We start from the raw sequence: 43,762 nt of genomic DNA, 5'->3' as shown, positions 1-43,762 counted from the left end.
GGGCACTTTCCATCGAACATAGAATGACCGTCCCCTGACGAACATCCCATGCTTTTGGCGGGATGATGCGCGCCTGTCATTTTCCGGCCGATCTGTATCGACCATCCCAGACGGTTTCGACGAACCGCGCATCGATGGTTTGGATGTCATTTTTGAAGATGATGTCGGCCGACGATCACCAAACAGTCTGACAGCCCTGCTTGGCACACTGGTGCTACAAAACGGGGCAACACTTTCGGATGCCTTAGTGTTTGATTCTACAGGGTAAAACGACTGTTCCGGGATCGTGTGGTGATACACATCGGGGCAACCCGGAGGCCCATTCTGTCGATTTTCGGTAAATACTTGATTTAATTCAGGTATTTGGTGGGCGATGACGGGATCGAACCGCCGACCTACTCGGTGTAAACGAGCCGCTCTGCCAGCTGAGCTAATCGCCCCTCCACAGGGGACCGGACATAAAAAACCGGAGGCCGGTCAATGCCAACCTCCGGTCCCGAAGTCAAGCCGTTTCGGCTTAAATTCTGTGAGTGGTATTAGCCGTTCAGGGCGTTCTTCAGGCCTTCGCCAACGCGGAAGCGCGCGGTGACGGAAGCCGGACGCGACACGGTTTCGCCGGTGCGCGGGTTACGGGCCGTGCCGGCTTCGCGCTTCACAGCGAGGAAGGTGCCGAAGCCGACGAGGCGGACTTCTTCACCCTTTTTCAGGGCGTCCACGACGGAGTCGGTGAAGGCGTCAACGGCCTTCTTGGCTTGTTCCTTGGTCAGGCCCGCCTGATCGGCAATGGCGGCCACGAGTTCAGCTTTGGTCGTCATAAGTTTCTCCCTGCCCGCCATGACGGGCATTTGTGTGAACCGTTCCCTGTCGGACTCAGCGAGTCGTCGGCGGGTGGACCCGATAGAGACTACAAAAACCCCGGCACGTCAAAAGCGAAATAGCACTTTTTGCACTGCAAACCGAGTTTTTTTAAGGACTTACACAAAAAAGAGCGAAATTTGAGGCGCTTAGCCTGCAAATTCCGCTCTTTATTTTCAACCCTTTTGGCATTTGCACGCCAAAATAGCACATCTCTCAGGTGTCAATGGGCCGTGAGACCATCTCCATCGTCCGCCACAGGCACGGCGGGAGGCGGAATCACCGGCTCCACCCATTCGATGGATTCGAGCGGTTTGGTCAGGGCGTGGGTCAGCACCTGCTCGACATGGCTGACCGGAATGATCTCCAGACCGGCCTTCACATTCTCCGGCAACTCCGCCAGGTCCTTCTCATTCTCCTTGGGGATCAGCACCGTCTTGACGCCCGAACGCAGGGCCGCCAGCAGCTTTTCCTTCAGGCCGCCGATGGCCAGCACGCGACCGCGCAGGGTGATTTCACCGGTCATGGCGATATCCTTGCGCACCGGAATGCCGGTCAGGACCGAAACCATGGCCGTGACCATGGCCACACCGGCAGAGGGGCCGTCCTTGGGGGTCGCGCCTTCGGGCACGTGCACGTGGACGTCGGTGCGTTCAAAGACCGGCGGCAGGATGCCGAACTTCGGCGCCAGTGCCTTGACGTAGGAATTGGCCGCCGAAACGGATTCCTTCATCACGTCCTTGAGGTTACCCGTGACCTTCATATTGCCCTTGCCGGGCATCTTGATGGCTTCGATGGTCAGGATGTCGCCGCCAAATTCCGTCCAGGCGAGGCCCGTGACGATACCGACCTGATCGGTCTCGTCGGTTTCGCCATAGTGGAATTTGCGCACGCCGGCATATTTGGCCAGACGCGCCTCATCCACCGTGATCGAGCTGACCTTTTCACGCGCCAGGTCACGGATGGTCTTGCGCGCCAGATTGCCCAGCTCGCGCTCCAGCGAGCGCACCCCCGCTTCACGGGTGTAATAGCGGATCAGGTCGCGGATGGCCTGTTCCGGCACGATCCATTCGTCGCCTTTCAGGCCGTGATCCTTGGCCAGAGACGGCAGGATGTGGCGCTTGGCGATTTCGACCTTTTCATCCTCGGTATAGCCGGGGATGCGGATGATCTCCATGCGGTCCAGCAGGGGCTGCGGCATGTTGAGCGAATTGGCCGTCGTCACGAACATGATCTTGGACAGGTCGTAATCGACCTCCAGATAATGGTCGTTAAAGGTCGAATTCTGCGCCGGATCCAGCACTTCGAGCAGGGCCGAAGCCGGGTCGCCGCGCCAGTCGGCACCCATCTTGTCGATTTCATCGAGCAGGAAGAAGGCATTGGTGGTCTTGGCCTTCTTCATCGACTGAATGATCTTACCCGGCATGGAGCCGATATAGGTGCGGCGGTGGCCCCGGATTTCCGATTCGTCGCGCACGCCGCCGAGGCTGATGCGCACGAATTCGCGGCCCGTCGCCTTGGCGATAGACTTGCCAAGCGAGGTCTTACCGACCCCCGGGGGCCCGACAAGGCACAGGATGGGGCCTTTCAGCGTGCCCATACGCGCCTGCACGGCCAGATGCTCAAGGATGCGTTCCTTGACCTTCTCAAGCCCGTAATGGTCGGCATCGAGCGTGTCTTCGGCCTTGCTGAGGTCGATGGGCTTGGGCTTCGACGCCCCCCAAGGAATGGCCAGCAACCAGTCGAGATAGTTGCGCACCACGGTCGATTCCGCCGACATGGGCGACATGTGACGCAGCTTGTTCAGCTCGGATGTCGCCTTGGCGCGGGCTTCCTTGCTGAGCTTGGTGGCCTTGATCTTCTTTTCGAGTTCGAGAATCTCGTCCTTGGCGTCGTCCTGCTCACCCAGTTCGCGCTGAATGGCCTTCATCTGCTCGTTCAGATAATATTCGCGCTGGGTCTTTTCCATCTGTCGCTTGACGCGCGAACGGATCTTCTTTTCGACCTGAAGGACGCTGATCTCGCCTTCCATCAGGGCATAGATCTGCTCCAGACGCTTGGCCACCGCCAGTTGCTCCAGAAGCTGCTGCTTTTCGCCGATCTTGATGACCAGATGCGCGGCAATCGAGTCGGCCAGCACGTCGGCTTCCGACACTTCGGCCAAGGCCTGAAGGGCTTCCGGCGGAATCTTCTTGTTCAGCTTGATGTAGTTTTCGAACTGGTCGGTGACGGCGCGCACCAGCGCTTCGAGGTCCGGCCCCTGCGTAACGGCGGGCTCCAGCGCGTAGGCCTCCGCCTCATAAAACTCGGTACGACCGGTAAAGCCCTTGATCTTGGCGCGCGACTTGCCCTCGACCAGCACCTTGACCGTGCCATCGGGCAATTTTAGCAATTGCAGCACATTGGCCAGCACGCCGATGTCATAGATGGCATCGGCTTCGGGATCATCGTCGCCGGAATTTTTCTGGGTGGCTAGCAGGATCTGCTTGTCGCCCTTCATCACCTCATCGAGCGCCTGCACGGATTTTTCACGTCCGACAAACAGCGGCACGACCATGTGCGGGAACACCACGATATCCCTCAAAGGCAATACGGGTATGGTCAGAACATCAAACATTACTTACTCCTGAGCCGGACAGCGCGCCTCGCCAAGGGCGTCCAACGACCACCCTGCGTAAAGAAAAAGGGCGCGTTCTCCGGATATATACGCGCAATGTCTGCGCAGGGGTTCACCATTCACCTTAGACGATTCCTCGGCTGAACCTAGGCTGAATGTGGGACTTTCCCACCCATATTCAAGGGAGGCCGGATCGGGCCCCGCCAGCGGTTTCCGCAGAAACTTTCGCTTGCGAAAGCGCTTATGAACGGTTATGGCGAAACGGCATCCAGAGTTAAGCGACGCGCTTAACGCCAACCTGCCCTTCCCGGCAAGGTGGCGTCCGGAAACGGAGATGCGGCCGAACCGGCAACCAACGGGACCTAGGCTCACGCGTCGCAAAACTCGTTCTATCTGAGAGACGCCCCATGCCGGATACCGCCCTGCCGCTGACCACCCTCGCCCCGCAGCAATTCGCCAGCGATAACTATGCGGGCATCTGCCCCGACGCGTGGAACGCCATGCACGAGGCCAATGCCGGCTCGGTGCCGGCCTATGGCGACGACCCCTGGACTCAGCGCGCCGCCGACGCCCTGCGCGACCTGTTCGAGCATGAGGCCGAGGTCTTCTTTGCCTTCAATGGCACGGCGGCCAATTCACTGGCCCTGGCCTCTCTGTGCCAGTCCTATCACAGCGTCATCTGCTCGGCCTCGGCCCACGTCGAGACCGACGAATGCGGTGCGCCGGAATTCTTCTCCAATGGTTCGAAGCTATTGGTGGCGGCCTCAACCGACGGCAAGCTGACGCCGGAGGCCATCCGCGCGCTGGCCACCAGCCGTTCCGACATCCACTTCCCCAAGCCGCGCGCCGTCACCATCACCCAACCCACCGAAACCGGCCTCGTCTATGCCATCGAGGAGGTAAAGGCCATTGCCGCCGTCTGCCGCGAACTGGGTCTGCGTCTGCATATGGACGGGGCGCGCTTTGCCAATGCCTGCGCGGCACTCAACTGTAGCCCGGCAGACATAACGTGGAAGGCCGGGGTCGATGTGTTGTGCTTCGGCGGCACCAAGAACGGTATGGGCGTCGGCGAGGCCATTTTGTTTTTTGATCGCGGCCTGGCGCAGGACTTCGACTATCGCTGCAAACAGGCCGGGCAACTGGCCTCCAAGATGCGTTTTCTGGCCGCGCCGTGGCTGGGTATGATCAAGGACGGGGCGTGGCTGAGAAACGGTCAGCACGCCAATGCCTGCGCCCGCCGCCTAGCCGAGAAAATTTCCGGTTTGCCGGAAATAGAGCCCATGTTTGCCGTGCAGGCCAATGCCGTCTTCCTCAAGGCGCCGGAGGCTGTTCTGGATGCCCTGCGCGCCAAAGGCTGGCGCTTCTATACCTTCATCGGTGGCGGGGCGCGATTCATGTTCGCCTGGGACGCCGACCCGGCGCGAGTGGATCAACTGGCCGCCGATATTCAAAAAGCGTCTGAAAACAAATAATCAGGTGCATTTTTCTGAGAGTCCACTTGCAGTTTTGACGGCCTCACCTGCGGCATTGCGCGCATTGATTATTTACCGGGCCGGGCGCATCCTGATCCTTCAACCACAAAGATGGGAGATGGATTATGCCCGGACTGGCCTACCGCTTTTTCGACAACAATACCGGTGAAGAGGTGTTCGCCTCGGACGATTTCGACTTCGCCGCCATGCCGACGGTCAATCACCTGATCCGCGACCCGGAGCTTGTGGCGCGCTACGGGGGACCGGCGGTCATCAATCGCATCGAGCAGGGCGAGGTGAACAAGGCGGGTTCTGTCGAATACCGCATTTTTATCGACGGTTCCGAGGAGCGTCTCAATTCTCAGGACATGGACGAGAATTACCGTCGCTCATAAGGTTTTTTCTGAAAGCTATTGATTTTACAATGGCCGTGCTCTTTGTCGGGTGCGGCCTTTTCGTATGCAGACGTCTGTCCTGCGGCAAGCCGCCGCAGGCCACAGGATCGTCCCCCCTCGCCAACGCCCACGGCGTCAGCTAAACCCATGGCTAAATCCATGGAGAGTTTGATGCGCGCATCTCTGTTTTTCGGTACCCTGACCCTTGCCCTGTGTCTGTCGGCGTGCGGCGACAAACCCGCAGAGACGGCAGGCGACAGCGGTTCAGCGCAAGCCAATCTGCCGGCGGTTGAGGGACCTTCACCGGCCGAGTTAGCAGCCAAACTCGCCACCCTGCCCGCCCCCTACAATACCGCCGATCTGAAGGCGGGTGAGAAGGCGTGGAACAAGTGCCGCTCGTGCCATACGCTGGTCGAAGGCGGGGCCAATATGGTCGGCCCCAACCTTTACGGCGTATTCGGTCGCAAGTCGGGCAGCAAGGCCGATTATCAGTACAGCGATGCGATGAAGGGCCACAACGCCGTGTGGGACTTTGCCACGCTTGATGACTATCTCACCCACCCGCAAAGCACCGTACCCGGCACCAAGATGGGGTTCATGGGTATCAAGGACGAGACGGAGCGCCACAATCTGATCGCCTATCTCAAGCTCGAAACCAGCCCGGCCCAAAAGTAAGTAAAAAAGCCCTCCGAACCGTTCGGAGGGCTTTATAGTTCCGGGGTGAAGGAGGCGAGACCCCTTCCTCTTTTGCGCTTAGAGCGAAATGTCTATGAGCGGAAACGCCATTTCGCTCTAAATTTTTGTTTTGTCGCGATTTTTTTGCGGAAAACCGCTCACACTTTTGGCTTCGCTTAACTTCGTTTCCGCACATCGCTCTAAAGCGGCTCGCTCATCAGTTCATCGACAAACGGGGCGATCCACAGGCCACGTGACCGGCGCGCCGTTTCTGAATGATAGATATGCACCAGTTCGGCATAGGACCGGTCGAAATCGTCATTCAGAATCACGTAGTCGTATTCGGCCCAGTGGGCGATCTCGCCCTTGGCCCGGCTGAGACGGCGCTGGATGACGTCGTCGGCGTCCTGTGCACGGGCATAGAGACGGCGCTTCAGTTCCTCCATCGACGGCGGCAGGATGAAGACGCGCACCACGTCTGAGGGGGCCTTGGCCGAGATGCGTTGTGCCCCCTGCCAGTCGATGTCGAACAACACGTTCTGGCCCTGAGACAGGGCTTTTTCCACCGGTTCGCGCGGCGAGCCATAGCGGTGGTCGTGCACCGCCGCCCATTCCAGCAGGGCGTCGTTTTTGACCAGATCGTCCATCTCGGCGTCGCTGATGAAGTGGTATTCGCGACCGTCCTTTTCACCGGGGCGCGGTGAGCGCGTGGTCACCGAAATGGATAGATCCAGATCGGCGTGATCGGCCATCAGGCGGCGGCACAGCGAGGTCTTGCCCGCGCCCGAAGGCGAGGAAACGATCAGCATGAGGCCGCGGCGAAGACGTTGGGAATTAGGCATATTACTCTACGTTTTGAACCTGTTCTCGGAACTGGTCGATAACCGACTTTAACTCCAGACCGACCTTGGTCAGGTCGCTGAAAGCGGCTTTCGAACAGAGGGTATTGGCTTCGCGCATGAATTCCTGCGACAGGAAGTCGAGCTTGCGCCCCTGCGACTGGCTGTCGCTGAGAAGCGTGTGCGCCGAGGCGATATGGGTGCGCAGACGATCCAGTTCCTCGCGCACATCGGCCTTGACGGCCATGACGGCCGCTTCCTGAAGGATGCGCTCCTGAAGGTCAGCATCGGGCAGTAGCTCATTCAGACGCCGGGTGAAGCGTTCGCGGATTACTTCGGTCTGCTGCGCCGCCAGCGCCTCGGCCCGATCCACAGCGTCGGTCATGGCGCTCAAGTGCTGGGTCAGCAGGTCATACAACGCCCGCCCCTCATCCTGACGCGCGGTCTTCAGATGCTCCAGCACCGCCCCCAGATCGGCCAGCAGAGGCGCTTCCAGCGCCGCGACGTCGGTATCCGTTTCCGCACTGGCCGCTTCAATGACGCCACGCAGGGACAGAAGCCCGTCCAGTGAGGGCATGGTCGCCTGACCGGCCTGCATCAGGCCCTGCCCCACTTCGAGATACTGGTTGAGGACAGCGTGATTGACGCTGTAGCCCGTCTGGACCTCGGTTGTCTGCACACTGAGAGTCAGCGACACCTGCCCGCGCTGGAAACGGTGCTTGACCAGATCGCGCGCCGCCCTCTCCACATAGTCGTAGCCCGAGGGCACGCGCGTCTTGAGATCCAGCGAGCGCCCGTTGACCGAGCGCACCTCATAGACCCAGGCGACAGTCCCATGATGGCCTTCTACCCGGCCAAAGCCGGTCATGCTCGACAGGGTCATTTACCGGTGTCCTTGGCAGGGCGGGCGGCCGCGATTCCCTTATCCTGTGCCTCGATCTGACGCCATTTGGCGACATTGATCAGGTGCTGCTCATAGGTTTCGGCGAAAACGTGACCGCCCGTGCCATCGGCGACGAAATAGACGTCTTTGGTGGGTGGCGGATTGAGCACGGCCTTCAGTGAGGCCTTACCCGGATTGGCGATCGGCGTAACAGGCAGACCGTCGATCAGATAGGTGTTCCACGGGCTGGGCGCATCCAGTTCAGAGCGTTTCAGACCACGCCCCAAAGGCTCGCCCTTGGACACCGCATAGACGACGGTCGGGTCCGATTGCAGGCGCATCCCGTTACGCAGGCGATTCACAAACACAGCCGCAACCTTCGGACGCTCATTGGCCAGACCCGTTTCCTTCTCGACCACAGAAGCAAGGATCAGGGCCTCTTCCTTAGTCTTCAGCGGCAAATCCTTTGCACGCCCGGCCCACAGTTCATCCAGCGTCTCACGCCCGGCGGCCAGCATCCGGTCCAGCACAGACTGACGGGTTTCACCGATTTCGTACTGATAGGTTTCGGGCAGGATCGAGCCTTCCGGCGGCACTTCGACATCGCCGGTCAGGCCCTGCGTCGCCATTAGTATCCGCACGGCCTGCGCCGAGGTGCGGCCTTCGGGGATGGTGATGAAGTGCTGCACCACACGGCCTTCAAGGATCTGATGCAGGACGCCGATCATCGACAGGCGCGATGGAAATTCATAGGTGCCGGCGCGCAGGGCGTTGTCGCGGCCATCCAGCTTGGCGGCGATGCGGAAAAAGGTCACCGAACGAATGACGCCCTGCTGTTTCAGCTTGCGCGCTATGGCATTGAGCCCCTGCCCGCGTTCGACCGTCACGGCGGTGACGTTTCCGGATTTCGCCGAAGGTCCGGGGCCGTAGGTGTTGGCAAAAACAAACAGTCCTGCCGCCAGAAGCAGCAGGACGATACCGGACATGAGGCCCGCCACCGGCGCCATCAGACGCCGGTTCTTGCGCCGCGGGGCTGGGCGGGCCTTCTGTTTCGCCATCTTAGTCCACTTTGCCGAGGATCAGGGCAGCATTGGTGCCGCCAAAGCCAAAGGAATTCGACAGAACCTTGTTAATCGTCATCGGCTTGGCCTTGTGCGGCACAAGGTCGATGGGCGTTTCATAGGCCGGATTGTCGAGATTGATGGTCGGCGGCGCGATCTGGTCGCGGATGGCCAGGGCGCAGAAGATGGCTTCGACCGCGCCCGCCCCACCGAGCAGGTGGCCGATCGCCGACTTGGTCGAGGACACCGTGCCCGTCGCCGCACGTTCACCCAGAAACTTCTCAATGGCCTTCAGCTCGATGCCGTCCGCCATGGTCGAGGTGCCGTGCGAATTGACGTAGTCGATTTCGGTCGGGTCGATACCCGCGTTTTTGGCCGCCGCGACCATGGCGCGGTAGCCGCCGTCGCCGTCTTCCGACGGCGCGGTAATGTGATAGGCGTCGCCCGACAGGCCGTAGCCCAGCACTTCGGCGTAGATCTTGGCGCCACGCGCCTTGGCGTGTTCGTATTCTTCCAGCACCACGATGCCCGCGCCTTCGCCCATGACGAAGCCGTCACGGTCCTTATCATAGGGGCGCGAGGCCTTGGTCGGCTGATCGTTGAAGGCCGTGCACAGGGCGCGGCAGGCGATGAAGCCCGCAATACCGATGGGTACGATGGCCGATTCGGCCCCGCCGGCGACCATGACGTCGGCATCGCCGCACTTGATCAGACGCGCCGCGTCACCGATGGCGTGCGCGCCAGTGGCGCAGGCGGTAACGACCGAATGGTTCGGGCCCTTGAGGCCGTGACGGATCGACACCTGACCGGAGGCCAGATTGATCAGCGAGGACGGGATAAAGAAGGGCGAAATGCGCTTCGGGCCCTTGGCCTGAAGCTCCAGCGCCGTGTCGGCGATAATGCCCAGACCGCCGATGCCCGATCCGATCATGACGCCGGTGCGCTCCTGATCTTCGGCGCTTTCGGGGTGCCAGTCGGCATCCTTGAGCGCTTCATCAGCCGCCGCGATGGCGTAGAGGATGAAGTCATCGACCTTGCGGCGTTCCTTGGGCGACAGGACCGTGGACGGATCGAAGGAGCCTTCGATGTCCGGACCGCCACCGCCCCGGCCATCGACCGTCGGGATTTCGCAGGCCACCGTGCAGGCATAGTCGGTGGTATCAAAAGCGGTAATGGTCCCCGCGCCCGATTGCCCATCCAGCAAACGCTTCCACGAAATATCCACACCCGCGCCCAGAGGCGACAAAAGACCCAAACCGGTGATGACGACGCGACGAACCATTTAAATCCTGTCCTGTTATGCAAATAGCAGAAGGGCGCGGCTTCGGTGCGGCACTGACCGTCGAAACCACGCCCTCAATCCGGCAATTCAGATTAAGCGGAGAGCTTTTCCTGAATGTAGTTGACGGCGTCGCCAACGGTCAGGATGTGCTCGGCCGAGTCATCAGGAATTTCGATGTCGAATTCTTCTTCGAAAGCCATAACCAGCTCAACGATGTCGAGGCTGTCGGCTTCCAGATCGTCGATGAAGCTCGCCTTTTCCGTGACCTTATCCGGATCGGCGTCCAGATGATCAATCACAATCTTGCGAACACGTTCAAGAACTTCAGACATATCAGGCCCTCTAACAGGTTATATAAACACGACCCAAAGCGGCTTATGGCTTTGCAGGGGCCGGGTATCGGAATCTAAGCCAACTGCCTTTTATGCACACACTGTGCAGGTTTCAAGCCATTTTCAGTGCGCGAAAAGCCAGTCTTTCACAACAAAGACGTGATGACGGGATTAAATCATCACCATGCCGCCGTTGACGTGCAGGGTTTGGCCCGTCACGTAACCGGCTTCATTGCTGGCAAGATAGACGGCGGCGGCGGCAATATCGGTACCCTCGCCCAGCGCCCCTGCCGGGATTTTCGACAGGATGCCGTCGCGCTGCTGCTCATTGAGGACATCGGTCATCGGCGAGGCGATAAAGCCCGGCGCGATGCAGTTGACGGTGATATTGCGCGATGCCACTTCCTGCGCCAGCGCCTTGGAAAAGCCGATCATGCCTGCCTTCGAGGCAGCATAGTTGGTCTGCCCCGGATTGCCCATGACGCCCACCACCGAGGTAATACCGATGATGCGGCCGTGGCGACGCTTCATCATCCCCTTCACGGCGGCGCGCGACAGGCGGAAGTAAGATTCGAGATTGACCTTGATCACCGCTTCCCAGTCCTCATCCTTCATGCGCAGGATCAGGCCGTCCTTGGTAATGCCGGCGTTGGCGACAAGGATGTCGAGCGGTGAGCCCGCCGCCGCCTCGGCCTTGGCAATCAGGCCATCGACCTCTGCCGCGTCCGACAGGTTGCAGGCAGCGACAAACGCCCCTTCGCCCAGTTCGGCGGCCAGATCGTTGAGGACGGCTTCGCGCGTGCCGGACAGCACGACCTTTGCCCCTTGGTTATGCAGGGCACGGGCAATCTGCGCCCCCAGCCCGCCGGTGGCCCCGGTCACAAGCGCCGTCTTGCCGGTCAGTTCAAACATAGGTGTCTCCTGTAAGAAGGAAGAGGAAATCAGAGGCTTTTGGCAAACGCTTCAAAGTCCGCCGCGCCGTTCAGCGCCACGGCTTCGGAGTCGGGGGCCAGACGCTTGATCATGCCGCTCAGCACCTTGCCCGCGCCAAGCTCGGCAAACTGCGTCACGCCGCCGTCCTGCGCCAGCCACTGCACCGACTCGCGCCAGCGCACGCGTCCCGTCACCTGCTCGATCAGCAGCGGCGCGAACTGTGCCTTGTCGCCGACGGGCTGGGCTGTGACATTGGCCACCAGCACAGACTTCGGATCATGGAAGGTGGTTTTGGACAGGGCGGCAGCCATTTCTTCAGCGGCCGGCTGCATCAGCGGGCTGTGGAAGGGGGCGGAGACGTTGAGCAACATGGCCTTGGCGCCCAGTTCCTTGGCCTTTTCAACGGCCAGATCGACCGCTGCCTTTTCACCGGAAATCACCACCTGCCCGGCATTATTGTCATTGGCCACGACGACTATACCCGCCGCACGCCCGGCTTCGCAGGCGGCCTCGGCCAGGGCCAGATCGGCCTTCGCCCCGATCAGGGCCGCCATAGCCCCCTGCCCCACCGGTACGGCGCGCTGCATGGCCTGACCGCGCAGTTTCAGCAGCTTCGCCGCGTCCGAAAGCGTCAGCACCTCCATCGCCGCCAGGGCCGAATATTCGCCGAGAGAGTGACCGGCGCAGAAAGCCGCCTTCGCCACATCGACGCCGAAATCGGCCTTCAGCACGCGCACAACGGCCAGCGAAACGGCCATCAGGGCGGGCTGCGCATTTTCTGTCAGGGTCAGGTCGGCTTCCGGCCCTTCGCGCATCAGCTTCAGAAGATCCTGCCCCAACACCTCGTTGACTTCGCCGAAGACCTCACGGGCGGCCACGAAATTATCGAACAGCTCGCTCCCCATGCCGACGCTCTGAGAGCCCTGTCCCGGAAAAACGAATGCCAAAGTCATGTAATGCCTTGTCCCGACCAGTTGATTTGAGCGGCATGGGTTAGGGCAATCCGTCCGCAAGGGCAAGGGGTTTACGCCGGTCTGCCCCGTGCAACATCCTGCACCTCCCCATCGAAAACGGTTGTAGATTGCCGCAACCCGTCGTAAACCCAGACGTGGATGATCAAGCGACGGGGGCGTCGCTGCGCGACTATTGGGGGCGTTTTATGACTATTCTGAAGACCATCGTCCTGGCCGGCGTTGCGACGGCCTGCGCTTTTTCCGCCGTGGCAGAAACCGCGCCTGCGGCAAACACTCTGGGCACACCGCCGCCGCTGACGGCCTTTAGTAAACTGCCCGCCATCGACGAAGTAGCCTTGTCCCCGGATGGTAAGCGGGTCGCCTTGATCCGGAACGCGGGCGGTGAACGCTTCCTGATGGACATCGACATCGACAAGAACGACTTCAAGGCCATGCGGGTCGGCGGCGTAAAGGTCCGCAGCCTCTTCTGGGGAGACGCAACTCGTATCATCCTCATTTCGTCGCAAGCCGCATATCTGCGTGAATTCGTTGGCGGAAAGGACGAGTATTATTCCGGACAGATACTGGACCTGCCCCGCAACAAGACCTTTGCCCTGTTTGACAAGACCGGAGGCTTTTATCCCATCGTCATGGGGGATTTTCAGCGCGTCAAAATCAAGGGCGAGTATCGGGTCACCGCCTCCAATACCAAGATCGAGAACGAAGGCCTGCGCAGCCTCTACAATTTTGATCTGAACACCGGGCGCGGGCGGGTAATGGACGAAGTCCCCTACCACGTTCAGAACTGGATTGTGCGCGGCGATGGCGAGATCATAGCCCGGGCCGAATATGATCGCGACACTAAGATATGGACCCTGCGCTATCACCAGAATGGCAAATGGCGCGCGATCTATTCGGAAAAACAGATGCTGGACGCGCCGTCTCTTGTGGGACGCGGCCGCGATGACGAATCGGTGTTGGTCTATATCAATGCCGGCGAAAAGGCTGGCAACTATTACGAAGTCTTCCCGGATGGCCGGTTCAGCGAGCCTCTGGATACCAAGGGCAGTAATGTCGGCACCTTCTATCATCCGGCGACGGGCAAGCTGGCGGGCTTTATCAATTACAGCCCCGATGGCCCCGCCTATACCTTTTTTGCTCCCGATCTGGCCAACCTGCCGCATCTGATCGAGAAAGGTATGCCGGACTATACCTACCGAAAGCTGGTTGATATGTCTGATGATGGCCGCCAGATCATCGTCTATGGGGAAGGACCCGGCGATCCAGGCACCTACTACTATATCGACTACACCACCAAGAGCTTCAAACTCGCTGGCCAGACGCGACCTGACGTACCTTCGGAATGGGTCGCCGAAAAGCGCAAGGTGACCTACAAGGCGGCAGATGGGCTGGAGATTAACGGCTATCTGACCCTGCCGCCCGGTCGTGAGGCCAAAAACCTGCCCCTGATCGTCCTGCCGCATGGCGGGCCGGAGTCCTATGACGACATCAGATATGACTGGATGTCTCAGGCCATCGCCTCGCGCGGGTATGCCGTATTGCAACCCAATTTCCGCGGTTCGAGCGGCTACGGTGACAGCTTTACCGAAAAGGGCTACGGGGAATGGGGCCGCAAGATGCAGACCGACCTGTCGGACGGCGTGCGCTATCTGGCCAAGGAAGGGACGATCGACCCCAAGCGCGTTTGCATTGTCGGGGCCTCCTACGGTGGCTATGCGGCCATGGCGGGGGCGGCGCTTGATCCGGGCGTCTATCGCTGCGCCAGCGGCATCGCGCCGGTGACCAATCTCAAGAAGATGATCGCTTACGAAGAAGAGTCCGTCGGCTATGACAAACAAGCGCGGCGGGTGCTGTACTGGAAGCGGTTTCTGGGCGATGAAAGCCGCTGGGCCGAGGTATCGCCGGACCTGAAGGCCGCTAATATCACCATCCCCATCCAGTTGATCCACGGCAAGGACGACACGGTTGTGCCGATTGATCAGAGCTACCGAATGCGCGACGCCCTGAAAAAAGCCGGTAAGGAGGTTGATCTGATCCTTCTGAAAGAAGAGGATCACTGGCTGTCGCGGGAACCCACCCGCGTGCAGACCATGGACGCCGTGGTGGCCTTTATCGAGAAGCACAATCCGCCCTACTAATGCCTCACTTGCCAATAGCAATCATCCAGATTGCGATTGGCAAGTCAAAGTCCGGTCGATTATCTGAGCCAAGGTCGCCAAATCGGCGTATATGGAGACACTTCACACAATGGAGACGTCTCATGCTCATCCGTGCCGCTCTGGTTGCCGCTGCGTTTGCCCTTACCGCCACTTCGCCTGCGCTGGCCGCGCTCAAGGTTGGCGACAAGGCCCCCGACTTCAAGGTCGAGGCCGCCACCAACGGCGAAACTCATGCGTTTTCGCTGAAATCCGCTTTGAAGCAAGGCCCGGTGATTGTGTACTTCTACCCCAAGGCGTTCACCGGCGGCTGCTCGCTGGAAGCGCGTCAGTTCTCCGAAAACATGGACAAGTTCGCCGCCAAAAAGATCAGCGTCGTCGGCCTGTCGGCGGATGATGTGCCGACGCTCAAGAAGTTCTCAAAGGCGGACTGCGGTGGCAAGTTCCCGGTCGGTTCGGACAAGGGGGCCAGGATCGCCGAGAAATACGATGCCAAGATGCCGGCTGTGCCGATGTCGGGTCGCGTCTCCTACATTATTGGTAAGGACGGCAAGATCGCCTTCGTCCACGATTCCGGCAATGCGGCGACCCACGTGCCCAGCCTGCTGGCGGCTGCCGACAGCCTGAAATAGGGCTGTCCCAACACCGTAGTCGCGTCAGAACGCTGTGAAACGTCCGTTGCAGGCCGTTTTGACACGGTTACCGACACTTGATTATGCGGGCGTTATCGACTATAGCGCCCGCGTCGCTTGCGTGGTGGTCATTCCTCATTGTGAGGAGCCATGATCCATCGTGTGTCCGGGGCTTCCGCCCGGATGCGCGCCACCCCGCTCAACGGAAGAGGACCAAATGGCACTTTATGAACACGTCGTGCTCGCACGGCAGGACATTTCGCCGCAACAGGCGGAAGGTCTCAACGATACCCTCAAGGCGCTGATCGAAGAACTGGGCGGCTCGGTCGCCAAGATCGAATACTGGGGTCTGCGCAACCTCACCTACCGCGTGAAGAAGAACCGCAAGGCGCACTACTCGCTGCTGGCCATTGATGCGCCGGCGGCCGCCGTGAAGGAAATGGAACGTCAGTTGTCGATCAACGAAGACGTCATCCGCTTCCTGACCGTTCGCGTCGAAGAGCTGGATCTGGAACTGTCGCCGGTTCTGTCGCGTCGTGACCGTCCGGAGCGCGCTGAGCGTTCCGAACGTGCTGAATTCGCTGAGCAATAAGGAGAGCTGAAGATGGCTGAAGACACTATCGCCGCCACTCCGGGCGCTCCCGTCGGCTCCGCTCCGGCTCGTCGTCCGTTTTTCCGCCGCCGTAAGGTGTGCCCGTTCTCCGGCGCCAATGCTCCGAAGATCGACTACAAGGACGTGAAGCTGCTGCAACGCTACATCTCCGAGCGCGGCAAGATCGTGCCGTCGCGCATCACCGCCGTGTCGCAAAAGAAGCAACGTGAGCTGGCCAAGGCCATCAAGCGCGCCCGCTTCCTGGCACTTCTGCCCTACGTCGTGAAGTAAGGAGACGCACCCATGAAAGTTGTTCTCCTGGAACGCGTTGAAAATCTGGGCGTTATCGGTGACGTCGTGTCGGTGAAGGACGGCTTTGCCCGTAACTTCCTGCTGCCGCGTCACAAGGCCCTGCGCGCTACGACCGCCAATCTGAAGTTCTTCGAAGCTCAGAAGGAACAGATCGTCGCCCGTAACGCCGCCGCTCGCTCGGCTGCCGAAACCCAAGGCGCTGAACTCGACGGTCAGCAGTACGTGATCATCCGTCAGGCGGGTGAAACCGGTCAACTCTACGGTTCGGTCACCGGCCGTGACGTTGCTGACGCCGTCGCTGAAACCGGCGGCAAGGTCGAGCGCAACCAGATCGTTCTCGACACCCCGATCAAGACCCTTGGTCTGCACGCCCTTAAGGTGCGTCTGCACGCCGAAGTCACGATCTCGATCACGGTCAACGTCGCGCGCTCGGCTGAAGAGGCCGAACGTCAGGCCGCCGGCGAAAACGTTATCGCCGCGCAGTTCGAAGAAGACCGTCTGGCTGACGAAGCCGCCGCTGCCGACCTTCTCGAAGGCGGTGCCGGTCAGGCCATCGAAGAGTCTTACGAGTACTAAAATCCGATATCGGATACTCAAAGACCCCCGGATTTCACGATCCGGGGGTTTTATTTTGGCCCAGAGGCTTCTTTGGCGACTTCTTCGCCGGTGCGGCAGCGACGCCGGGAAAAATTCTCTTTGGTCTATCTTTACGGCCCAAAAGGCGTGATTTAGGGTCGTGATATGATTTCAGAGGAAATCATGTGGCCTGACAGGCGAGGCCTGCGCCCGCTGGAAAAGGGGTTGCGGTTTCCAAATCGGCTAACAGGCGTAATTTCCTTTTGAATTTGCCCCCGACTGCGGCTAAAGGCAGAACGGGTGCGCTCACGCATCGTAATAAATCTTTACAGTCAAGTGAGCTGTTTCACCGGAATCTGGCTTGCATTCTGTCGCAATGCAAAAGATTTTCGCTGTTAACGGTCGTGATCAGGATTGCTCATGAAAAAGATCGAAGCTGTTATCAAACCCTTCAAGCTGGACGAAGTGAAGGAAGCCCTTCAGGAAATCGGCGTGCAGGGTATGACCGTTCTGGAAGCCAAGGGCTACGGCCGCCAGAAAGGACATTCCGAACTCTACCGGGGTGCGGAATATGTTGTTGATTTTCTGCCGAAGATCAAAATTGAACTCGTGGTTGCCGACGATCTGGCACCGGCCGCACTTGAGGCCATCCAGACCGCGGCGCGCACGGGCAAGATTGGCGACGGCAAGATTTTTGTGAGCGACGTCATTGATGTCGTTCGCATCCGCACCGGGGAGTCCGGACCGCAAGCGGTTTGATCCTCCCCAAACTACCCAACCAAAAACCCAGGGCGTCAAAAAATGACCGCAGCAGACATTCTCAAGCTCATCAAGGAAAAGGACGTCAAGTATGTTGACGTTCGCTTCACCGACGTTCGCGGCAAGATGCAGCATGTGACCTTCGACATCGATCTCGTCGATGAAGACTTCCTCAATGACGGCACCATGTTCGACGGCTCGTCGATCGCCGGCTGGAAGGCCATCAACGAATCCGACATGAAGCTGCGCCCGGACCTGAAGACGGCCTATATCGACCCCTTCTATCAGCAGACCACCCTCTTCCTGTTCTGCGACGTCATCAATCCGGATACCAACGAGCCCTATAACCGCGACCCGCGCTCGATCGCCAAGAAGGCGCTCGCCTACGTGCAGTCGGCCGGCATCGGCGACACCGTCTATTTCGGTCCGGAAGCCGAATTCTTCCTGTTCGACGACGTCCGCTGGTCGATCGCGCCGAACAACACCGGCTTCTCCTTCGACTCGTCGGAACTGCCGATTAACTCGGCCAAGGAATACGCCGAAGGCAATATGGGTCACCGTCCGGGCCCGAAGGGCGGCTACTTCCCGGTCAACCCGGTGGACTCCTGCCAGGACCTGCGCGGTGAAATGCTCGCCGTCATGGGCGAACTGGGCATGGAACCGGAAAAGCACCACCACGAAGTGGCGCCGGCCCAGCACGAGCTCGGCCTGAAGTTCTCGGACATGCTGACCATGGCCGACCGTACCCAGCTCTACAAGTACGTCGTGCAGAACGTCGCCCACGCCTATGGCAAGACCGCGACCTTCATGCCGAAGCCGATGTTCGGTGACAACGGTTCGGGTATGCACGTCCACCAGTCGATCTGGAAGAACGGCAAGCCGCTGTTCGCTGGTGACAAGTATGCCGGTCTGTCGGACCTGTGCCTGTGGTACATCGGCGGCATCATCAAGCACGCCAAGGCCATCAACGCCTTCGCCAACCCGACGACCAACTCCTACAAGCGTCTGGTTCCGGGCTACGAAGCCCCGGTGAAGCTGGCCTATTCGTCGCGTAACCGCTCGGCCTCGATCCGTATTCCGTGGGTGTCTTCGCCGAAGGGCAAGCGTATCGAAGCGCGCTTCCCCGATCCGCTGGGCAACCCCTACCTGACCTTCTCCGCCCTGCTGATGGCTGGTCTCGACGGTATCGAAAACCGCATTGATCCGGGCCCGGCGGCCGACAAAAACCTGTACGACCTGCCGCCGCAAGAGCAAAAGGCCGTGCCGGAAGTCTGCGGCAGCCTGCGTGAAGCCCTCGACAACCTCGACAAGGACCGCGCCTTCCTCAAGAAGGGCGGCGTGTTCGACGACGATTTCATCGACTCCTACATCGAACTCAAGATGGAAGAAGTGATGGCCTTCGAACTGCGTCCGCACCCGATCGAGTTCGAGATGTACTACAAGGGCTAAGCTCAATATCTCCCCGCAAAGGGTTGATTTTAAAGAACAAGCCGCTCCTAACTGGGGCGGCTTGTTTGCATATGGGTGGTGGTCAAAAGACCTGATTACCGTTCTGAAAGCGCTGTCTAAAATATAGTTTCACCGGATACTTTTATAATATCATTTGATACCAACCTGATTTTCAGGGTTTGCGCGTTTCACCCCGCCATATTGACACATAAATGACGCATTAAATCCCCGCACGCCCCCTCACCCCGCCATGTCTTAACAAAACCCTTTGCGAAACAAACGCATGGCGGCACTCTTCGCCGGTGCAACATCCGCTTATCCAAGGGGGATAACTTGAAAACGTGGATTAAATTCTCAAAAGTGCTGGCGGCCTCCGCCGCACTCCTCGTGACGGCCCCGGTCGTCACTGTCGCCCACGCGGCGGCGGTCACCTCCGAAGCTGCGGTTTCGGAAGCGGCTCCGGCTTCGGAAGCCGCCACACCTACGGCGGCCGCCGAAGCGCCGGCCCCCGTCCTCCTCGCCCACCAGAAGCCGCTGACGCTTGACGCCGCCGGCACCGCCTGGATCATCGTCGCCACGGCCCTCGTGCTGATGATGACCATGCCGGGTCTCGCCCTGTTCTACGGCGGTATGGTGCGCAAGAAGAACATCATCGCCACCGTGACCCAGTCGGTCGCCGTGACCTGCGTCGTGGCGGTCCTGTGGTTCGTCGTCGGCTACAGCCTGTCCTTCGGGGTGGCTGACAAGGCGCTGTTCGGCATCCCGGGTGAAACCGTCAACAAATTCATCGGCGGCTTCGACGTGTTCCTGCTCAAGGGCGTGACCACCTCGACGGCCTATGCCTCGGCGCCCGGCCTGCCGGAAATGCTGTGGATCGCCTATCAGATGACCTTCGCCATCATCACGCCCGCCCTGATCACCGGCGCTTTTGCCGAACGGATCAAGCTGTCGGGTCTGCTGCTGTTCATGGCCCTGTGGTCGGTCTTCATCTATGCGCCGATCTGTCACCAGGTCTGGGGTGGCGGTTATCTGGCGGCCATGCACGTGCTCGACTTCGCCGGTGGTGCCGTTGTTCACGTCAACTCCGGTGTCGCTGGTCTGGTGGCCGCCATCTTCCTTGGCCGACGTAAGGGTTACGGCACCGAAGAAATGACACCGAACAACCTGATCTTCGTCATGATCGGCGCTTCGCTGCTGTTCGTTGGCTGGATCGGTTTCAACGCCGGTTCGGAATGGGCCGCTGACGGTATCGCCGCCGCCGCTCTGCTGAACACCATTCTGGCCGCCTGCGCCGCTGGTCTGACGTGGAAGCTGGTCGAATGGACCATCCGCCGCAAGCCGTCGCTGCTCGGCATCCTGTCCGGTATCGTGGCGGGCCTCGTGGCCATCACCCCGGCCGCCGGTTTCGTCAACCCGACCGGTGCACTGATCATCGGCCTGATCGCGGGTCCCTTCTGCTACACCTCGGCGGTGTGGGTGAAGCGCCTGCTGGGCTATGACGACTCGCTGGACGCTTTCGGCATCCACGGTGCGGGTGGTTTCCTCGGCGCGATCCTGACGGCGGTATTTGCCGACCCGTCGATCAACCCGCTGGCCGAAGGCGCTTCGGTCGGGGCTCAGTTCATGGGTCTGGTCTTTACGATCCTGTGGTCCGCCATCGGCACCTTTATCATCCTTGTCATCTGCAAGTTCACCACGGGCCTGCGCGTGTCGGAAGCGGATGAAGAAGCCGGTCTCGACTCTGCTCTGCATGACGAAGTTCACCACTAGCCATCAGAACTTCAGTACGCTTACAGATGGGGTGCCGAAAGGCACCCTATTTTTTTGCGTGGATGTCAGGCACTATGCGCTCGCTCAGACGGCTTGTGGTGAGAACGCGATTCGCTTTTTGCGCGCTGCGGCGAAAAAGTAACGTTGCAGCGCAAGATATGCCCGCCACATTGGCAACACAAAGGTTTGGATTCAGGCTAAAATTTTGGGATTTTTTATTTTAAAACAATGAATTATATTCACTTGGCAATTGTGAACGTCGCATTAGGAATTCGTGACAATTTTACATCAAGACCGCTCAAACCTTCAGCGGGGGGTAGTACGCAACGTAAAAATTGCTACATTGAACTTCGATTTACGCCGCAGTTGCGTACTGTGGTCGATATAATCTGAACCATAATACAGGATACAGATCATGAAGAAGTTCCTCCTCGCCGCCACGATCGCCGCAACTGCTCTGGTCGCTGGCGCCGCTTCCGCCGAAGGCGCTTTCAGCTACAACATCGCCGCCACCAACAACTATGTCTGGCGCGGCATCTCCCAGTCGAGCAAGGATGCGGCTGTTCAGGGCGGCATCGACTACACCAACGGGACCTTCTACGCCGGCACCTGGGCGTCGAACGTCGATTTTGGTTCGGACGCTTCGCTGGAAGTCGATCTGTACGCCGGCCTGAAGCCGACCGTCGGCAACTGGGCGTTTGACTTCGGTGCCATCTACTATTCCTACCCCGATGAAGACTCGCTGAACTTCGGTGAACTGAAGGCCGGCTTCACCCACCCGATGGGCAAGGGCTCGATTGGTGCCACCCTCTACACCAACTGGGAAACGCTGGAAAACCCCTACTATGAACTGAACGCGGCCTATCCGCTGACCGACAAATGGTCGGTTTCGGGCGCTTTTGGTAAGCAAGAAGGCTCCTTCACCGCCTATGCCGGTACGCCGAAGGAAAAGGCCTATGACAGCTACACGACCTGGAATGTCGGCGTCGGTTACGCCCTGTCCGAAAATCTGTCGCTCGACCTGCGTTACTGGGACACCGGCGACCATCCCCTGGGCTGGAACGCTGACGGCCGTAATAACATGAAGGAACAGGTTGCCCTGACCCTCAAGGCGGCGTTCTAAGCCACCAGGCATTAAGCCACAGAAATCGGCCGCAAGCCCCTTGGGGTTTGCGGCCTTTTTGTTTATGGATTGTTCACGTCCACCCTTGCCGGACGGATGGAATTTCACCGAATCGGTCCACAGTACGCGCATGTCCACTACGCCTCCCCAACCTTCCCTGTTCGGCGGTGACGCCCCCGTGCCTCAACCAGACGCTGCCTCTTCGCCTGCGGCCAAACCGGCCCCGGCCAAGCCTGAACCCGTCAAGGCGGCGCAACCGGTGGCTACGCCGGGTGCCAAGCCCTCGGCCATGACCGCCGAAGGCTATGGCGCGGAAGCGATCGAGGTGCTTGAAGGGCTGGAGCCCGTGCGTAAGCGTCCGGGCATGTATATCGGCGGCACCGACGAAAAGGCGATGCACCATCTGTTCGCCGAAGTGCTCGACAACGCCATGGACGAGGCCGTCGCCGGTCATGCCAAGGCCATCTGGGTCGAGCTGGACGCCGAAGGCTATTTGTCGGTACGCGATGATGGTCGCGGCATCCCCGTCGATCTGCACCCCAAATACCCCGGCAAGTCGGCGCTGGAAGTGGTCATGACCGTCCTGCACTCCGGCGGTAAGTTCTCCGGCAAGGCCTATGAGACCTCCGGCGGTCTGCACGGTGTCGGCGTCTCGGTGGTGAACGCCCTGTCCGAGCGCCTCGAAGTGACGGTGTGGCGCGACGGGTTTGAATGGCAGCAGGTCTTTTCGCGCGGCCTCAGTCAGGGCCCCATTCAGCAGATCGCGCCGTCGAAGAAGCGCGGCACCCGCGAACGCTTCAAGCCGGATGAAGAGATTTTCGGCGTCGGCGCGCACTTTAAACCGGCGCGCCTGTACCGCATGGCGAAAGCGAAAGCCTATCTGTTCCGCGGCGTGCAGATTCACTGGAAGTGCGACCCCAGCCAGATCACCGATCACACCCCGCCCGAAGACAGGTTCTACTTCCCCAACGGTCTGGCCGATTATCTGGCCGAGCGGGTGCAGGAGACCGAAACCGTCACCGACATCTTCTCAGGCCGCGTGGAACGGCAAGGTGAAGCCGGGGCCGTGGAGTGGGCCGTCACCTGGTCAGGGGCCGGTTTCGGCGAATTTGACGGCTTTACCCAGTCCTATTGCAACACCATCCCGACGCCCGACGGCGGTACGCATGAGGCGGGCCTGCGCGCCGCGCTCACCCGCTCGCTGAAGGCCTATGCCGACATGACCGGCGACAAGCGCGGCGGCATCATCACTGCCGAAGACGTGGTGGCGCAAGCCGGCGTGGTCATCTCGGTCTTCATCAAGAACCCTGAGTTTCAGGGCCAGACCAAGGACCGCCTGTCGTCCAGCGAAGCCCAGCGCCTGGTCGAAAAGGCGCTGGCCGATCCGTTCGACCACTGGCTGATCAGTTCGCCCAAACAGGCCGATCGCCTGTTGCAGTTCGTTGTCGAACGCGCCGAGGACCGCCTGAAAAAGCGCAAGGATAAAGAGGTGCAGCGCGCCTCCGCCACGCGCAAGCTGCGTCTGCCGGGCAAGCTGGCCGATTGTGCGCGTCAGGACGCCACTGGCACCGAGTTGTTCATCGTCGAAGGCGACTCGGCTGGTGGCTCCGCCAAGCAGGCGCGTAACCGCAATACGCAGGCTATCCTGCCCCTGCGCGGCAAGATCCTCAATATCGCCTCGGCGACCGCCGACAAGGCCAAGTCCAATCAGGAACTGTCCGATCTCGGGCTGGCTCTGGGCGTACAGCCGGGCGCGCGCTTCAAGGAAGACGATCTGCGCTACGAGCGTGTGGTGATCATGACCGACGCCGATGTGGACGGGGCCCACATCGCCTCGCTGCTGATCACCTATTTCTACCGCACCATGCCGTCGATGATCCGCAATGGTCACCTCTATCTGGCCATGCCGCCGCTGTACCGCATCAGCCACGGCACCAAGATCATCTATGCCAAGGACGATGCGCACCGACTTGAAATCCTTGAAAAAGAGTTCAAGGGCAAGAAGCCCGAAATCGGCCGCTTCAAGGGTCTGGGCGAGATGATGCCGGCACAACTCAAGGAAACGACCATGGACCCGAAAACGCGGACCCTGGCGCGTGTCACCCTGCCGGAGAACGAGAGCGATATCGAGGACCTGGTCGAGACTCTGATGGGCCGTAAACCGGAACTGCGCTTCAAGTACATTCAGCAAAACGCCGAATTTGTCGGCGATGATCTGGACGTCTGAGACGCCACAACGCAATAAATCTCTGTCCTTTTATGTAAAATCTGATACTAGAGGCCGCAAAGCCTTTACCGGCGTATTTATCGCCGTGTCCGCGCTTACGTGGCGGCTGATTTTTTCCTGCGACTGTCCGAAACGGCAACCCTTCAAAGCTGAATGACCAAATTTACCGATCTAGGCCTGAACCCCGATATCCTGAAAGCCGTGGCCGATACCGGCTATGATACGCCGACCGCCATTCAGGAACAGGCCATTCCTATTGCCCTGATCGGACTGGACGTACTGGGGATTGCGCAGACGGGCACCGGCAAGACGGCGGCCTTCACCCTGCCGATGATCGAAAAGCTCGCTTCGGGCCGTTCGCGCGCCCGTATGCCGCGCGCCATCGTGCTGGCCCCGACGCGTGAACTGGCCGATCAGGTGGCCGAAGCCTTTGAGAAATATGCCAAATATTGCAAGCTGAACTGGGCCCTGCTGATTGGCGGTGTCTCCATGGCCGATCAGGTGGCCAAGCTGGACAAGGGCGTCGATGTGCTGATCGCCACGCCGGGCCGCCTGCTCGACCTGTTCGAACGGTCCAAGGTGATGCTCAACGGCGTGCAACTGATGGTCGTTGACGAAGCTGACCGCATGCTGGACATGGGCTTCATCCCCGATATCGAGCGCATCTTCAAGCTGACGCCGCCGTCGCGCCAGACCCTGTTCTTCTCGGCGACCATGCCGCCGGAAATCACGCGCCTGACCGAGCAGTTTCTGAAGAACCCGGTACGCATCGAAGTCTCGCGCCCTGCGACCACCAACGAGAACATCACCCAGTACGTCTATCGCGTGCCGGCGGGCGACTCCAAACTGCTGGCCAAGGCCAAGCGTCTGGCCCTGCGCACCCTGATCGGCCAGTTGGAGATCAATAACGGCATCGTCTTCTGCAACCGCAAGACCGATGTCGATATCGTCGCCAAGTCGCTGTCGGTACACGGCTTTAACGCGGCCCCAATCCACGGCGACCTGGATCAGTCCCTGCGCATGAAGACGCTCGATGCCTTCCGCAGCGGTGAGCTGAAACTGCTGGTGGCCTCGGACGTCGCGGCGCGCGGGCTGGATATCCCCAGCGTCAGCCACGTCTTCAACTTCGATGTGCCGCATCACGCCGACGACTATGTGCACCGTATCGGGCGCACAGGCCGCGCCGGACGCACGGGCGAAGCCTATCTCATCCTCGCGCCCAATGACGAGAAGAACTACGACAAGGTGTTGAAGCTCATCAAGAAAGAGCCTAACGCACTTGAACTGGACGTCGATTGGGGGCCTCTGGCCGATGCCCGTCCGGACAGGGAAAAACCGGCGAGGGGTCGCGGCGAACGGGGTGAGCGCGATCGTTCGGCACGCCCGCGGCGTGAACGCGGCCGCAAGAGCGATGCCCCGGCAGAGGTAACGGTCGAAGCCATCGAACCGGAGGTTGCCGCCGCCGAACCCGCTCCGCTCCCGGAGAAAAAAACGCGCCGCCGCAAGTCATCGGCAACAGAAAGCCCTGCCCCGCGCGCCCGGGCCGCCGAGGACGATTTCCCGTTGAAAGACAACGAAGACAGCCTGCCCAGAGGACCGGAAGGTCAGGGATTTGGCGGCCATGTCCCCGCCTTTATGCTGCGCAGCGCCTACCGCTGAGATCACGGGTAAGCGAAAATAACTTCCGGCGTTAACCGCCTGTCAGAGAAATTAGCTTAGGCTGTCCTTCGTCACCCGATTCGTGACACGAGGAAGCCTTTATGAGCAACGACATAGAAGTGAGCGTTCGCAGTTCCAATGCCTATAGTCTGGCCATGGAGGCCATTCGGCTGATGGAACTGCACGGGGTTTGGCCGACGCCACTTAATTACGAAATCTGGCTCTATGTCGCGGGCGATCCCAACTCGGCTCTGGCGCAGGAAATTCACCGCCTGATCGGTTCGGGCGAAAAAATCACCGAAGAAATCTCCGAAAGCCTCGCGTCCAAATTCATTTCCCGCCTTAAGCTCAATGATGAGGTGCGCGACGCTGGTCTGCGCCTGACGCGCGAACTGGCTTCGGTCAGTGAAGTCATCAACGAAGCCCAGAAGGCCCAGAAAGACTATAACGAGACGCTGGAAGGCGCGCGCAGCAGCTTTGACGGCGACTCCGATGCCCAGCGTCTGCGCCAGCTTGTCGGGCGCCTGACCGATGCGACCTCGCAAATCCTGAGCCAACATGCGCATTTCGAAGTTCGCCTGAGCGAATCCTCACGAGAAGTGGCGCGCCTGCGCAAGCACCTCGATCAGGTACGTCTGGAAGCCATGACCGACGCCCTGACCAATCTGGCCAACCGCAAGTCGTTCGATGAGGCGCTGGAGCGCCATTGCGACAGCGACGAAGGCAAGAATATCACGCTGGCCGTGCTCGATATCGACCATTTCAAACGCTTCAACGACACCTGGGGTCACCAGACGGGGGATCAGGTGCTGCGTTACGTCGCCTCGGTCCTGTCGCGGATCGGGCGCGCGCCGCGTATGGCCGCGCGTTATGGCGGTGAAGAATTTGCCATGATCTTCCCCAACGAAACCATTGCCTCGGTGGAGCGCCTGCTCAACGAGGCGCGGCAGGAAATCGCTTCGCGCGTCCTGAAACGCCGCTCGACCAACGAAGACCTCGGGACCATCACCATTTCGGTCGGCATTGCCGAACGCGACTACGGCGAAGACGCCTATGACCTTCTCGACCGCGCCGACAAGGCCCTTTATCAGTCGAAGAATGGCGGCCGCAACATGGTGACCTGCGCGGCCTCGGCCCTGAAAGCCATCGACGCTGCCTGAGTTATCAAGGTCAAAAATATAATTTGAACATTGTTCAAATTTATGCGACAAGGGGGCGTGATCCGTTGATCAAGCCCCTTTTTCGTGGATAGTCTCATGCGCGCCTTCGCGTTTTCCATCGCCTACTGGACCTTCTCCATTGCCTACAGCCTGATGGCCATTGGCCTGTCGCTCCTGCCCGGACGCAAGCCCGTCCTGTGGGTGGTGCAGCGCTACACGCGCCGCATGGTGTGGGCCATGCGTGCGCTGGCCGGTATCCGACTTGAGGTCCGCGGCCGTCACCTGGTCCCCGATACGCCGGTCATTTTCGCCGCCAAGCACCAGTCTTGGGGCGACGGCTTTTGTCTCTATTCGCAGTTTGAAGACGTGGCCTTCGTTACCGGTGACCATCTGGAAAAATTCCCCCTGATGGGGACGCTGCTGCGCAAGCTGGGCGCGATTGTCGTCAATAATTGCGGCGGGCACGAAGCGCGGCGCAATCTCAGCCAGCGTTCCGCCGAAGCCGACCGCGATGGCCGCCACATCCTCATCTATCCCGAAGGCCACCTCAATGCGCCGGGCACCTACCGCCGCTATCGCTCAGGCGTGTGGCACATGTACCGGAATTTCAACCGTCCCGTCGTGCCCGTCGCCACCAATCTGGGCCTGTTCTGGCAGGAAACGCGCTATCAAAAGACCGCGGGGACCGCCGTGCTGGAGTTTCTGGACCCCATCGACCCCGGCCTCGACAAGGCGCAGTTCATGGCCCTTTTGCAGGCACGCATCGAAGGTCGCACGCAGGAACTGATCGCCGAAGCCACAGGCGGCCCGGTGGAAGCGTCCATCCTTGTCAACGAAGGAGCAATTCCGGCATAGACAACGGAAATACAAGCGTTTTTTAATAAAGCCCTGCTAGACACAAAGACCTTATCCTTGTGTTCTGTAAGGTCAGTTGTGCCGCGCCCTCTTCGCCTCTCCCATCTCATTGACCCCGACAGGCATATACTGCTGGTGACGGCGCGCGGAGACTATACCAGCGAGGGTTTCGCCGACGCCCTGATCGCGGTTTATCAGCAGGTCGAGCGTCCCTGGACCTATGACCGGATACTGGATATGCGCTCAGCGCAGGGCGTGGTGGAATTTCAGGACCTGCTAAAGGTCTCTGTATGGCTGGCGCAGGTGGCCGGCACCCCACCGCCCCCGCGCCGCCGTCTGGCCCTGATTTCCAATGATCCCTTCGACCGGGCGCGCATGAATGCGCTGGGTGACGCCTTCCCCCATGCCTATATCCAGTTGTTCGACCGTCGTGATGAAGCCATCGAATGGCTGGCGACTCCACAACCGTAACCCGTTACCGAAACAACGTTTCACGCTTAAGCTAAGTGGTTCTTAAGTATTGACGCGTAGAATGGGTTGGCAATCACAAAGTCCCTGCTTACCCATGTCGCAAAAATACCGCCTCAGTGTTTATCTGGATGAAAACTATTCCATCCTTATTGCCCGCGTCTTTGGCCCTATCCCGAGCGCCGAGCTGTGCGACCGCTTTCTCGAAGCCTATGCCGAAATCGGCGAACCGTGGCGTTATGACCGCCTGATCGATTTTCGCCGCTATACGGGACATATGGAAGACGAGGACCGCCAGCGCTTTGCCCGCACCTGGGCCGAGTGGACACGTCACGTGACCGAAGGCCGCCGGGTCGCCTTTGTAACGCATGACGCGGTGGAAGAGGTGTATATCCAGCAGGACTACGCCTCTTTCCCCAAGGACACGATGCGTAACTTCTATACGGCGGATGAGGCGCTCGACTGGCTGACGGGTCGCAGCGATGAGGTCGAATTCGTGCCTCAGGCGCTGCGCGCCTGATCCGTACACGCTCGCCGCAGCCAATATTTAGTCAGAGTGCGTGGCTGCGGGCTTGATCGTTACACTCTCGCCGCAGCCACAGGCATCCGTCTCGTTCGGGTTGTTAAACACGAACTTCGACGCCAGCTTCGTCGTCTCATAGTCAATGACCGTGCCGACCAGATACAGCACAGCCTTGGGTTCGATCAGTATGGTCACCTCCTTGTCGGTGACCACCTCGTCCAGCGGATCGGCCGCTTCGGCATAGCTCAGCACATATTCCTGCCCGGCGCAGCCCCCCTGTTTGACGCCCACGCGCAGGCCGACATAGGGTTTATCAGCGCGCGCCATAATGGCCTTCACCTGCGCCGCCGCCGCATCGGTCAGCGACACGATGGCCGGACGCGGCCGACGGGGACGAGGCGTGATAACAGGCTGAATATCCATAGCTATCTCTGCGGCCTTTACTCTTACGGAAGGGGTACATGGGGGAAACTGCGTTTCCCCCATGCGAACTAAAACATGTTGAGCTGAAGCTTGGCCTCGTCGCTCATCTTGGACGCCTCCCACGGCGGATCGAAGACCAGATTGACGTGACAATCGGCCACGCCGCGCACGCCCATCACCGCATTCTGCACCCAGCCGGGCATCTCCCCCGCCACCGGACAACCCGGCGCGGTCAGGGTCATATCGACCACGACTTCGCGGTTGTCATTGATATCGACGCGATAGATCAGACCCAGCTCATAGATATCGACCGGTATTTCCGGGTCGAACACCGTTTTGAACGCCGCGATCAGCTCATCGGTCAGACGATCCAACTCTTCCTGCGCCAGCGGTTCGACCGCCGTCGTTTCTTCCGGGGCAAACAGCTCGGCCTGCCCCGGGTCGATAGCCGCTTCGCTGGCGTCATCGCCGGACAGGGAAATGATCTCGTGCTTGGACATGGTCATTACTCAAAAAACCCTTGCGCCTTTTCAACCGCTGCAATCAGCGCGTCGATCTCGGCCTCGGTATTATAGATGGCGATAGAGGCGCGCACCGTCGAGGTCACGCCCAGGCGCGTCATCAGCGGTTCCGCGCAATGCGTCCCCGCCCTCACCGCTATATTGTAGCGGTCAAGGATCTGCGCAACGTCATGCGCGTGAGCCGAGCCCAGCGAAAAGGTCAGGATCGAGCCTTTTTCTGGTGCTTCGCCATAGATGCGCAGCGCATTGATCTTTTTCAGCCCCGCATGAGCGCGTTCATACAGCGCCATTTCGTGCGCCGCAGCGGCCTCACGGTCGATCTGCGACAGCCAGTCGATGGCGGCTTTCAGCCCGATCACCTCCAGAATAGCCGGCGTGCCCGCTTCGAAACGGTGCGGCGGCTCGGCATAGGTGATGCGCTCTTTGGAGACGTGTGCGATCATTTCGCCGCCGCCCTGCCAGGGCGGCATGGCCTCCAGCAGGTCATAGCGGCCCCACAAAACGCCCAGCCCTGTCGGGCCGTACAGCTTGTGCGCCGAAAAGGCGTAGAAGTCGCAGCCAAGCGCCTGCACATCGACGGGCAGATGGACCACGCCTTGACAGCCGTCGATCAGCACCTTCGCACCCACCGTATGGGCCTTCTCGACAATGTCCTGTACCGGATTGATCGTACCCAGAACGTTCGACATATGCGCCACGGCGACCAGCTTGACGCGATCTGTCAACAGTTGATCAAACGCGGTCATATCGAGGCTGCCGTCGTCAAGGATCGGCACCCATTTCAGCACCGCGCCCGTGCGCTGCGCCAGCATGTGCCACGGCACGATATTGGCGTGATGCTCCAGCTCGGTGATGAGGATTTCATCGCCCGCCTTGATATGAGCCTGCCCCCAGGTCTGGGCGACGAGGTTCATCGATTCCGTCGCCGATTTGGTGAAGATCACCTCTTCCGGACGCGCGGCGTTGATAAAGGTCGCGACCGTTTCACGACCGGCCTCAAAGGCATCGGTCACCTCATTGGCCAGCCGGTGGAGGCCGCGGTGCACATTGGCGTAGGACTGCGCCATATGGTGGCTCATGGCCTCGATGACGGCGGTCGGCTTCTGTGCCGAGGCCCCGGAATCGAGATAGATCAGCGGCTTACCGTTGATCTGACGGCTGAGGATAGGGAAGTCGCGGCGGACCGCTTCGACATCAAAGGGCATAGAAGCCTCCCGCCTTATCCTCAATCCAGTTCAGCACCATTTCGCGTAAGCCCTCGTCCTCGATCTGCTCAGCGACCGGTACGACAAAGGCCTGCATCAGGAGGGCGCGCGCCACCTCTTCGGGCATACCGCGTGACTGACAGAAGAACAGCGCCGACTCGTCCAGCGCGCCGATGGTGTTGCCGTGCGCGCACTGCACATCGTCAGCGTAGATTTCCAGCTCCGGCTTGGCGCGCACATGCGCCCCGTCATTGAGCATCAGGGCCTGATGGCGCATACGGGCATCGGTACCATCGGCACCCTTTTCGACATAGATGCGGCCCTGAAACACCGCCGTCGCGCGGTCCTTGACGAGGCCCTTGATCAACTGTTGAGTCGCGCCATCGACCTCGACGTGGGTGACGCGCGTCGTGTAGTCAAAGTGCGCCGCGTCTTTCAGCAGATAGGCCCCGTGCATCTCGACCAGAGCGCCTTGCCCGGCGTGCGTGACATGGGTTTCAAAGCGCTGGAACTTGGCGCCTGTGGCGAAAACGTACTGCTTGAAAACGCTGTCCGGCGCGGTGGTCACGGTCGAACGGCGCACCGACACGGCGCTTTCCGGCTCATCGAGAATGACCACGCGGATCAGCGTCGCCCCTTCGGCCACGTCGAAGTGCAGGACCGTGCTGGCGGCATAGTCCAGCGCCCCGCTATAGTCTTCGAGCAGGATGAGGTGTTCACCCGCGCCAAGGGTGATGCGGCCCTCGCCCTGATAACCGGCGACAGAGCCCTCTTCCCCGAAATCGCTCATGTCGAGGTAAAGACGACCGCCCGAACCCTGAACGGCTTTGGAAACGGCGGCTTGCAGGTCAGCCAGTTGCCCGTCACCGGCACAGTGCCAGTAGAAGCCCCCGAAATCCCCGGCTTCGGCCTGAAGATGCGTCAGCTCGGCGCGCGCCGGCACGTCCCGCAGGGCGCGCGATAGGTCAGAATATGTCCATTCCTCATGACGCCGCGTCGGGTAGGACGACGGGTCGAACAGGTCGAGCGGGGTAAGGTCAAACGCCATTACGCCGCCTCATTGACGTAGCGGTCATAGCCGTGCGCTTCCAGCTCCAGCGCCAGCTCCGGCCCGCCCGAATGGACGATCCTGCCATCGACGAGGATGTGGATGCGGTCCGGCTTGATATGGTCGAGCAGGCGCTGATAGTGGGTGATGACCAGCATCCCGCGATCATCGCTGCGCAGGGCATTGACGCCGTCCGACACCACCTTCAGCGCGTCAATATCGAGGCCGGAATCCGTTTCATCAAGGATCAGGAACTTCGGTTGCAGCAGCGCCATTTGCAGCACTTCCATGCGCTTCTTTTCGCCACCGGAGAAACCGACATTGAGCGGACGTTTCAGCATGTCCATGTCGATTTTCAGCGTCTTGGCGACGTCGCGGATGGTCTTGAGGAATTCGGGGGCCGACATCTCCTCTTCGCCGCGAAGTTTACGCTGGGCATTGAGCGCCGTGCGGATGAAGGTCATGGCAGGCACGCCGGGGATTTCGAGCGGATACTGGAACGACAGATAAAGCCCCGCCGCGGCGCGCTCATGCACGTCCTTCTCCAGCAGATCTTCGCCGTTGAAATCGACCGCCCCTTGCGTCACTTCGTAATTTGGCCGCCCGGCCAGCGTGTAGCCCAGCGTCGATTTCCCGGCCCCGTTGGGGCCCATAATGGCGTGCACTTCACCCGCCGGAACGTTCAGGTTCAGGCCCTTGAGGATGGTCTTGTCGTCAACGCTGACGGTGAGGTTTTCGATATTAAGCATTGTTATAGCAACCTTCTTTAAGCCGAGCCTTCACCGACTTCATACACATTCCGAACCTTTGAGGCGGGCACACAAATGTCCGCCGATGCAAAAGCAAGGGACTTGTCATCTATTTCCGCCCAAAGGAAATCTCTGTTTCCATCAGCGATACCAAGGACGAGCAACCGATCTCCGGGTTGCACAACAATGGGTGGTTCATTTTCTGCATAGTTCTGATGGATCACCTCGATGGGGGTAACCACGGAGTGTATGCCTACAGGGTGTCCAAGGCTGTCCAGAGCCGCATCTTCGAACCAAATACACTTGGTTTTTCGTATCTGAATGTCCGAAGACAGCGTCATCCCACGCTCCCTTCAAGGCTGATGGCCAGCAGCTTCTGCGCCTCGACGGCAAATTCCATCGGCAGTTCTTGCAACACTTCGCGCACGAAGCCGTTGACCAGCAATGCCACGGCCTCTTCCTGCGACAGACCGCGCTGCATGGCGTAGAACAACTGATCCTCGCTGAGGCGGGTCGTTGTCGCCTCGTGCTCGAACTGCGCCGAAGCGGTGTCGGATTCGACATAGGGCACGGTGTGGGCAGCACAGGTCTTGCCAATCAGCAAACTGTCGCACTGGGTGAAGTTACGCGCCCCGCCCGCCCTGGCGTGGGCTGAGACCAGACCGCGATAGGTGTTGGACGACTTGCCCGCCGATACGCCCTTACTGATGATACGCGAGCGGGTGTTCTTGCCGAGATGGATCATCTTGGTGCCGGTATCGGCCTGCTGCATCCCGTTGGTAACGGCGATGGAGTAGAATTCACCCACGCTGTCGTCACCGCGCAGGATGCACGACGGGTATTTCCACGTCACCGCCGAACCGGTTTCCACCTGAGTCCACGACACTTTCGAGCGCGCGCCCCGGCAATCGGCGCGCTTGGTCACAAAGTTATAGATACCGCCCTTGCCCTCGGCGTCGCCGGGATACCAGTTTTGCACGGTCGAATATTTGATCGAGGCGTCTTCCAGCGCCACCAGCTCAACCACGGCGGCATGAAGCTGGTTTTCGTCGCGCATCGGCGCGGTGCAGCCTTCCAGATAGGAGACGTAGGCCCCCTTGTCGGCGATAATCAGAGTGCGTTCGAACTGACCTGTATTTTCCGCATTGATGCGGAAATAGGTCGAAAGCTCCATCGGACAACGCACGCCCGGCGGCACATAGACGAACGACCCATCCGAAAATACGGCGGCGTTCAGCGCGGCAAAATAGTTATCCGACACCGGCACGACCGAACCGAGATATTCTTTCACCAGTTCAGGATGTTCGCGTAAGGCTTCGGAAATAGAGCAGAAAATGACGCCCGACTTCTTCAGCTCGTCCTTGAAGGTGGTGACGACCGACACGGAATCAAACACCGCATCGACGGCGTATTTCGGCGCCGTGGCGACACCGGCCAGCACTTCCTGCTCTTTCAGCGGGATGCCGAGTTTGGCATAGACGGCCAGCAGTTCCGGATCGACCTCGTCCAGGCTGTTCAGCTTGGGCTTCGGCTTGGGCGCGGCGTAGTAATAAAGGTCCTGATAATCGACCTTCTGATAATGGACCTTGGCCCAGTCGGGCTCGTCCATGGACTGCCAGCGCTCAAAAGCCGCCAGACGGTAATCGAGCATCCATTGCGGCTCGTTCTTCTTGGCCGAAATGAAGCGCACGATGTCGGCATTGAGCCCCTTGGGCGCGTATTCCGTCTCGATATCGGTGACGAAACCGTGCGCATAGGTCTCAAGCTTCTGAACCGTTTCAATGGTTTCCTTGACCGCTGCCATCAGGCGCTTTCCTTTACTCTACTCGCTTGTCGGGCGTGATGCTTCGCATAGCCCGTGGACCAAACCTCTATGAATTGTTGCCAGTCGGCGGCGTTTGTCGTCCATCCGGACGAGACGCGCAAGGCCTTGTCGGCCACGTCAGAGAGGCCCATGGCCTCCAGTACACGGCTCGATTTGACCTTGCCAGACGAACAGGCCGACCCCGATGAGACGCAGATGCCCGCCATATCCATGTGGATAAGCTGAAGCTGCGCCGTCCAGTCGGGGACGGTGAAACAGGTAATCCCCGGCGCGCGCGGCGCCTCTTCGCCGACAATGGTCGCGCCGAGTGCCTTCAGCGCCGCCTCGGCCTCGGCCTGAGCGGTATCGGTCATCGGACGCGCGTGGCTGGTGGCTTCGGCAAAACCAGCGATCCCGGCGATGTTTTCCGTACCGGCGCGATGGCCGAACTCCTGCCCGCCACCGGGAATGGCGGCGTGAATATCGCGGTCCGCGCTGTAGATCAGCGCGCCCACGCCCTGCGGCCCGCCGATCTTGTGCGCCGCCAGCGACAGGCTGTCGGCCCCCAACGCTTCAAAGTCGATCGCGACCTTGCCCGCCGCCTGCACCGCATCGACGTGCAGCCAGCCACCAGCGGCGTGGACCTGATCGGCAATCGCACGGATGGGGTTGATGACGCCGGTTTCGTTATTGACCCACATGACCGCCACAAAGGGCTTGCCGCCCGCGTTCAACAGTTGACGCAAGGCCTCGGTATCGACCACGCCTGACCTTAGCAATGGCGCATAAGCCACGGGTAAACCATAGCTTTCGGCGGCTTTATAGACGCTGTCGTGCTCCCCGGCGCTGACGATCACACGGTCGAAGCCGCGCGACTGGCTGAGCGCCAGTTGATTGGCCTCCGTACCGCCCGACGTGAAGACCAGACGCGCCGGACCGACGCCGTTGACGAATGCCAAAACGGCGTTGCGCGCCTCTTCGAGCAACAGCTTGGCCTTACGCCCCAAGGCGTGCACCGAAGACGCATTGGCCCCGATCTCCCACGCCCGGAGCATGGCCTCGCGCACCTGCGGCCGGATCGGCGAGGTGGCGGCATGGTCCAGATAGAGGGGCGCGTTTGCCATCAGGCCAGTTCCCTTTGGGCATCGACCGGGAAACGGTTTTCGATCGTCACCCGCTTGCGCGTGCGCTTATGCACGACGTCGTTCAGCGATACGGTCGAAAGGTAGTCGTGGATGGCAAAGCCCAGATCTTCCCACAGATTGTGCGTCAGGCAGCGTTGCCCGCCCGGCATACAGCCGATTTCGCGCGCCGCATGTTCCTTGGACAGACGTTTATTCGCCCCCAGTTTGTTGGAGGTCAAAGCGCAGCGCGTCGCCTTGATCGGCTCATCGACGGCCAGCACGATCTCACTTACAAACAGGGCATCCGCCGTCCGCGCCAGCGTGTAGCCGCCGCCGGGACCGCGCGCACTCTTGACCAGCCCGGCCTTGCGCAGGCGGGCAAAGAGCTGCTCCAGATAGGACAGGGAAATCTGCTGACGCTCGGAAATTTCGGACAGGGAGATGGGCTTGCCCTGCGCATTGAGCGCCAGATCCGTCATGGCCATGACGGCGTAACGTCCCTTGGTCGATAATCTCATGCCGTCAGTCCTGTGGCTGCCCCTGGCTAAATCGCAACAGGTCGATGAAAAACCTGCCCAAAGCCGAAAAGAGTGTGCTAAACGGCTTGCCTGATAAGGGGGCGCCGTCTTCCCTGCGCGGGACATAGTAATCCTGACTATTATAGTCAAGAATTATGCGCCGCACCATGACACATTTTATTACGAAACAAGGGTTCTATATGCCTGAAGTGATCCTCGCCGGTGCTGCCGGTCGAATTGAGGCCCGGTACACCGCCGGAAAAACGGACAACGCGCCCATTGCCCTGATCCTTCACCCCCATCCCAAGGCCGGCGGGCACATGAACAACCCGGTGACGGCGCAGTTGTTCCATCTGTTTATGACGCGCGGTTTTTCGGTGCTGCGCTTTAACTTCCGCGGCGTCGGCAAGTCGCAGGGCGAGTTCGATTCGGGCATTGGTGAACTGGCCGATGCGGCGACCGCGCTCGACTGGCTTCAGGCCAAGAACCCGACCGCCTCGCAATTCTGGGTCGCGGGCTATAATTTCGGCGCCTATATCGGTATGCAGTTGCTGATGCGCCGCCCGGAAACCGACGGCTTCATCTCGGTATCGCCGCCGGCCAATGCCTATGATTTCAGCTTCCTGGCCCCCTGCCCGGCCTCAGGCCTGTTCATCAACGGCTCAGCCGATTCGGTGGTGCCGCCGACCGAAGTCGAGCGCGTCGTGGCCAAGCTGCGCACGCAAAAGGGCATCACCATTGCCCACGAAGTCGTGGACGGCGCGGGCCACTTCTGGACCGAACACCTGCCGGAAATCGAAGGCCGCGTCGGCGGTTACCTCGATCGTCGTCTGGCCGGTGAGCTTGAGTAGGGTTTAAAGGACGCTTCGGCGTCCTTTTTTAATGGCAAAACCAAAGTCCTGTGGCCAATTTTGTTTTACCACAGATGACACAGATGACCGCCAAAAGGCGGTCACACAGATGGCCTGAGTAAGTGGCCAAAGTCTTAAATACAGCTCTAAATCTGTGAAAGGCCCGCCTTGCGGGCCGCATCTGTGGCCATCTGTGGAGAACATTCAGGCGCTGCGGCGCGCGCTTTCGGGGCGATAGATGACCCCACCGGTCAGCGGCGACTTCACTCCCGTGGTGCCGGGGAAGGAAATCGGCAGCCCTTTCAGCGACCGCGCGGCCATATAGGCAAAGGCCTCGGCTTCGATCGCCCCGCCGCGCCAGCCGAGGTCTTCGGCGATACGCACGGGCGCGATGTCGGCCAGACGCTCACGCAACACCTTGACCAGTTGGCGATTGTTGCGGCCGCCGCCACACAGGACGATGGCCGAAGGGGTTACGCCCGCGCGCACGATCTCATGGCGCAGGCTTTCGACCGTAAAAGCCATCAGCGTTGCCATACCGTCGGCGTGGCTGAGGTGGCGCACACGCTCCAGCGTAAAATCGTATCGGTCCAATGACTTGGGTGCCGGGGCTGCGAAATAAGGGTGGCACAGATAATCGGCGACGATCGCCATATCTGCCCGGCCTTTTGCCGCCACCGCGCCATCTTCATCGAACCATTGGCCGGTGTGTTGCCGCATCCACTGATCCATCAGGCCGCTGGCCGGGCCGGTGTCGAGCGCCGTCAGACCATCGGGCGCAATCACGGTGATATTGGCCACGCCCCCCAGATTGACAACAAGTACGGGTAATTCCAGACCGGCCTTGTGCGCCAGCGCGCGGTGATAGACGGGCGCCAGCGGGGCCGCCTCACCGCCCGCTTCAATATCGGCGCGACGGAAGTCGCAGACGACGGTCAGGCCGGTTTTTTCGGCCATATAGTCACCGTCGAAGAGTTGCACGGTCCGCCCCGGCACGCCGTCCTTCGGGCGTTCGTGCAGCACGGTTTGCCCATGCACCCCCAGAGCGTCAAAATCCTGCACATTCAGATCGTTTTCGCTTAAAAACTGCCCCAGAGACTGAAGATGATAGTCGGCGATCACGCGCCGCGCCTTTGCGAAACTGTCCGGTTCTGCCGCACCGCGTGGCCAGTTGAGCGCGTCCTTTGTGGCGGCCTCCAGAACCGCGCGGACCTCAACGGACATGGGCTTTTCGGCAAATGGCCCGAAGCTCAGCTTAGCCTCGCCGTCGGTTTCCAGCACCGCCATGTCGATGCCGTCGAGCGAGGTGCCGGTCATAAAGCCGATGATTTTCATGCGAAAAGCCTATGGAAAAGCGGGGGCTACGTGTTAGACGCAACTTGCACGCAAACCCGCGTGACAGCAACATCGTTAGAGACATGACCTCCTTCAAATCCGATTTCCTCAACGTCCTCTCGGAGCGCGGTTTCATCCACCAGTGCACGGACGCGGAAGCCCTCGATACGCTGGCTTCTGCCGGACCGATCACGGGCTATATCGGCTATGATGCCACGGCTTCGTCGTTGCACGCCGGGCATCTGGTGCAGATCATGCTGCTCTACTGGCTGCAAAAGACGGGCAACAAGCCGATCGTCCTGATGGGCGGCGGCACGACCAAGGTCGGCGACCCGACCTTCAAGGACACCCAGCGCCCGCTTCTGACCGACGAACAGATTCAGTCGAACATGAACGGCATCAAGTCGGTGTTCAACAGCTTCCTGACCTTCGGGGATGGCGCGACCGACGCCCTCATGGTCAATAATGACGACTGGCTGTCGGGCTTTGGCTATATCGAATTTCTGCGCACCTTCGGCACCCACTTCACCATCAACCGTATGCTGACCTTCGACTCGGTCAAGCTGCGCCTTGAGCGTGAACAGCCGATGACCTTCCTCGAATTCAACTACATGCTGATGCAGGCGGTCGATTTCCGCGAACTGAACAGCACCTATAACTGCGTCCTGCAAATGGGCGGTTCGGATCAGTGGGGTAATATCGTCAATGGCGTCGAACTGACGCGCCGCCTGAACCAGAAAGCCGCCTTTGGCCTGACCACGCCGCTTTTGACCACCGCGTCGGGTGCCAAGATGGGCAAGACGGTCGGCGGTGCCGTGTGGCTCAATGCCGACGCGTTGTCGCCCTATGACTACTGGCAATACTGGCGCAACACCGAAGACGCCGATGTCGGCAAGTTCATGCGCCTGTTCACCGACCTGCCGATGGACGAGATTCGCCGCCTCGAAGCCCTGCAAGGGGCGGAGATCAACGAGGCGAAGAAGATTCTCGCCGACGCGGCCACGCGTCTGGTGCACGGCGAAGCGGCGGCCGCCACGGCCCGCGACACGGCGCAAAAGGCCTTTGAACAGGGCGTCTTGTCCGCTGACCTCCCCACGGTCGAGGTGGCCCGCGCCGAACTTGAGGCCGGGATCATGCTCGCGGCCCTGACAACGAAAATCGGTCTGACCCAATCGAACGGCGAAGCGCGTCGTCTGGCTCAGGGCGGCGGCCTGCGCGTCAATGACACGGCCATCACCGATGGCAATCAGGCCGTGACCCTGGCCGATCTCAATGCTGATGGGGTGATCAAGGTCGCTCAGGGCAAGAAGAAGATCGTGCTGGTCAAGCCGGTTTAAGCGTTAGCTTCCCCCCTGATATCAGGGGGGAGACCGCCGGAATCGGCGGAGGGGGGTATGGATAGGTAATTAACCCCACCGTCTTTTTGTCTTTCAGACAAAAATCCACCTCCCCTGAAATCAGGGGAGATACTTCGCCAAAGCGTTGAAAGGCCGGAGTTCACGCTCCGGCCTTTCCTTTGGCTCCCTATGACGGGGTGTGGGGTCTGCGACCCCACAAATCCTGAGCCTTTCCAACTTAACTCTTGCGCGGTGAGGTCACATCGACCGGCGGCAACGGGTCTTCGCGTTTCTCATCGAGGATACGACGCAAGAAGCCCGGCAGGACCAGCGAGAAGGGGTTGATCTCGGCCTGCGGTGTGCCGAAGCGGCCCTTGAGGCGATATTTGAGACCCAGCACGCCTTCGCCGCGGTTGGAGGTCAGGGCGTCCCCGATCAGCGGGATACCGGCAAAGGCCGCGTTGACGCCGTAGGCCGGGATCAGGGTACCGTGATAGTCCATGGTCTGCTTGCTGAAATCCTGCGCCCCCCAGACATTGATGCGCAGCGCATCGCCCTTCGCCCAGCCGTTGCGGATAAACAGGTAGTTGTCGCGATAGCGGATGGGGAATTCATAGTCATCAAACTTGATACCGCCGCCCGAAAGGGTATCGGACAGACCGCGCAGGGAGGCCAGAGTCAACACTTGACCCAAGGCCGGTATCTGCTTGACGCGGATGTCTTCGCCTTTCAGCGTGGCGTCGATCTGCCCGTTGCGATAGACGCCTTCGATGACGGCATCGCCACCCGACAGGCGCTTGTCGCCAAGTGCGGTCGCCACAAGATCGCCAAGATCGTCGGCTTCGAAGGTGAAGGCCGTGTAGTCGGTCTGCGGCCGGAAATCGAGCGTCACCAGAGAGCCCATACGCGTCAGGGCCGAACCTTCGCCAGAGATCAGGTTGCGTCCGTCCCATCCGGCCTTCAGTTCGACCTCGCTGAAGACCCCATCCTGAGCGGTGCGTACCGCGCTGATATCGACGATCAGGCGGATGGGGCGCTCAAGGCGCAGCGCCGTCCCATCCGTTTTCACGGGCGGGTGCGGCAGGTCCACCGTAGCCACCGGGCGCGTGTCGGTAACCGTCGGCTGGGTGCGCGGCGGATTGAACCACGGCCGGACATCCAACCGCTTGCCGCGAAGGGTCAGGGTCTGAACGCCAGAGGCATCAGCGGGCGACAGGCGGCCGTTGAGATCGGCAAAATCTTTCAAATAAAACTTTGAAAAATCGACATAATCGACTTCGCCAGACTCCTTGATCGCCGCACGTCCATCAATATCCAGACGCTCGCCCGTGGCGCGGATACGCGGCATGTCGAGGCCGCCGCCCTGGCGTTCATCGAAGCTGATCGACAATCTGGCCGCCTCTCCCACCGGCTTGACCCAGTCGCTGCGTGCCAGTTGCAGCCGCGTCGGCGTGGCGTCGATGTCCAGCACGGCGGCCGAAATCTGTGCCGGCGAAAGGGCGTTCGCCGTGCGGTTTTCCGTCTGATAGAGGTTCAGCTCGAACCCGACCTTACCGTCCAGTTCAAGGCTGTGGCTGACATAGCCGAGCCGCCCCAGAAACGCGCGGTCCACTGTCCCCCCGATGCGCGCCCACGCCTTGGGCGGGCCGAACAGGAAGGCGGCTCCGTCGCTGTCCGGCAGATCAAACGTCAACTGTTGATTACCAATAAACACGTCGCCGTCTATACCGCGCGCGTCCTGTTCCCAGCGGGCAAACACGGGCAGGGTTTCCTGCGGCGTGAACCAGGCGCGCGGCAGGCCCAGCGCGTACATCTGCTCGGGCGTCAGACGGGTGGTCAGGGTGCGCTTGGGCGGCTTGTCGCCTTCGTCGGTCCAGTCGAGAACGGAATTGATATCGCCGACGCGGATGCGGGCCTCGCGCGATTGCGCGTCGAGCCCGATATTGACCGTCAGCGGCCGCGTTTCGCTGAAATAGGGCAAGGCGCCCAGCCCCAGCAGACGGGCGCGTTCCGGCGAGATATTGGCCTTATAGACCAGTCGTGGATGCTGGCTGTCGATATAGGCCAGATCGCCGGAAAAGCCCTCGGCCTGCACCTCGCCCGTCCACACGTCACCCGACCGGCGCAGACGGATATCTGTGGGAATTTCGGGACGGAAACGCCCGAAGATGGGCAGGCCCTGCCCCTTCATACCGTCGCTCAGCGTATTGCCGGACAGGACGACCTGCGTCGGACGCGGCTCCGGGCCATCCCAGTTGACCGTGCCATTGAAGATATCGGACTCGATGCGGCCCTTGCCGATATTGTTGAACAGCTCCAGTTGTCCGCGAATAGCGACGCGCCGGGTGGGGGAGCCGCCAAACTGCCGCGCATTAAAGCTGCCCGTAAAGTCGATATATTGCATGGTCGGCTCGAACTGCGTCCGGTAGCCGATTTCCCCCGCATAGGGGCCCAGTTTGGCAGGGCCGCGCACCTCCAGCCGGTTGGCGAGGTAGTCCCCGGTCACCGTCAGGTCGCCTTCGACAATATCCCAGCCCAGCGCCGCCTGTTTGAGGCCGGCATTACGGATCTTGCCCGTAAACGTCAGGTCGAGATTCTTGAGCGTCAGATTGTCAAAAGTCGGAAAGCGGATATCGAGCCGCGTTTCGGCCTCGCCGCTCAGACGATCGCGCGTCAGCCCTTCTGTTTGCAGATGCCCGCCGGTCAGCGGGTCGATGGCTTCGATCAGTTGCGCCGCCCCGCTTTGCGCGGTCAGCCAGATATGGGTCTCGGCCTTCGGGGCGCGGCTCTTGTGAAACTGCGGCACGGAGACGCCGCCCCCGGTCAGCGGGACCTCGACCAGATGCCCGCCTCTGAGACTGAGGTCAAAGCTGGTCCCCTGCAACAGCCCGGTGCCGTAAAGCCCGGTGGCGTCCTGAAGGCGGCTATCGACGCTGAGGCCCATATCGCGGAACCCGAAGGTCAGGCGCAAATCCTCTTTTTCCAGTTGCCCGTCGCGGAAATGGCCCGGCGGGGCCTTGAGTATGAAATCGGCATTGGAATAGGTGCCGCCCTTGATGCGGCGGATCAGGTCTTCGCGCGTGATAGGCGTCAGGTTTTCAGGCCAGAAGGCGAACACCACCTCCTTGCGGAAATCGCCGTCGATACGCGCCGTCAGATCGGCCCCCAACTGCCCCTGATCGTCCGTATAGAGCCGCCCCTTGGTGGTCAGGGGCGCATCCACCAGCAGCGCCTTACCCGACTCGATATCGAGCTGACGCAGATCCGGCGTATAGGTGCCTTTGAAGTGCACCTCGGTAAGGGTCTGAGCCGGGAAGTCATCGGCCAGTTGCCCGGTGACGCGCGGTCCCGCAAAGTCGAAATGCACCGCCATCTTGCGGTCGCGTTTGGGGTCTTCGGGCGTCATGAAGACGCGACCCGACAGGTCCGTATCGAGATAACGCGAATTGAGCCGGAAGGTGGTGAAGCGCACGGTGCGGGTTTTGGGCAGATAATCCGCTTTGAGGCTTAAGGAGTCAAAATTCTGCGCCGACTTGCCGAAATCATAGCTGCCCTTGCCGGCCGAAATATCGAGAAAGGCGCTCTGAAGCCCGGTGCGGGCGGCATATTTCAGAGTCCCACGCCCGTTGATCGCCGCCCGGAAGTGGGACAGGCTTTTTAAAGACCCCGAAGACGGGAATATCTGCGACGGGATGAGGTCGCGGATTTCGGCCTCAAGCTCCGCGGTGCGCAGGCCCGTCTGGGCCTGCGCCGTCAGGGCCAGAGAGGCCTTGCGTCCCTGACTTTCGACCGCCATTCCGATTTGCGAGCGTATCTGCTGATCACGCTTGGAAAAATCAATACGGGCCACGTGGGCGCGCCAGTCGAGGGGCGTCCCCACCTGACGGAAGGCCAGTGTGCCATCGGTCAGATGCACCTGCCGGGTGAAACTCATCGGACGGCCCAGAGTCTCCTTGCCGGTCAGATCGTAGAAGACGCGTTCCACGGCAAAGGCCTCCGGATCGCCCTTGGCCTCATACCCCAGTTCGATACGACCATTGGGTGAGGCCGACAGGGCGACGAAGAAATTATCTGCCGTCAGCCGTGCCGGGGCCATATGCAGCCACAACAGGCTGTCGAGCGCCAGCGCCGCCTCCATCTGGTCAGCGGAGGCCACCGTGCGGCCCGCCTTGTCCTTCAGCAGCAGATCGTCGAAGCGCAGGCCCAGAGCATTGGAGTCGTGGAACCACACAAGGTCCAGATGTTTGAGACTGGCTTCAGCCCCCGGG

40 protein-coding genes, 1 tRNA gene and 1 riboswitch (1 of these 42 only partly in view) are annotated in these 43,762 nt (G+C 60.4%); of the genes, 20 read left to right on the top strand and 21 right to left on the bottom strand.

Annotated elements, in window-relative coordinates; translation table 11 throughout:
• Nucleotides 1-364 precede the first annotated feature (364 nt).
• The 3 genes from PQU94_RS12300 to lon form a co-directional block, all read right to left on the bottom strand.
• Nucleotides 365-440 (bottom strand) — tRNA-Val (locus tag PQU94_RS12300).
• 96 nt (nucleotides 441-536) lie between these two features.
• Entirely contained in the window at nucleotides 537-815 is a 279-nt protein-coding gene (locus PQU94_RS12295; protein WP_013480260.1) for an HU family DNA-binding protein, read from the bottom strand.
• A 263-nt stretch (nucleotides 816-1,078) separates the two neighbouring features.
• Complete coding sequence (gene lon, locus PQU94_RS12290) at nucleotides 1,079-3,472, bottom strand: endopeptidase La (RefSeq protein ID WP_272741748.1); 2,394 nt, start codon at nucleotides 3,470-3,472, stop codon at nucleotides 1,079-1,081.
• Between the two features lie 259 nt (nucleotides 3,473-3,731).
• A riboswitch (SAM-I-IV-variant riboswitch) is annotated at nucleotides 3,732-3,838 on the top strand.
• A 41-nt stretch (nucleotides 3,839-3,879) separates the two neighbouring features.
• On the opposite strand from lon, the gene PQU94_RS12285 reads away from it, so the two are divergent.
• The 3 genes from PQU94_RS12285 (at nucleotide 3,880) to PQU94_RS12275 (ending at nucleotide 6,014) form a co-directional block, all read left to right on the top strand.
• A complete protein-coding gene (locus PQU94_RS12285) occupies nucleotides 3,880-4,944 on the top strand; it encodes a threonine aldolase family protein (protein WP_272741747.1) in 1,065 nt (354 codons plus the stop codon).
• Between the two features lie 125 nt (nucleotides 4,945-5,069).
• The gene (locus tag PQU94_RS12280) at nucleotides 5,070-5,339 is read left to right on the top strand and encodes a hypothetical protein (protein ID WP_272741746.1); all 270 of its coding nucleotides are present in this window, start codon (nucleotides 5,070-5,072) and stop codon (nucleotides 5,337-5,339) included.
• Nucleotides 5,340-5,510: 171 nt separating this feature from the next.
• The gene (locus PQU94_RS12275) at nucleotides 5,511-6,014 is read left to right on the top strand and encodes a c-type cytochrome (protein ID WP_272741745.1); all 504 of its coding nucleotides are present in this window, start codon (nucleotides 5,511-5,513) and stop codon (nucleotides 6,012-6,014) included.
• Nucleotides 6,015-6,214: 200 nt separating this feature from the next.
• Here the strand turns inward: PQU94_RS12275 and gmk are convergent, their stop codons facing one another.
• From gmk to fabD, 7 genes are all read right to left on the bottom strand, one after another.
• Nucleotides 6,215-6,856, bottom strand: a complete 642-nt coding sequence (gene gmk, locus PQU94_RS12270) for a guanylate kinase (protein WP_272741744.1) — start codon at nucleotides 6,854-6,856, stop codon at nucleotides 6,215-6,217.
• A 1-nt stretch (nucleotide 6,857) separates the two neighbouring features.
• Entirely contained in the window at nucleotides 6,858-7,736 is an 879-nt protein-coding gene (locus PQU94_RS12265; protein WP_272741743.1) for a YicC/YloC family endoribonuclease, read from the bottom strand.
• Entirely contained in the window at nucleotides 7,733-8,794 is a 1,062-nt protein-coding gene (gene mltG, locus PQU94_RS12260; RefSeq protein ID WP_272741742.1) for an endolytic transglycosylase MltG, read from the bottom strand. Before mltG ends, PQU94_RS12265 begins: the two co-directional genes overlap by 4 nt.
• A 1-nt stretch (nucleotide 8,795) precedes the next feature.
• A complete protein-coding gene (gene fabF / locus PQU94_RS12255) occupies nucleotides 8,796-10,079 on the bottom strand; it encodes a beta-ketoacyl-ACP synthase II (protein WP_272741741.1) in 1,284 nt (427 codons plus the stop codon).
• A gap of 92 nt (nucleotides 10,080-10,171) precedes the next feature.
• Complete coding sequence (locus PQU94_RS12250) at nucleotides 10,172-10,411, bottom strand: acyl carrier protein (RefSeq protein WP_013480251.1); 240 nt, start codon at nucleotides 10,409-10,411, stop codon at nucleotides 10,172-10,174.
• A gap of 171 nt (nucleotides 10,412-10,582) precedes the next feature.
• Nucleotides 10,583-11,323 (bottom strand): 3-oxoacyl-[acyl-carrier-protein] reductase, encoded by a 741-nt coding sequence (fabG, locus tag PQU94_RS12245; RefSeq protein ID WP_272741740.1) that lies wholly within the window; start codon nucleotides 11,321-11,323, stop codon nucleotides 10,583-10,585.
• Nucleotides 11,324-11,352: 29 nt separating this feature from the next.
• Nucleotides 11,353-12,297, bottom strand: coding sequence for an ACP S-malonyltransferase (fabD, locus tag PQU94_RS12240; protein WP_272741739.1), 945 nt, complete (start codon nucleotides 12,295-12,297; stop codon nucleotides 11,353-11,355).
• Between the two features lie 206 nt (nucleotides 12,298-12,503).
• Between fabD and PQU94_RS12235 the strand changes: the two genes are divergently transcribed.
• The 15 genes from PQU94_RS12235 (at nucleotide 12,504) to PQU94_RS12165 (ending at nucleotide 28,576) form a co-directional block, all read left to right on the top strand.
• Entirely contained in the window at nucleotides 12,504-14,456 is a 1,953-nt protein-coding gene (locus PQU94_RS12235) for an alpha/beta hydrolase family protein (RefSeq protein WP_272741738.1), read from the top strand.
• Between the two features lie 122 nt (nucleotides 14,457-14,578).
• The gene (locus PQU94_RS12230) at nucleotides 14,579-15,106 is read left to right on the top strand and encodes a peroxiredoxin (RefSeq protein ID WP_272741737.1); all 528 of its coding nucleotides are present in this window, start codon (nucleotides 14,579-14,581) and stop codon (nucleotides 15,104-15,106) included.
• Between the two features lie 217 nt (nucleotides 15,107-15,323).
• Nucleotides 15,324-15,698 (top strand): 30S ribosomal protein S6, encoded by a 375-nt coding sequence (rpsF, locus tag PQU94_RS12225; RefSeq protein ID WP_013480245.1) that lies wholly within the window; start codon nucleotides 15,324-15,326, stop codon nucleotides 15,696-15,698.
• Between the two features lie 12 nt (nucleotides 15,699-15,710).
• A complete protein-coding gene (rpsR, locus tag PQU94_RS12220; RefSeq protein ID WP_013480244.1) occupies nucleotides 15,711-15,989 on the top strand; it encodes a 30S ribosomal protein S18 in 279 nt (92 codons plus the stop codon).
• Nucleotides 15,990-16,001: 12 nt separating this feature from the next.
• Nucleotides 16,002-16,586, top strand: a complete 585-nt coding sequence (gene rplI, locus PQU94_RS12215; protein ID WP_272741736.1) for a 50S ribosomal protein L9 — start codon at nucleotides 16,002-16,004, stop codon at nucleotides 16,584-16,586.
• 420 nt (nucleotides 16,587-17,006) lie between these two features.
• Nucleotides 17,007-17,345 carry a P-II family nitrogen regulator gene (locus PQU94_RS12210; RefSeq protein WP_013480241.1) on the top strand — a complete coding sequence of 113 codons (339 nt, stop codon included), beginning with the start codon at nucleotides 17,007-17,009 and terminating at the stop codon, nucleotides 17,343-17,345.
• A 42-nt stretch (nucleotides 17,346-17,387) separates the two neighbouring features.
• Complete coding sequence (gene glnA, locus PQU94_RS12205; RefSeq protein ID WP_272741735.1) at nucleotides 17,388-18,794, top strand: type I glutamate--ammonia ligase; 1,407 nt, start codon at nucleotides 17,388-17,390, stop codon at nucleotides 18,792-18,794.
• 333 nt (nucleotides 18,795-19,127) lie between these two features.
• Nucleotides 19,128-20,564 (top strand): ammonium transporter, encoded by a 1,437-nt coding sequence (locus PQU94_RS12200; RefSeq protein ID WP_272741734.1) that lies wholly within the window; start codon nucleotides 19,128-19,130, stop codon nucleotides 20,562-20,564.
• Nucleotides 20,565-20,979: 415 nt separating this feature from the next.
• A complete protein-coding gene (locus PQU94_RS12195; RefSeq protein WP_272741733.1) occupies nucleotides 20,980-21,687 on the top strand; it encodes a TorF family putative porin in 708 nt (235 codons plus the stop codon).
• A 130-nt stretch (nucleotides 21,688-21,817) separates the two neighbouring features.
• Nucleotides 21,818-23,914 carry a DNA topoisomerase IV subunit B gene (parE, locus tag PQU94_RS12190; RefSeq protein ID WP_272741732.1) on the top strand — a complete coding sequence of 699 codons (2,097 nt, stop codon included), beginning with the start codon at nucleotides 21,818-21,820 and terminating at the stop codon, nucleotides 23,912-23,914.
• A 153-nt stretch (nucleotides 23,915-24,067) separates the two neighbouring features.
• On the top strand, nucleotides 24,068-25,573 hold the full coding sequence (locus tag PQU94_RS12185; protein WP_272741731.1) for a DEAD/DEAH box helicase: 1,506 nt from the start codon (nucleotides 24,068-24,070) through the stop codon (nucleotides 25,571-25,573).
• A gap of 101 nt (nucleotides 25,574-25,674) precedes the next feature.
• The gene (locus PQU94_RS12180; protein WP_272741730.1) at nucleotides 25,675-26,733 is read left to right on the top strand and encodes a GGDEF domain-containing protein; all 1,059 of its coding nucleotides are present in this window, start codon (nucleotides 25,675-25,677) and stop codon (nucleotides 26,731-26,733) included.
• 96 nt (nucleotides 26,734-26,829) lie between these two features.
• Complete coding sequence (locus tag PQU94_RS12175) at nucleotides 26,830-27,588, top strand: lysophospholipid acyltransferase family protein (protein WP_272741729.1); 759 nt, start codon at nucleotides 26,830-26,832, stop codon at nucleotides 27,586-27,588.
• Nucleotides 27,589-27,666: 78 nt separating this feature from the next.
• Entirely contained in the window at nucleotides 27,667-28,059 is a 393-nt protein-coding gene (locus PQU94_RS12170) for an STAS/SEC14 domain-containing protein (RefSeq protein ID WP_272741728.1), read from the top strand.
• 94 nt (nucleotides 28,060-28,153) lie between these two features.
• The gene (locus PQU94_RS12165) at nucleotides 28,154-28,576 is read left to right on the top strand and encodes a hypothetical protein (RefSeq protein ID WP_272741727.1); all 423 of its coding nucleotides are present in this window, start codon (nucleotides 28,154-28,156) and stop codon (nucleotides 28,574-28,576) included.
• Nucleotides 28,577-28,603: 27 nt separating this feature from the next.
• Here PQU94_RS12165 and PQU94_RS12160 read toward each other — a convergent pair whose 3' ends face one another.
• The 9 genes from PQU94_RS12160 to PQU94_RS12120 all read right to left on the bottom strand — a co-directional run bounded on the left by PQU94_RS12160 (nucleotide 28,604) and on the right by PQU94_RS12120 (nucleotide 35,971).
• Nucleotides 28,604-29,002, bottom strand: a complete 399-nt coding sequence (locus tag PQU94_RS12160) for a HesB/IscA family protein (protein WP_272741726.1) — start codon at nucleotides 29,000-29,002, stop codon at nucleotides 28,604-28,606.
• Nucleotides 29,003-29,070: 68 nt separating this feature from the next.
• Nucleotides 29,071-29,502 carry an SUF system Fe-S cluster assembly protein gene (locus PQU94_RS12155; RefSeq protein WP_272741753.1) on the bottom strand — a complete coding sequence of 144 codons (432 nt, stop codon included), beginning with the start codon at nucleotides 29,500-29,502 and terminating at the stop codon, nucleotides 29,071-29,073.
• A 5-nt stretch (nucleotides 29,503-29,507) separates the two neighbouring features.
• Entirely contained in the window at nucleotides 29,508-30,728 is a 1,221-nt protein-coding gene (locus PQU94_RS12150) for a cysteine desulfurase (RefSeq protein ID WP_272741725.1), read from the bottom strand.
• Nucleotides 30,718-31,776, bottom strand: coding sequence for a SufB/SufD family protein (locus tag PQU94_RS12145; protein WP_272741724.1), 1,059 nt, complete (start codon nucleotides 31,774-31,776; stop codon nucleotides 30,718-30,720). Before PQU94_RS12145 ends, PQU94_RS12150 begins: the two co-directional genes overlap by 11 nt.
• The gene (gene sufC, locus PQU94_RS12140) at nucleotides 31,776-32,525 is read right to left on the bottom strand and encodes a Fe-S cluster assembly ATPase SufC (RefSeq protein ID WP_272741723.1); all 750 of its coding nucleotides are present in this window, start codon (nucleotides 32,523-32,525) and stop codon (nucleotides 31,776-31,778) included. The genes PQU94_RS12145 and sufC overlap by 1 nt, the downstream gene beginning before the upstream one ends.
• A 17-nt stretch (nucleotides 32,526-32,542) precedes the next feature.
• Nucleotides 32,543-32,866: a hypothetical protein gene (locus PQU94_RS12135; protein ID WP_272741722.1), complete on the bottom strand. Its 324-nt coding sequence runs from the start codon at nucleotides 32,864-32,866 to the stop codon at nucleotides 32,543-32,545.
• Nucleotides 32,863-34,329, bottom strand: a complete 1,467-nt coding sequence (gene sufB / locus PQU94_RS12130; RefSeq protein WP_272741721.1) for a Fe-S cluster assembly protein SufB — start codon at nucleotides 34,327-34,329, stop codon at nucleotides 32,863-32,865. Before sufB ends, PQU94_RS12135 begins: the two co-directional genes overlap by 4 nt.
• Nucleotides 34,329-35,453, bottom strand: a complete 1,125-nt coding sequence (locus PQU94_RS12125; RefSeq protein ID WP_272741720.1) for a cysteine desulfurase family protein — start codon at nucleotides 35,451-35,453, stop codon at nucleotides 34,329-34,331. Before PQU94_RS12125 ends, sufB begins: the two co-directional genes overlap by 1 nt.
• Nucleotides 35,453-35,971 (bottom strand): Rrf2 family transcriptional regulator, encoded by a 519-nt coding sequence (locus PQU94_RS12120; RefSeq protein ID WP_126423900.1) that lies wholly within the window; start codon nucleotides 35,969-35,971, stop codon nucleotides 35,453-35,455. The genes PQU94_RS12125 and PQU94_RS12120 overlap by 1 nt, the downstream gene beginning before the upstream one ends.
• A gap of 200 nt (nucleotides 35,972-36,171) precedes the next feature.
• On the opposite strand from PQU94_RS12120, the gene PQU94_RS12115 reads away from it, so the two are divergent.
• Nucleotides 36,172-36,822 (top strand): alpha/beta hydrolase, encoded by a 651-nt coding sequence (locus PQU94_RS12115; protein ID WP_126423901.1) that lies wholly within the window; start codon nucleotides 36,172-36,174, stop codon nucleotides 36,820-36,822.
• Between the two features lie 204 nt (nucleotides 36,823-37,026).
• On the opposite strand, the gene PQU94_RS12110 is transcribed toward PQU94_RS12115, so the two are convergent.
• Nucleotides 37,027-38,157, bottom strand: a complete 1,131-nt coding sequence (locus tag PQU94_RS12110) for an anhydro-N-acetylmuramic acid kinase (protein WP_272741719.1) — start codon at nucleotides 38,155-38,157, stop codon at nucleotides 37,027-37,029.
• A gap of 83 nt (nucleotides 38,158-38,240) precedes the next feature.
• Here PQU94_RS12110 and tyrS point away from each other — a divergent pair, with 83 nt between their 5' ends.
• On the top strand, nucleotides 38,241-39,494 hold the full coding sequence (gene tyrS / locus PQU94_RS12105; protein ID WP_272741718.1) for a tyrosine--tRNA ligase: 1,254 nt from the start codon (nucleotides 38,241-38,243) through the stop codon (nucleotides 39,492-39,494).
• 238 nt (nucleotides 39,495-39,732) lie between these two features.
• Here the strand turns inward: tyrS and PQU94_RS12100 are convergent, their stop codons facing one another.
• A protein-coding gene (locus tag PQU94_RS12100; protein WP_272741717.1) for a DUF3971 domain-containing protein crosses the window boundary here: on the bottom strand, nucleotides 39,733-43,762 show its 3' portion. Its footprint extends 158 nt past the window's final position; only the last 4,030 of its 4,188 coding nucleotides appear in the window; the start codon falls outside the window, past its right edge; the stop codon is at nucleotides 39,733-39,735.

This window comes from Asticcacaulis currens (genome assembly GCF_028550395.1).
GTDB lineage: Bacteria > Pseudomonadota > Alphaproteobacteria > Caulobacterales > Caulobacteraceae > Asticcacaulis > Asticcacaulis currens.
Note: the sequence above shows the minus strand (reverse complement) of the source record. Positions and strands in the feature narration are given on the sequence as shown.

What these genes read in the sequence shown, in the direction of transcription:
- PQU94_RS12265 (WP_272741743.1), bottom strand. Translation starts at nt 7,736, where the DNA reads ATGACCCTGTCGAGCATGACCGGCTTTGGCCGGGTAGAAGGCCATCAT.
- fabG (WP_272741740.1), bottom strand. Translation starts at nt 11,323, where the DNA reads ATGTTTGAACTGACCGGCAAGACGGCGCTTGTGACCGGGGCCACCGGC.
- glnA (WP_272741735.1), top strand. Translation starts at nt 17,388, where the DNA reads ATGACCGCAGCAGACATTCTCAAGCTCATCAAGGAAAAGGACGTCAAG.
- PQU94_RS12135 (WP_272741722.1), bottom strand. Translation starts at nt 32,866, where the DNA reads ATGACGCTGTCTTCGGACATTCAGATACGAAAAACCAAGTGTATTTGG.
- sufC (WP_272741723.1), bottom strand. Translation starts at nt 32,525, where the DNA reads ATGCTTAATATCGAAAACCTCACCGTCAGCGTTGACGACAAGACCATC.
- PQU94_RS12165 (WP_272741727.1), top strand. Translation starts at nt 28,154, where the DNA reads ATGTCGCAAAAATACCGCCTCAGTGTTTATCTGGATGAAAACTATTCC.
- parE (WP_272741732.1), top strand. Translation starts at nt 21,818, where the DNA reads ATGTCCACTACGCCTCCCCAACCTTCCCTGTTCGGCGGTGACGCCCCC.
- PQU94_RS12280 (WP_272741746.1), top strand. Translation starts at nt 5,070, where the DNA reads ATGCCCGGACTGGCCTACCGCTTTTTCGACAACAATACCGGTGAAGAG.
- PQU94_RS12295 (WP_013480260.1), bottom strand. Translation starts at nt 815, where the DNA reads ATGACGACCAAAGCTGAACTCGTGGCCGCCATTGCCGATCAGGCGGGC.
- PQU94_RS12120 (WP_126423900.1), bottom strand. Translation starts at nt 35,971, where the DNA reads ATGAGATTATCGACCAAGGGACGTTACGCCGTCATGGCCATGACGGAT.
- PQU94_RS12235 (WP_272741738.1), top strand. Translation starts at nt 12,504, where the DNA reads ATGACTATTCTGAAGACCATCGTCCTGGCCGGCGTTGCGACGGCCTGC.
- gmk (WP_272741744.1), bottom strand. Translation starts at nt 6,856, where the DNA reads ATGCCTAATTCCCAACGTCTTCGCCGCGGCCTCATGCTGATCGTTTCC.
- PQU94_RS12155 (WP_272741753.1), bottom strand. Translation starts at nt 29,502, where the DNA reads ATGTCCAAGCACGAGATCATTTCCCTGTCCGGCGATGACGCCAGCGAA.
- PQU94_RS12175 (WP_272741729.1), top strand. Translation starts at nt 26,830, where the DNA reads ATGCGCGCCTTCGCGTTTTCCATCGCCTACTGGACCTTCTCCATTGCC.
- rpsR (WP_013480244.1), top strand. Translation starts at nt 15,711, where the DNA reads ATGGCTGAAGACACTATCGCCGCCACTCCGGGCGCTCCCGTCGGCTCC.
- PQU94_RS12125 (WP_272741720.1), bottom strand. Translation starts at nt 35,453, where the DNA reads ATGGCAAACGCGCCCCTCTATCTGGACCATGCCGCCACCTCGCCGATC.
- PQU94_RS12145 (WP_272741724.1), bottom strand. Translation starts at nt 31,776, where the DNA reads ATGGCGTTTGACCTTACCCCGCTCGACCTGTTCGACCCGTCGTCCTAC.
- PQU94_RS12195 (WP_272741733.1), top strand. Translation starts at nt 20,980, where the DNA reads ATGAAGAAGTTCCTCCTCGCCGCCACGATCGCCGCAACTGCTCTGGTC.
- PQU94_RS12110 (WP_272741719.1), bottom strand. Translation starts at nt 38,157, where the DNA reads ATGAAAATCATCGGCTTTATGACCGGCACCTCGCTCGACGGCATCGAC.
- PQU94_RS12285 (WP_272741747.1), top strand. Translation starts at nt 3,880, where the DNA reads ATGCCGGATACCGCCCTGCCGCTGACCACCCTCGCCCCGCAGCAATTC.
- PQU94_RS12275 (WP_272741745.1), top strand. Translation starts at nt 5,511, where the DNA reads ATGCGCGCATCTCTGTTTTTCGGTACCCTGACCCTTGCCCTGTGTCTG.
- tyrS (WP_272741718.1), top strand. Translation starts at nt 38,241, where the DNA reads ATGACCTCCTTCAAATCCGATTTCCTCAACGTCCTCTCGGAGCGCGGT.
- rplI (WP_272741736.1), top strand. Translation starts at nt 16,002, where the DNA reads ATGAAAGTTGTTCTCCTGGAACGCGTTGAAAATCTGGGCGTTATCGGT.
- PQU94_RS12150 (WP_272741725.1), bottom strand. Translation starts at nt 30,728, where the DNA reads ATGCCCTTTGATGTCGAAGCGGTCCGCCGCGACTTCCCTATCCTCAGC.
- PQU94_RS12160 (WP_272741726.1), bottom strand. Translation starts at nt 29,002, where the DNA reads ATGGATATTCAGCCTGTTATCACGCCTCGTCCCCGTCGGCCGCGTCCG.
- mltG (WP_272741742.1), bottom strand. Translation starts at nt 8,794, where the DNA reads ATGGCGAAACAGAAGGCCCGCCCAGCCCCGCGGCGCAAGAACCGGCGT.
- PQU94_RS12250 (WP_013480251.1), bottom strand. Translation starts at nt 10,411, where the DNA reads ATGTCTGAAGTTCTTGAACGTGTTCGCAAGATTGTGATTGATCATCTG.
- lon (WP_272741748.1), bottom strand. Translation starts at nt 3,472, where the DNA reads ATGTTTGATGTTCTGACCATACCCGTATTGCCTTTGAGGGATATCGTG.
- rpsF (WP_013480245.1), top strand. Translation starts at nt 15,324, where the DNA reads ATGGCACTTTATGAACACGTCGTGCTCGCACGGCAGGACATTTCGCCG.
- PQU94_RS12180 (WP_272741730.1), top strand. Translation starts at nt 25,675, where the DNA reads ATGAGCAACGACATAGAAGTGAGCGTTCGCAGTTCCAATGCCTATAGT.
- PQU94_RS12230 (WP_272741737.1), top strand. Translation starts at nt 14,579, where the DNA reads ATGCTCATCCGTGCCGCTCTGGTTGCCGCTGCGTTTGCCCTTACCGCC.
- PQU94_RS12210 (WP_013480241.1), top strand. Translation starts at nt 17,007, where the DNA reads ATGAAAAAGATCGAAGCTGTTATCAAACCCTTCAAGCTGGACGAAGTG.
- fabD (WP_272741739.1), bottom strand. Translation starts at nt 12,297, where the DNA reads ATGACTTTGGCATTCGTTTTTCCGGGACAGGGCTCTCAGAGCGTCGGC.
- PQU94_RS12115 (WP_126423901.1), top strand. Translation starts at nt 36,172, where the DNA reads ATGCCTGAAGTGATCCTCGCCGGTGCTGCCGGTCGAATTGAGGCCCGG.
- PQU94_RS12185 (WP_272741731.1), top strand. Translation starts at nt 24,068, where the DNA reads ATGACCAAATTTACCGATCTAGGCCTGAACCCCGATATCCTGAAAGCC.
- sufB (WP_272741721.1), bottom strand. Translation starts at nt 34,329, where the DNA reads ATGGCAGCGGTCAAGGAAACCATTGAAACGGTTCAGAAGCTTGAGACC.
- fabF (WP_272741741.1), bottom strand. Translation starts at nt 10,079, where the DNA reads ATGGTTCGTCGCGTCGTCATCACCGGTTTGGGTCTTTTGTCGCCTCTG.